The organism is Deinococcus betulae (genome assembly GCF_020166395.1).
Taxonomy (GTDB): domain Bacteria; phylum Deinococcota; class Deinococci; order Deinococcales; family Deinococcaceae; genus Deinococcus; species Deinococcus betulae.
Window position 1 is genome coordinate 57672 of the sequence record NZ_JAIQXU010000016.1, and the last position, 54176, is coordinate 111847.

A 54176-nucleotide genomic window follows, 5' to 3' on the forward strand; every position below is an offset into this window, starting at 1 on the left:
CCTTGCGCGGGCAGCGGCCGAGGTGGCTACCGCGCCGACGGGCCGTCTCGTAATCAGTCACGTACCCGCACTGCTGGCACTGGACGTTCTCCGGGAACGGCTCAAAATTCACCGTGCGCGGTGCCCCGAGGCGGAAGTGCCGACTGCGCCGCGCGGGGTCGCGTATGTCGGGGAAGTTCATGCGAAAGTTCTCCGGCCACTGCGCGGCCATCTCGGCGATCGTGTCGTACAGTGCCGTCTCATTTAGGCTGCCGCTGTCGAGCGGGTCGAGGTCGATGCTGGTGACCTTGCACAACCCAAAATCGTCGTGGTGGAAGATGCTCTCGGGCGTGTGCTGGAAGAGGATCTGCGTCTGGCCGCGGGTGAACGCTTTGGGCATGGGGAAGTCCTTTGAGCGGAGGTGCTCTGATCAGCTGATGAAAGGTGAAGTTAGTTGCTGCACCTGGCGCTGCGCGATCATGACTTCCCCTTCTTGAACCACTGAAGTTTGTCGTACTCGGTGTTGATGGGCCAAAAAGGCACGGGGCGTTCCACATCACGCAGGCTGGTCATGGGTTTGGGGTTTAGGGCGTCGCCGAGTTTGCTGCTGCCGGCCACGACGCGCTGTTGGCGGAGCCGAGCGAGGAGTTCGTCAAAGGTCTCGTCAACGAGGGCGACCTGGGCAGCTTCTAGGTCTGGGTCGTAATTGCCTTGTCCGAGTGCCTGGGCACCGCGCAAGTGCGCGCGGGTGCGTTTGAGCTTGTCGTGTTCTATCCATGTCAGGGCACCGGTGAGTTCCTTGAGCCGGCTCTTGCCGCCTTCCTGAGGCACGCCGATACCGTAGATCAGCCCGGAGACCGTGCCGGAGATCGTCCGGCGGATGGCCTGTTTGGCGAAGCGGTTGACGGGGACCGGGGTGACCATGCGGTCGAGGTGGCGGTGATACTCGGAAAAGCGGTTGTAGATGCTTGCGGCGCGCAAGTTTCGCGCGGGGAGCACGACCACGACCAGGCCGACTTTCTTGCGGCCCGAGCGGCTGGATGCCTGGATGTACTCAGCGGTCTCGGCAGGGTATTTTTCCATGACCATCAGGTTGCAGCGTTCCAGGTCGACGCCGTGGCTGATCATGTTCGTGGCGATGAGCGCGTCGATGTGTTTGCTGTTGGTCCATTGTGGCGGGGTTTCGATGCGGTCGATGACGGCGGCGATATCCCCGGCGGTGGAGCGGGCGTTGAGGTACTCGGTTTCGATGGTGCGCTGGTCCTGCAGGATGGTATTACCGGATTCCTTGAGTGCGTCATTCACACGCGTGCCACTGGTGAGGCTGCCGACGTAAGTTAGCGTCATGGCGTAGTAATGGCGCAGCGCGGCGAGTTCGTCCGGTGTGGCGGTCTCACTCAGGGACGCCAGGGCGCTCGTTTCGTTCGTGAAGAGGCGAGTGGCGGTCTCACCGAGGATCTTCGCGCAGCGCGAGGCGGCGTCGGTGGACATGCCGCTGGGCCTGAATGCTAGAAATACCCGGGCGGTCTTTTCCACACCGTCGTGCTGATCAATGCGGGTGTAAAAGTTCTCGTGCCGCTGGTAACCACGACTAGGGAAGCGTCGGGCGCCCTTGACGCCATACAAGTGCCTGGCTTGGTGTTCGAAACCTTCAACGGTGGCGGTCGCGGCGATGACCTTGGCTGGATGACTGCCCGGAACCTGCGATTCACAGTAGCGGATTAAGGTCTCGTAGTGCCCAGCGAATGCGCCGAGTTCCTCTTGCAGAAGGTGCAGTTCGTCCTGGATATGGAGGCTCGGGGAGGGGTCGTAGGGCGTGATGATCTCACGCTTGGTGCCTTTCTTGCACTCGTAGAGACAGAAGTCAGTGTTGCCATACCCGTGGCCCTTTACCGTGCACTTCCACTTCGGTCCAGCCCAGAGGATCCCGAATTTCTCCTGCATGCCGAGCGTGGCGGCCTTATCAACTGTACCGACGATCATGGCGGGCAACGTACGGTAAATCTCGCTGTCGGTGATGACGAGCGGCAAGTGTTCCTTGCATGTCTTGCACTGGTGGTAAAGCCGCAGGACGTCGGGCTTTGCGATGAGTTTCACAGTGCCTTTGCCGTCGCACTTGGGGCAGTCGGCGACCATCCGGAAGGGTTCGAGGTCAGTTGGGGTGGCGTGCTGCGCGAACCATTCGGCATTGGGGTTGTTCGGCGTGGTAGTGGAGCCCACGAAGTACCCGAGAAGGAGCGGATCGCCCACCGGTTTGGGATCCATGCTGTTGAGCTCGACCTGCGCCTCGTACACCATCGTCACAGCGCGTTGGAGCTGTTGGACGCTGAGCATGCGCAGCGGGAAGCGCAGCCAGGCGGTCACGCCCATCTGCTTGCCGCGCAGGCGGTCGTAGAGCATCGCGCAGCACACCAGGCCGAGGTAACTCTCGGTCTTCCCGCCGCCGGTGGGGAACCACAGGACGTCCGCGATCTGCAGGTCGTCCACCCAGTCGTGGTGATGGCCGAGGTGGTCTGACCCGCCGCTCACACCTTCGCGCAGGGCGAGGGCAGGGAGCTGCGTAACGATATACGCGATCTGGAAGAGCCGCCAGCGCGCAAAACCTTTGGCGGAGGCTATGCGGCCCATGGTCCGGTTCATGCCCTGGAAAGCTTTGAGGAGGGCCGGCTGGGCCTTCAGTGCGGCGATCCCAGTGGCGAATCGGGCCACCTCGCCTTTGAACAACTCGAAGTCAGCTTCGCAGGCGACCAAGGCGTCTGGGGGAAGTTTTAGGCTATTGGAGTCTAGGACGGTGCCCCGCCAGTACATGACCTCGGCCTGCATCGCCTGGTGGATTTCACCGAGGCTCTCTAGGGGCTTCTCGGCGAAACGCGAGAACTCCGTTGGCAGATGGTCTTTCGTGGTCAGGCGGGGTTGGTCGAAGCGCGCCAGGGCGTGCGTGCGGAAGGTACCATGGTCCTTATCCACGGTGACGGAGGTGTTGTGCCCGACGCCCCAGACTTGGCGGTCGTATTGGTAGTCGCGCGGCACAGGGAGGATCTCAATGGGCCGGACCTGCCCGCGTTCCACGTCGCCCCAGAGTTTCGCGTCAGCGAGGATGTTCACGTTATTCTGCGTGCGCTGCTCGGTGTTCATGGGTGTGTCGTTCGACAGGTACAGCGACACGCGCACGTCTCCGTTTGCCTGCGGTTCGGTGCGTACGGTCAGGGACGCCTTCAGGTGCGGCTGGGTCTGCTCCTCTCCCCTGGACACGGCCTTGGCGAGCGCGGCTTCGAAGGCAGCCTCGCTGGCGAGGTCCTCCTCGCGCAGAGGCGCGCCGGAGCGCGTGGCGAGGGACTCCCTGTGGGCAGGGCGGTTGCGCAGGGCCTCTAAGATCAACCGGTCGAGTTCCGCCTGCACCCGGGGGCGCTCAACTGTGTCCCCGCTTCGCGTGGCGTCGAGGTCGAACTCCAGTCCACTGAGGGTGAGCGTCTGACGGCGCAGCGTATACGCGACCGTCATAGCCCGCTCGGGCGCCCCACCGCGTTTCTTCTTAGGAGAGGCGGTCGCGGTTACCTCGGGCGAGGCCACAGCCGACGCAGGTGTGCTGCTCGGCACAGGGCGGGCGGCTTTATACTCGCCTCCCAGGGAACGCAGCTGTTCGGCGTAGGTGGGCAGGTGCGCCGTGTAGAACGCGAACGACAGGTTCACGCGCAGTTTCACCCGCCCACCCTCAGGGCGCAGCAGCAGTTCGCAGCCGAGGGAGGACGCTGGCCGGCGTGCGACAGTGCGGTCGTCAGCCGACTCCACCGAGGCTGGGCTGGGACTGTCGTCTGGAGAGTCGTCGGTCTCTAGGATGGAGATGGCAGGGTCAGCCTTTGTGGAAGCGGAGGTGCGCGTCGTGATGGACACGGCTGCGTTATCTTCCGGTTCCCCTTCCGCAATCTCCGTGTTGTCGACGGTTTCCTCGGCTTCCTGATCGGTGCCAGTGGCTTGGGCGACTTCCGGGTCCTGCCAGGGGGTGAGCACGCCGAGATGGCACATGTCAATGGGGAGGTAGTTGATCAGGACGGGGTCGTCGCTGCCGGAGAGGGCCGCTTCAAGGCGCCGGGCGAAGAGGTTAATGACCTCGATTTCCTGCGGGTAGCGGGTGTTCAGGTGCGTGGGCACGGTCGGCGCAGGGCGGGCCACGGCACCGGTTGCAGAGAATTTCGGGGTCGGCTCAGGGATTGTCGGGCTGGATTCAGGCGTCATGCGGGGTATACCTCCAGGGCGGCGGGGAGCGATTTTGAGGTGGGTTACGCCGTGACGCGCGTTACGTGGGTAACGATGCGCAGTTCAGCGGCATCGAGCAGCTCGGCGAGGTTGCGGTCAATCTTGCGGGCGCCGTTCATCGCCTCGCGATAGTTCTCGCCGGTGGCGATGGCGCGCAGCACGCGATGCAGGGCGCGACCGGCAGTGCGGTTGCGGCCGCGCATGCTGCAGATGACGGTGAAGGTCTGCTCGATCAGGTCTTCCTTGGGATAGACGCCGCTGCGCACTGCGAGGAGCTGCATGGCCGAGAACTGCTGCGGATCGGAGCCAAACTCGGCAAGCCAGCTGCGCAGGGTGCTGTAGTCCTCGGTGAGTCCGGCGGCGTTGAGGTTCCGCCAGAGGGCGCGGACGTTGGGGTTCTCGGCATTGAGGCGGTTTTTTGCGGCGGCCCAGAGTTGCAGCAACAGGCGCTGGGTAGGGGGGAGTTTGCCGTCAAGGACTTCAATGAGGCGGTCAAAAATGGTGGAGTAGGCGTCGTCGACCATCACGATGACCTGCATGCCGCAGGTGACGTCCGTGGCGGGGATGCGCAGAAGTTTTCGCGTGGCGGGGTAGAAGACGTCCATGTGGGAGCTGACGGGCACGTTGATGGCGCCGTCGTCAAAATGCACGGTGAGGTGAGGCGTGAGCGGACTGCTGGAAGTGTTGCGGCCGTCGGCGCCTGGCGTGCGGGCGTGAAGAGCTTCCAGGGCGGTCTGCGCAGTGGTGGCGAGGTCGTCAAGGTCGAGGGTGACGTCGATTGGCGCTTCGATGAGGAGTTTCAGGGGCGCGCCCTGCAAGTCGAGGACGCGCAGGGCGGGCCGGGGCGTGGGGGTGGCCATGACGCCATTTGGGGTGGGGACGTTTAGGGCGTGCAGGGCTGCGCGCAGGGGCTCGCAGTGCTGGGCGCTCTCGGCGGCGTCATAGTGGGCACGCAGCTGGGCATTCAGCAGGGGCAGCTCATGCGGGTAGAGTAGGTAGTCGTGCTCATGCGCGGGGTAGAGGCCGAGCATGCCGCCACGGCCATGCGGGTACCCAGGCCAGATCACACGTCCGAGCGAGGTGAAGTGGGAGCGCCGAGCCAGGGCAGAGCCATGCAGAAATTCGAGTGTGCCGCTCAGCACGGCGTCCAGCAGCGCAGGGTTACGGACAGTCATAGTCTCGCGCAGCCCTTCGGTTTCTGCTTCGGTGGGGCAGACGACCTGTAAGGGGACTGCGAGACAGGGGGCTGTAAGGAGCGCCTGGAGCCGCTGTTCCAGTGCGGTGTACTTGGCACTCTGAGCGCGGACTTCGAGTAGGGCGTAGACGCCTTTGAGATCCTGAACGAGTCGCCTCCAGGGCCCCTGCAGGGCGGCGTCGGACAGGTCTGCGTCTTCTAGAGCGTCAAGCTGATCGCGGAGCATCATACCGCCCCAGCGGCGTCTGGCGGCACGTTCGTACTCGTGGAGGGGCGTGATCATTAGGCGCAGCCGGTGATAAATCCGCCACGCTTCGAGAAGGCTCTGCGGCACGGGGCGCATCAGGCCCATGAGCTGACGGAGGCCTTTGCGGACCCGTTCCAACGTGGCATCGAGGTCGGCGTCGTGGGTGACGTAGGCGGTGCTGTACAGGCTCGCGCTGGGCGGAGCGTTCAGGCCCAGGGCGCTGGCCGCTGCGGCCAGCGCGCCGGGGTACCAGGGCCAAGTGGCTGTGGCGGGGAGACTCTGGGTGTGATGGTAGCCGTGCAGTGGCGTGACCAGGAGGCGCAGGGGGACCTTCTCTGTGGCGCGCAGCAGCTCCGGGAGGCGCGCTTCGGTCTGCGGATGGGTGGCGTCGATGACGGCCGCGCCTATGCGGCGGGGCAGGTCGGGGAGGCGGGCAACCCAGCCGGGGTTGGCGAGGAGTACGTGGGGGTGCTCGCTCGTGAAGGGCTGGTAGCGGCTGAATGACTCGTGCGGCCAGAGTTTCGTGAGAGGCATTCCGTCGGCTACTTGGAGAGCGTCGAGGCGGTCAGCAGCGTTACCGATGCCAGGCGTGATGAGCAGCACATGCCCGGAGAGCCGGGACCCACCGCGGTTCTTGTGGAAGACATCGGCTACAAGCAGCCCGGTGGCGGCGCTCAGGGCACTGTAGTCACCGGGCGGGACGAGTAGATGCAGAGTGGTAGCCTCGCACGGCGGAGGGCCGCTCAAGAGCCGGGCGGCAAGGGCGGCGCTAACGCGCCCGTGGGCGGGCGTGGCCCGGGGCAACACGCGCTTGAGCAGCGCCTGGATAAGGAGGTCTTCCCGGGCGAGATCTTGCAGGGCATCTGGCCAGGGCATCAGCTGTTGATTCTTTCAGCCTTGAGGCCCTGGCCGCTGAGAAGGTTCTGGAAGAGCGTATCCAGGCGGGGTTCGCCACACTGGTGCACGGCGCGGGCGAGCGCGAGGCCGACGGTGCGCAGTTCCTGAGCTTCCTGGCTGTCCCCAGCGTGCGCGATCAAGGGTTCAGGCGGCTCGACCGGCTTGCCTGACTCGCTAGGGTGCTTGGTTCTGGGACTGCACTCGATAACGAGGTCGTGGAGCATGCCCTTACCGCCACGCTTGGAGTGATCGGCGTCGTTCTCGGCGCGGGTGATGGCTAGTGCGTCGACCTGCAGGCCCGCGCCGCGCAGCGCCCCAGCGAGAGCCTGCCATGCCTGGATCTTGCGATTGTGGAAGGTTAGGATGATCTTCCCGCCAGGCTTGAGGGTGCGCCGGGCCTCGGCGAGCGAGCGCTGGATGGTCTTCTGGTAGTCGCCGCCACTAACCTTGCGGGCGCTGTTCGGCACAGCTTCTTGCTCGTGGCGGTATTTGGGGAGCTTGGCGTACTGAGCAAGCCAGACGTGGAAGAGTCTGGAGAGTTCACCGTACTGCACGTCGTCGAAGTACGGCGGGTCGGTAAGCACCAGGTCGACCGAGCTGCCCGGGAGGCCCTGGCGGACGCTGGAACCGATAGCGATGTGGCACCGCCCGCTGATAGGAGGGCGGCACTGTCCCCGCGGGCGCACCGCCACGCGACGTACCTGCTGCCACTGGGGGAAGGTGTCCAGCGCCCATGCGAGGGCCTTGCGGGCGGCTTTGAGGCGCCTGGGGAGAGTGCCGCGGCCAATCGGGGAGGCGAAGTTCGTCTCAACCACGAAGGTGGTGTGGGCATAGTGGTGGTTGGCGAAGCCTTCGAAGACCTTCTGGTGAAAGCGGTCCCAGCGGCACAGATACGCGGGCATCTCGGCGAGGCCGATCACGGCGTAGGCGAGGCGGTCGCGACAGGCTTGGGAGACGTCGAGGTCCCGGGTAAAGCGCAGCGCTTCGAGAAGGTAATGCGCTTGCCGGGGCGTGTACAGGTCACCCCAGGTGGAAAAGCCGATCTGCTTTAGGCGCTTGGTTTCCAGGTCATCGGGCATGGCAACCTGGACTTCTTCGGGAAGAGAGAACGGATCAAGGAGAGGATCGTCGTCTTCGGGGAGGCGCAGGGTGGTTGTCAGGCCCTTGGAATGTTTAACCTCCTGCACAAGTACGGGCTTCCAGCGGCTGCCGGGCAGGAACGCAGCGAACAGAGCGCAGTGCCCGCAGTGCACGCAGGTCTTGTGGGTGTGGCCGCGCCGCTGGGGCACATCCGCCTGCCCACAACTCGCGCAGGGCAGGCGACCGTCTGTGACGGGGCGCCTCTCCACGTGCCCGCACGCCTGACAACCGAAGTACCCCTCTGTGGGAGATGCAGAGAGTTCGGTTTCCTGGGCCTCGTCAGCCTTCCCTTTCCCTCGTGTCTTTGCAGGCTGTGGGATCTGAGTGACGAGGTGCTCAGGGAAGAAACTCACGCGACCCTCGCAATCCGGACACTGGCCCTCGCGGACATAGAAGATGTGCGAGAGCACCCGGCCGTCCTCGCGGGTGTAATAATGGTCCAGTCTTCTCAGGTGCTCGGTCAGAGCAGCGGCGGCGGCGTCGAATTCCGCGAGGCTGCAGCTGGCCAGGCTGGCCTTCAGGCCCAGAGCCGGCCAGGGGTAGAGATCCTGCGCGTAGGCTGCCAGGCCGCGCCGGGCAGCTTCTACGCCGACCGTTCCGCCGCCCGAGAAGATGTCCGACACGACGAAGCCCGCATCGCCCCCTGGGTTGGCAGCGTCAATGATCGCGCCCATCAGGCTGTGCGGCCGCCGCGCCCACCAGCGGAACACTGAGATTGACGGCGTGTACACGTGGCGGTTCTTCTGCTCTTTTGCCACGGCTGCTTCAATCTCCAGCCAGCTCAGACGTGAAAGCACGGTGCCTGCAGACGCAGTTGTCGCCGCTTCTGAAGTAATAACGTCCAGGGACCCAGCATGACCGGTGGGCAAGCTGGTACGGCGATGGTCTAAGGTCATGCAGTTTCAGTATAGGCGTCTGTGTGGGACTTCTTGCCGCAAATTAGCCCAACATGGAGTGTCGGGGGGTTCTGGAAACTTAATCTCAGTGGGGCCGGAACCGCGGAGTAGGCGGCTTGATTCTCAAGCCGCCTGCTGCAGTGCCTCTTTCCAGAGTCGGAGCGCCCCGGTTTGGTTACGCCGTCGAAGGTCGGCGGGAGCGATCGTTCGGGTGTGGCGGTAAAGGTTCGAGACTAGGGCATGCAGGGCAAGGAACTCTTGCGTTCGCCGCCCAAGTTTGAAGCCCAGTTGGCTTCGCTCCTGCTGCCGTGTGGGTCGATGTGATTGCTCGACAAGATTGTTGCAACGCGCTGCGGAAACGACATGAACGTGCTCCACGACGTGGAGCACAGGAAGTTCCCGAATGGCCGCCCCACAGTTCCAGAGCTTGTCGGTGTGGACGATCTCTGGGACCTCGTACTCACTGAGCAGCCGCGTGAAGAAGGACCTCGCTGCCCGGGTGTTGCGGTATTGCTGAAGAAGGATGTCGCGCACGGCGCCATTCTCATCGACGGCTTTCCAGAGCCAGTGCCTCGCCCCACCGACCTCAACGCATACCTCGTCCAAAAACCACCGCGAACCCGGGGGTGTTTTAAGGAAGCTGCTACCAAGTGCAAAGTGAAATGTTTTCACAAGCAGGGACCTGAGAAAGTACCTGCTTCAAGCAGTGTCGGCACTTTCTTCAAGTGCTGCTTGGGCATTTCTGGAAGCAGACCAGGTGGCAAGTGGCTTGCCAGGCCCGAAGTGCCATCGCTCTTGGCCTATCCGGTCCTTCCAACTTTTGAAGTGAATCATCGCCTGCCGCGTCCTACAGGAGAAATTCGTCACTTCGCGTTTCTTCAAACACCCCATTTTGTCGCAACTCGGCCTGGACGCCCACTTCCACGAATTGCACACTATACCGTCCAGTCCGCTGAATTTCGGCCTCAAAGCCGTTTAAAACTGTCCGGACCATTGGAAGGATCTCCGGTCGTCAGTTAGACCATCACAGCTGCGTCAAGGCATCTGTGGGCCGGCCTCGGGGAGTGCTTCGGCGCTGTCGAGGCTGTCGAGCAGCAGGGTCATCACCCGCTCCAATGCCTGAGGGGACGCTGGGTGCAGAGCGCTAAACCGCACCTCCCATTCATTCTTCCGGTCCCCGGCCCGGGCTGGATCCTCTAACTGTCGGAAGACCTCCAGCAGTTCACGGCACCGCGCTGGCTGGTCAAACGGAGGAATGGCCGGAATGACCGATTTATTCAGTGAGAGTGTGCCATCGCTATAGAGGTACATCAGGCTCTGTGAGGAAGCCGGATGACGGAGCTGAACGGAACCCATCTTCTGGCCCCGGCCCCACTTCACCTCTACTTGCCGGGCAGCCGCCACGTCCAGCAGGCGATGCATCAGAGTGAGCCCCACCAACTCACCACGCTCAGTCAGCTGCGCCGCCAGTCGCGCCTGCGTCCAGACCTCGCCCGGCTTCGAGCTGGCGGTAAGGCCTGGTTTGCGGTCCTGCGCCCTCACGCTCTGTCCCACCACCTGCGGGACCAGCACCTGCGCGCCGCCTCCACGGAACTGCCGCACCTCGACGCCCAGCACCTCGATCTGCGCGAACGCCCCATTCAAGAACTCGATCACCCGCCGCAACTCCGGTGGGATGAGGTCCGCCACGAACAGCAGCCGCAGGCGACCCTCGCTCAGGTTCTCCTCGGCCCGTGCCCAGAAAGTCTCCACGTCGCCATCCCAGATGGACTGCACTTCCTGCACCGGATCGAGTCCCTGCGCGGCGCAGCGGCCCTCGAAGGCCGCCCGCAGCCGCGAGCCCGGCCAGTACCTGCTGGCGTGCGCTGCGTAATCCAGCATCTGCCCAATGACCTCGCGCCGAATGCGGGTATCGGTGCTGCGCTTGACCTCAATCAGGGTGGGGCGCGCGTCCTGATCCAGAAACAGGTGATCAAGCGCCCAGCGGCCCACACCGTCCAGCTGGTCGGGCACGGCAATCTCTGCCTCGATCAGCAGCCAGCGGCGGGGCGAGCCAGCGTCGATCTGCTCGCCGGCTAAGAGCGCCGGGTGGGCGCTCAGCAGGTCCTGCAGGATGGCTTCGGAGTCGTAACGTTCCTCGCGCATCTGGGTAAGTTGCCCTCCCTGAACCTGGTAGACGATGCCGTTCACCCGATCAGCATAAACATCAAGTAACAAGGGGGGGTTTTAAGGAAGCGGCTACGAAACGCGAAGTGACGAATTTCTCCTGTAGGACGCGGCAGGCGATGATTCACTTCAAAAGTTGGAAGTACCGAATAGGCCAAGAGCGATGGCACTGCGGGCTTGGCAAGCCACTTGCCACTTGGTCTGCCTCCAGAAATGCCCAAGCAGCACTTGGAGAAAGTGCCGACACTGCTTGAAGCAGGTACTTTCTCAGGTCCCTGCTTGTGAAAACATTTCACTTTGCACTTGGTAGCAGCTTCCTTAAAACACCCCCGACTAGGGCCGCAGCAGCCACGCGGCTTGATGGCCTGAAGGCCGGCCAACGCCACCGCCGCCCCAGTGGCTGGGGCGGCGGTATGGAGTGTGGCCACCTTGAGCGGCGTGATCGACGGCATCCAGTGGCCTTCACCGGGCGCCCTAGCAGGCGCAACGGGTTTGGTTGAGAGGCTGCCCTTCACCTACTGTGAGGATAAGAACTACGCCTTAGGTGGTGCCCCTGGCCGGTAAAGCGGCCTGAAGTCCCCTATGTAGCCTCGCGCCAGCTGCTGATTGACAATGATGTTGACAGCACGGCCCACTTCAGGCGAATCATCCTCTCGGACTTGCTCCAACAGCTGCTTGACGTAGCGTACAGCCATGCCGTCCAGAGGCTGCGCTTCTACCAGGAGGGCGATGATGTTCAGAATAGTGTTCCGCTCTGTGTCTGGGAACTCAGTCAAGGTCTTAATCAGGATGAAATCGTTTTGCCCACTTCTGGGTAGGCCGGCGATGCTCCTCAATTCGTTGAGGCGCCATGACAACTCAATCTGGGAATTTCCCAGCAGCCAAACGAAAGAAGCACGAATCTCCCGCTGGTCTTCCTCAGGTCGTGCAGGGAGGACGCCGCTTTTGACCGCTGCCCACAACTGCTGAAGATTGGCGACATACGCCCTGACATCGCCATCTGTCCGCTCCAAGGCTTGTCCCATGAATGCGAAGAGATTGGCCAGAGCAGCACCCGTCGTTTTCCTTAGGAAATGCTCCAACAGTTCATCTGGTTGACCAAACGTAATTAAGCCACGAACGAAGAACATTCCGATATGTTCGGCATACTCTTTCTGGACCTGCTCATTGGTGTCCCAGATGGGTGAAGCCGCACCGAGGTCCTCACGCGCATACTGAGCGTAACTGGACCGCAACAATTCAAAGACGCGACTGTAAAAGCGGTTCCATTGAAGGTGCGTACTCCAGGTGGCCGAGGAGCGCCAAGGCACAGCCCGGTCAAACAGGATTTGGGCCAGCTTGGCCGCGTAGGCCGCGTCGTGATACTCAAACCAGGGCAGGGTCGGTACAACAGCAGCGGCAACAGCGCCTGACCGTTCTCGGTTTAGGTGATTCAAAATCAAGGTTTGACCTTCATCCAGCACTCTCTGTAATTCTGGGTGGTCGCCCTTTGAACGGCCAGTCTGAACCATGCCCAGGAAGCGAATCAACGCGTGCATGACTTTTCCGCGGGTCACATTGAGAGAGCGGGTAAAGGCGTCACCATAATCGCCCAGATTTTCTATCTCTGAATCTGGGGGTGGATCTGGATCAAGCAGTGCTTTGGCAAGGACGGCGCCAATGGCCTGGGCTTGAGGCAACAACTGGTCGACAATGTCGTCACGCTTGAGGGCCTTTTCTAAATAGTCGGCCATGGTGCCGACGCAGAAGGTCCAGTCTCTCACGCTGGGCTTCTGCTGGGATTGATTGCACACAAAGTCGAACATTTCGAGGTAGGACGTCCATATGGGAACGTCTTTTACATCGTTTGACCTGTAAGCGTCCAGAATGTGCCACAGGTAGGTGGGATCGATGGTTTTGAGAAGGTCTGTGTGCCGGAGATACTCACCCGGGCGCTGAATCGCATCTTGTCTGACCACGTCGGCCAGGCCTTCAACCCGCAGGTGCGGCTGATCAAACCAGTCGTCTCCAGTGGAGGGGGCTTCCCCCTGAAGAAGTTGAATGACTTCAGGAATGCTCTTGGCGGCCAACATATCGGTCGTGACAGAGCTTGACGTGCCCTCCCGAGTCCGCATCTTTGGGCCGCTCTCGCGCTGTTGGCTGTGCAGGGTCTGTAACCTGTCCCATTCGACTTGAAGGTCCGGGGAAAGGTGGGGCGCCAGTCGGCTAAGTCTGCGCAGGAGGACGCGTTCAGCTCGGCCCTGGGCATAGGGGTCAGTCTCTGCCAGAAACCGCGATTCAACGGCCAGAGGAGTCGTCACCCAGGACCAGACCGTGCGCTGCGCCTCTCTTGAAAGGCGTGGAAAGTGAACTCGAACGGCATCTTCATATTCGGGAAATTCTTCAAAGGCGAAGCGGTCTAAAAGGGCCTCTTCAATAAATGTCTGGGGTGCATTCGGCTGCGCAGCCAAGAGCAACAAACGCAGGCGCGTGAAAAGTGCTTGCGGACGACTTTGGAGACTGAGCCAGGCGTCTCGAAACTTCACGTCAGACGGATTCGTGTTCAGTTCATCTTGGAAAGCTTTCAACAAAATCGGCAATGCCTCATCCTCATGAGGGCGTTTAGTCTGATTTAAATGGGTAAAACTTGTGAAGCTGAAGCGGGAAAATCGTTCGTACTCTTCTGATTGATTAAATTCTGCCAGTAAATCTAAAAGTGTGGAGATGAACCAACTCTTTTCTGAGAGCTGGTTTTTGTTGTTATCTAAGAATTCGCGATACTCCCAGGCGCTGATTTTGGGTCTGGGATCGGAGTATTTCAATTTCTCGCTGTATCGTGGTGATAAGAGATAGCGTGTAAGATATTCATCCAAGCCTTGAGGATTGGGGTGACCCAGTAAATCACCCACCAGTCCCCTAATCTCATACATGGTGTAGTCTTTCTCAGTGAGATCCCAAGTTTCGATTTTGGAAAGTAACACCCTTTGTGAATTTCTAGGAAGCTTGCGGAGAATCTGAGTAAAGAACGATTGAGTCTGAGGAGTATCAAATTGAAGATTCGCAAGGATTCTTACGATGTCATCAAAATATAAATGGGCAATGTTATAGAGATAAGCTAGACGAGCAGGGTATCTCTCTATACTTTCTTGGAAATAGCAATTTTCCCTGAGAAGAGCAGGAAGCCAATCATAGCGTTGCAGATTGTGAAAAAAGTAATCATTGTATACTTTGTGATTGATAAATTCAAGGAACTGAGTAAGATCGCCAGGTGGCGCATCTTCCAGAAGTGCGTCAAGTTTGTCCAAGATATCTATTGCTCTGACCTCGTTAATGGTGGTTCACCTCCCTGCTCGTTGATGCTTTGTACACCCTTATCGGCGTTAGCAAGTGCGGAAATCATACTCTTCAGCTGTTTAAAACTATTCCCAGGATCAAACCAGATGGGGACCACACCCATTTTTTGAAAATCATCCTCCGCATTATTCAAAGCTTCAAAATCTAATATGGCCTTTGTACCTTCATATATACACGGTAGATTCATAAATGCAAAGAGGTGCTGCTGCTCCAGAGCAGGAGCCATTGTGTTAGTTCTCTGTGTTTGAACTAGTGCTTCGAGGATTTTAGGAAACGGGTCATCTCTACTGAAGCCTAAACCAATAAAAATTATCGTCTCATGAGCAAAAATGTCACGAAGAAAGTGCTCTAAATTGGTATCTTCATTATAATATCTTTCATATTCGGAAGAAGCAAGGGCAATATCTAACTGATCGGCCCTCTGCCCCTCGTCTATATAACCATGAATATGATAGATTCTATGCTTCTTTGGAGTCGCCCGATCTATATAGTCGCCATAGGCGTGTCTAGAAAGCGAAATCTCAAAACCCTGACCGGAAAAGCGTTCCATCAGGGCGCGGCCATAGTTTGTCGTTACGATGCTCTGAACTTTTAGACGCCCTATTTCTTCCATGACACGCTGGTTTATTGATTCCCACTGTTGATACTCTTTCAAGATGGCCTGTCTGTATTTCTTTATATCGACTGTGGCTCGTTCCGCGCGCGCTTGCTGAGATTCAGCCTTATCAATCGTTAGAGGTAGGCCGCAGAACTCAAGAATTGCGTCGATAAATTTTCCCCATCCCGCATGAACTCCCACTTCAACCCCAGAACCGATGAAAAGAAAGGGTCGGGTTGGTTGGGCATACTGTTTGTGCAAGGCCTCAATTCGCTTCGGTGAGACCTCGAAAATCTCGCTGATGGTTTGATACTGGCGACCAGTCACAACCGTATGGTAAAACATTGTTCATCCCACCAAAGGCGAGAACGCAGGAATATCAAGGCCCCCAAGCCTCTGTAAAGGCCTGGGAATCGGCACTCTTTGCCTTTACAACGTTCCCTTCAACGTGGTCGCCGCCTTGAAGGCGACCTTCTTGCCCGCCGGAATCTGAATCCGCTCGCCCGTACGCGGCTTGACCCCGGTGCGCGCGGCCGTCGCCTTCACATTCAGGGTGCCCAAACCGGCCAGGCCCACGCTCCGCCCCGCCTTGACCGCTTCGACGATCCCGTCCAGGGCCGCCACCACGGCCGCCTCGCTCTGCAGCTTCGTCAGGCCCGTGCGCTCGGCCACCAGCGCCACGAGCTGGGTCTTGCCGATCTTCTGGCCCTCGGTGGCCGGGGCATCGGTCGTGGCCGCGCTCTTCGGAGTAGCGGCCTTGGGGGCTTTCGGGGCAACCGTCTTCGCCGACTTTTTCGTCATAGCCCGCAGTGTGTGCGTGTGACAAGCGAATTGCAAGGGTCGGGGCCGACAGATCTCCAGGTCTGAGAGGGGCGCCAACCCTGGGGACTTGACCAGGCGCACCAGCGCCCCCTGAAGGTAGGGCGTGCCGGTCATGGCATGCCCGCCCACCTCTGGGCGCCTCTTGGAGACCCTATGAAATTTTTGCCCCTCGCCGCCCTGCTCCTCCTGAGTTCCTCATCGGCCAGCGCCGCTTTCGAGCAGCGCCTCCTGGCCAGTCCCGAAGTCCAGCTCGCCCAGAAGCTGGGCGTCAACTCGGTGACCTACGCCGGCGGCGTGCTGACCGCCAGTGTGACCCAGCAGCTGAGTGCCCAGCGCGCCGCGCCCCTCACCGTGCAGCAGGTGCAGGCCGCCCTGAAAGCCCAGGGCCTCAGCCCCCAGCTGGCCAGCCGCGTCACCGCCCTGAACACGGTCACCGTGGCGTACAGCGCGCCGCAAGTGGCCAGGTACGCGGGCGCCGTCGAGGATGTCCTGGACGGCCAGACCTGGCCCCACACCATCAGCGCCGACTTCCAGCGCGGCCAAGTCGCGGTCAGTCTCGATGTCAAACATCACGAGGCCTTCAAGAAGCTCCTGGGCAGCCGCGTACCGGCCGCCGCCCTGCGACTCGGCGGCGCGCCGCAGCTGCGCACCCTCTCGGACAACGGCTCCCCCAGCACCAATCAGTACATCCAGGAGCGCGTCCGGCCCTGGGGCGGCGGCGCCCGCATCAACTCCGGCGGCCTGGAATGTTCTGCCGGTTGGTTCGGCGTGAAAAACGGGGAAACCTACCTCGTCACGGCCGCCCACTGCGTCAACCCCAGCCGCACCACCAGCTTTTATCAGTATCTGGCGGGCGACGGTGACCTGATCGGCGCCACCACGAACGTCCACCGCAGTGGCACCGACGCCATTGCCATCCGGCTGACCACCACCAACTACAGCCCTGAGGCCCTGGTGGCGGACGACTGGTCCGGCCGCATCATCAGCCGCGAGAGTCAGAAAGGCGGCGCGCCCGCGCCGAACATGGCGCAGAAGATCAAGCTCAGCGGCGCGACCAGCTACCGGCGCGAGTGGACGTGGTTCGTCGACTTCAACCGCATCGCCGTGCAAAAACAGCGCATTCAAACGGACAGCGGCTTCGTGGTGGACGCGTACACGTCCTGCATTGTGGCCAGCTATGACCAGGCCAAAAACCCACGCAAGCTCAACGGCGCGCCGCAGGGTGGGGACAGTGGCGGGGTGCTGCTGAATGAAGCCAGCCAGGTCATGGGCACGATGACGGCCATCGGCCCCTTCGATCCCACGCGCCCAGCGCGGGACTGGGAAATGGCGTACTGCTTTACCAACTGGGACGACGCCACCCGGCAGACCGGCGTGACCCCCATTAGCAAGTAACGACCGCTCGCGTTTCTGGTCCACCTTCTGGGAGGTGTATGACGACTCGAATTCACCTGCTGACCACGGTATTGAGGGTCCTCAAGGAAGGGCTGGGGCAAGCCGCCCTGTTTGTGCTGATCGTCCTGGCCCTGGTCGGACTCATGGCCCTGGCCTGGGACGGGTCAGCGCCGCTGCGCCCCGTGATGGACCGCATGATCGCGGCGAAAGGGGTGGGCCTGCAGGTCCTGCTCCTCGTCTGTCTTCTGAGGAGCGCCGCGCAGCTCCTGATGCAGTTCTGGTTCAGGTCGGGGGCCGCCTGGCTGAGAAACACGTCCTTTCTGGCCACCGCGCTGTGGCTGGCCTTCGCCACCATTCCGGACCTCAACGTCCTGCTGCTCGGCGGCGCGGCCTTGATCCTGAGCCTGTACCTGGTCGAAGCGGCACAGCTGGTCTGGCACCACTGGCGCCAGGCCGCCACCCCACACACGAGTAAGCCCACCTGAATCTTTCCCGCCTTCCCTTTTCTTGGAGACCTAATGAAACGACTTGCTGCGCTGACCCTCACGACCCTGCTGCTCGCCGCCTGCCAACAGGCCACGCCCCCCCGCACCGCCACCCCTGCTTCCCCCACCCAGATCGCCGCCCAACTGGCGGAGTATCAAGAGAAGTCAGACGCCCTCGTGCACGGTGTGGAGTTGGCCTTTACGCCCGGCGTCACGTCGCAGGCCCTGAACGCCACGGCCCTGAGTGACGTCAACCGCAGCAAGCTGGAGCAGCTGCGCCAACAGGCCGTCGCCCGCTTCCCTGAACTGCTGACCCAGCCCGCCTGGCTGGCCGAGAGCTCCCAGCTGGTCGGCGTGCAGGAAGCCCAGAGTGTCACCAGCAACCTGGACGGCCTGTTTGTCATTGCCACGGTGGCCACCGATGATCCCCAGAAAACCGCCTGGGTGGCCACCATCACGGTGGACATGACCAAAGGCACCCTCGTGAGGGCCACGCTGAACGACGAGCTGACCGGCGGCTATGTGCCCCCGGCCATGAAGCACATCGGCCCGGACGGCAAAGTGCCGATGATTCGGCGCTCGTACGATGTGTCTCAGCCGGACATCACGGTGGCGCCGGTGGCGGCCATGTCGGTGCCGCGTGAACCGCAGTCGGCAGTGTTCGTCTATGACGGCGCAGGTGTCCTGCAGCGCTGAGTGGAGGCGCGTCACCGCGGTGGGTGCCCTGGGGGTGCTCAGCGCGGCCTCTCGACCTGGCCGGGGGCGCTCGCGGTGACCGGGCTGCTGGCGCCGCTGATGGTCTGGGCCTACAGCGGCACGCTGGCCCTGCTGCCTCCTGGACTTCGGAGCGTCCTGCTGGTGGTCGCCCTGCCGGTGGGGCTGCACCTGCTCTGCGCGCTGCCGCTCGCCTGGCTGGCCCGGCGCAGCGCTTCGCCCCTCACCTGGGCCGGCGTGGTGGCGGCCGCCGACCTGCTGCTGGCCAGTCCTCTGCTGGGCGTGTACGCTGACCCCAGTACGCCGTCTGTGTTCCTGCTCGCGCCGATGTGGCTGGCCGGGCCGGCGACCGGCACCCTGCTGGTCCTGCTGGCTGGAGGCCTACTGGGCAGGTTGACGGCCCTCCTGCCGCTGGCGGTGCTGGCCCTGGCCTGTCTCTGGTCCCCCGCGTCCCCGGGCGCCCCAATCACTCTGGCGGCCGGACAAGGGGGCAACACCGGTATCAGGGCCATCAACGAGGTGCCGCAGGGCCAGGCAGAAGCCGAAGAGGGGCAGTGGAAGCTGAGACTTCAAGGTGTCCAAGCGGATCTGATCGTGCTGCCCGAAGATGCCAGTGCGGTGCGCCACACGGGGCCAGCTTTCCGCAGACCCTTTGCGCCGAACGTGCTGTATGGGGCAGTGGAGTATGACGCCCTGGCGGCGTACAACAGCGTGTTTGCGGGTGGAGAGCGGCTGTACCGCAAGCGCCGCCTGGTGCCCACGACGGAAACGCCCTGGCTCACCCCGGGTCGGCAGGCCCTGGCGCCGGTGGACGTGGCGGGCATGCGCGTGGGCATCCTGACGTGTGTGGAGGCTCTCTTTGCGCTGGATGCGGCGCAGCTCGCGCGGCAAGGCGCCCAGGTGCTGGTGGTGCCGGCGTCGAACAAGCACCCGAAGACGGCCCAGCTCCAGCTGGCGGCCGCGCGGGCCGCAGCGGTGAGTGCTGGGCTGCCCCTGGTGCTGGCGTCTGAAGCAGGCCAGAGCGCCATTGTCACGAAGGAGGGGAGAACAGTAGCTCGAGGTAACTGGGCACAAGCGCAAGTCGTGTCAGGGGAAGTATTGCAAGGTCATCCAAGTTGGTACTCCTGGTTAGCACCTTTTTGGCTAATCTTGCCATGGGGGTTCGTAGTAAAGCTTGCGGCAGGATGGGCGCTCAGGCAAATTCATTTCAACCATATCAGTACCCTAGCGTAGCGTCATAACATCTGCGTTAACTTGAATTGCGCCGCTTCAACACTAAAATCTATCTGTGATACTGCTGAAATCCCAGCGTATAACCTTGCTCCATCACACCTTCAACGATTCCATTAATCGATTCTACAAGTTCAGGATTTTCAATATGCCGAGTTTGCTCCAATAACTGCAAAATGAGATGGGCTTGACGCCTATCTATACTCGTAGAATCAACAATCTGCTTAGTATATTTTAGAACCAGTTGGGTACTGTCACCCACAATTCTCTTAAATTCGGCCAACACCTTCGACACTGTCTTAGGAAGCACTTCTGAACTTTCTAGCAGTATGGACAGTTGACTAAATTTCCAGTCCAATTCAAGAAGCGGATTAGAAAAAAGTAACCCAAACTCATCTCTAACACTTGTCTTACGCTCTTTTAAATTAAATCTGTTGTCTGCACCACTTAATATCTCCCACCAACTTTGAAGTCGATTCGCGTATATTCTGGTCTCACCGCTAGTATTACGAAGACTCTGATTCAGAAAGGTTAAAGTTTCAACCACGGCAATATCATCGGCATAATTTAGGAACGCTTCTATAATTCTATCATCCTCAAAAAGATTTAGATCATTCCTAATATAATGCATCGCCACATGTTGACCGAAAGCGCGCTGAACCTCTTTATCAGTACTCCAAAGGGCAGAGCCGGTGCTTGGCAAGTCTTGAACAGCATATTCGGCATAAAATGAACGTGTTACGGCAAAAAACTGACTGTAAAAACGATTCCACATTAGATGAGCCGTCCACACTGGCCTCGATATCTGTGGATGACGACGGTCAAATAGGATCTCAACCAGCTTTTTCCCCAATACAGGATCAATAAACATTATCCAAGGAAGGTTTCTGACTGGAGCAGTATATACCGCTGCACTTTTCTCGACCCCCGAAGATAAATGATCAAAGATAATCTGCTTTGATTCCACTAGCAATTGATTAGCAGCAAGGTCACCATGTTCAGATGAATAATCATATGCCCACCCCATAAACTTGAGCAAGGCGTGCATAATTTTCCCACGAGCTACATTAAGAGATTGAGAAAATCTATCACTCTCAACCTTCCATTGCTCCGAATCCTCATCAAGAGGAGGATCTGGGTCCTTGAGGCCTTCCCTTAACACATCCAAAAGCTGTGGCGCATCGACTAGATTTGAACGAGTGAGCTCATCTTTTAAGATACGCTCAGTAATAAGATCTGCTAAGCCCCCAACACAATCAGACCATTCATGATCTCCCAATGGATTCGTCTGAGACTTATGGTTAGAGAAGTGGAGAAGTTCAATGACAAGGCGTACGCCTGGAAGCGGCGAATTCTCTTCAGCACGCATGGTGTAAATAATTGTTGACAAATACTCAGGTGGAATAGATTTTAGAAAATCAAGCGACGTAAAATAAATATCCGGGCGCTGAACGACATCGCGCCGAAGAACATCTCTAAGGCCGGCAATCCGATGGTGCGGTTCATCAAAGTGTTCATCTCCAGTGCTTGGAGGATCCTCACTGAGGAGCTTCGCTATCTCAGTGAGACTCAGTGTAGCTAGATCCTGAGGTGTCAGAATGCTGCTGGTGCCGTCTTGGACGTAGAAATTCGGACCATAGCTTTCTTGTTCACCATATTGCTCAGACAACTGTCGCCATTGCTTTTGTAAATCATCTGGAATATATGGGTTTATTGTTTGAAGTCTCTTCCAGAGGTTTCTTCTTAGATGTTGACTCAGGCCCTGCGGATAGTTTTTTTCATAGTAAGCACTGTTTAGAAGTGAGAACTCTTCACGTGCCCATTGCCAGATAATCTGCCTATCCTCATCTGATAGAAACAGAAAATGAGCACGGACAGCATCTTGGTACTCATCGTAGCGATAAAACGCATAGCGGTCCATTAAAGTTAAACGAACGAACCTTGGTTTAGGGTTGCTTATCTTCGAAAGGAGAACAAGGCGTAGACGAGTGAAAATCTCATAAGGATAGCGCCGCAATTGATCCCAAGTGATCTCAAAAGACTCAACATCATTCATTGAGTCAAAGCTTTTAATTATTAACGAGCTAAGTTGTGATACGGCAGATTCATTACTTTCAAACTGCTGGTGCAGAAGATGACGCGATCCTGTACTCAATCCGTAAGGTCGCCTCTCTTGAATCGCACTATAAGCAGCCAGAATATCAATAAGCAGAGGGATATACCAATTGCGATTACGCAAAATCTCCTCATGCTGATCCAGGAAATACTCCATTCTCCAATCGTCTGCGTTTACTACATAGTAGTTGCCCTCTTGTGTCTTATACTGGTGAGGCATGAGCAGAAGGCGAAGCAAGAACCAGTCCAGGCCTTCAAATTCAGATTCTTTAAGGGCGCGAACAGTTAACTGCTCCAGAGGATAATTGATATCTGCCCACACCGGATCGGTCACCCAGCCCTCTACTTCGGCTAGAAGAGAGCGTAAGTATACGGCTGGCATTTCTATCAAAAGGTTTAGAAATTCGATTCGAGATTGCGGAACTATCATCCGACAGTCACGCAGAATATCACTGACTAGGGCTGCTTCACCAGGGAGAAATTGTCGTAAAAACGCCAATCTATATGGACGCTCATTGAGTACGTCATCTGCAAAAAACTGATTCTGAATTAAGGGTAAAAGCCAATCCCCACGCTGTAGGCTATGAAATAGATATTTATCAACCGTATCGTTCTGAGTAAGAGCAACGATTTCCTGAAAATCCGAGGGAGGGGATTGACTGATTAGGAGATCAAGACGTTTTACGGATTCGAATACAGTTAATGTCATGGCTTCTCCGGGCTTGTCTCTCGAATTCCTTTATTCTGAACTTTTAAAGATTCTGCCCATGTTTCCAATAAATCACTGAGTCCTCTAAAATTATCCCCCCGCTGAAACCATACAGGGATAATGCCCAATCTCTCTAACTCTTCCTCTTTTTCTTCAATGTAATCGAAATCAAGGATACGCTTCTTTAGCTTATCGTGCTTTTCAAGCTCTATAGGCATGAGGGCATATCTTATAGGTGAATCGCCAGAGGCATCTAAAGACCTCTCCTGAGCGATATATTTCTTTAATACGTCAACAACATGCTTATCACTAAATGAAACCCCTATGAATACCATTGCATATTGACCAATTGCAGTCTTAAGAAAGTCTGGGATTACGTCAGAATCTAAATAATATTTTGCATATTCATCTTGCGCTAAAACTATATCTAGGTCGGCTTCCTCAGGTTCGTCTTCAATAATTCGCCCATGAATATGGAAAATGTATCTCTGAGCTTCGGATAAGAGACGGAGATGTAGTTGGTTCGTAGTCACCGTCTCAAACCCATAATGGCGAAAGCGGCGGGAAAGAGCATCATCATAATTCGTCGTGATAATGCCTCTAAAGTTGAACCTTTCTAATGGAGTGAGGACTCGCTCATCGGTATTCTGACGCTTAGAAAAGTGCCTTCTGACAACTTTTTTGTATGCTAACCGATTACTTTGCTTCACGATCCAGGCTTTCTCCGGATCCGATAACTGACTCTGCTCTTTCGTCAACGTTATTTCCGCTTCTGAGATGAGCTCGCGTATAAGCTTGGTCCAGACTGGGTACAAGTTGGCACCAACGCCAGCACCAACAAAAAGGAGAGGTTGTCCCTGGACGAGGAGACTCTTCAGAGCCTCTTTCCGCCCTTGATAGGCATGAATGAACTGATCCAGGTTCATGGACACAATGACAGCATACCGACCTCACAATCCGGATAGCGTCCGGTCTCCCCTCACTTCTACGCTCAACCAAGACATAGGCTCTGGCAGTGCGTATTGGGACTTCTCCAAACCAACTTGTTTAGACGGACAGCGGCTAGGATTGACCAGTTAAGAGACCAAAGTCTTTAAGTCAGCGTTCAGAAGAGTTGCAGCAGCGCCTGCGCGACCATAGACGGCAACGGTGCGCCGGGTCGCGTTACGGTCAGTCGTGCGCCACCTAACTCTTCGTGGCAATCCAGATGCAAAGGGAGACGGTCGTCCCAGACCTCGTTACTGGTCATGGGCAAGAGGACGTATCCATATCCCAGGGTCGCTGTGAAGATGGGGTAATACTCGTAGCCTGAGGTGCGGGCCAAGGGTTTCTTGGGTTGCGTCGCCATCTGTCTGAGAGCTGACGCGCAGGTCGTCGGCACGAAGCGTACCGAGAGTGAGGAGCGAACCGCAGTGCAGGCAGTCAGAAGGAGCAGGCTCAGCAAAACACGCTTCACACAATCAGTATGGAATGGGTCGGTCTGGCGTAAGCCCAGATGGCTACTAATCATCACCTGTGTCAGACCGGTTGCGACGCAACCGCTCTAGAGCTTGGTCCCCCCTGAAGTCGTCGTAAAAGTAGGCCAACGGAAGGTCGTTGCGGTAGCTGTTGGTCTCCACCTCATCAAAACCGTGGAACTGAGTAGCTAGCGCCCAGATATCCACTGCGGCGGCAGTTTGGTGACGCAGGTACTCACCATAGCTCAGTTCCCCTGACGAAACTTTATCGTGAAGCCCAGCTGGCAGGCGCACACCAATAACTGGCAACTCGGCGCGCTGAAGAAATAAAAGTACTGCTTTGATATACATCCGCTGATCCGAAAGGTCCCAGCTCAGGGGGGTCACGTAATCGTAGACCGAGATGCCTGGCACGCTGGGATGACGTAACTGCCAGGCAAATTGCATCTCGTCACCCACAAGCACCACGAAGACCGCCTGAAGATCGCGCACTTGCCGAGCCAGCTCGTCCAAAATTTCGTGACCATACCAGCCCAAACTTTTCAGTGTGCTGCTATAAGTTACCGGGCCATCTCCGCGCAGCACCCACTCAGGCCGCACTCGATACTGCCGAGCAAAACGGCGGACACTGTCCTGACTTGCGTCTTCAATGGCCTGCGCGTTTTCAGCATCACTGAGCCCAGCCTGCGTCGCAAATCCACACTCGAACAGATCATGTTCGCGCCAACCAAGAGGCACGCCCGCAGTGCGTTGGATCTGTTCAATTCGGCTCGACACTGGGACGGGGACCCTGCTGCCCCGCTCTATCACTTCGGGCAAGGTAGCCAGGGCGGCTGTCAGATTGGCCGGCACATCTGCATGAAGCCCAGTACTACTCAGGATCAGGGCGGCCACCGCATTACCACCAGGCGCCTGCTCCGACACCAGCGTGACGTCTGGCCCCAGATGGGTCGCCGTAGTGGTCGGACGTAACCGTAAATAGCTGCGTCCGGCCGCCGTCGGCAGGCGAAGAGGAATGCGGCGCTCAACCGGGTTGATCCAGTCCATCTGCGCGTATCCTGACGCTTCGTAGTACAGCACGTTGCAGGTATAGCCATCAGGGTTACGCCAGTTGCCATGTGAGGTGTACAGCACCCAATACGTATCGGTCAGAGTGGCATGCCCCTCCTCACCGAGAGCAACCTGACCCAAGAACCAACCCACCACATCCAGGGTGCCGCCGCCGCGCTCGGACGACAAGGGCAGTTGCAGGTGTTGCGGGTCATGTAATTCGCGCATGGCCCGCTGCATCTGATGTTCAGCCGCCTCTGCCAGCGTGCGCTGAAAGGTTCGAGGTGCAGGAAAAAACCCATATGGCACTGTCGCCACCGCATGGGCAGCCGCGCGCAGCTGGTCATGCTGCTCCGCCGGGCTATACAGACTATGAGACCACACCATGTCCAGCGCCTCAGCCACGGCTTTGAGCTGGCCTATGATCTGCTCGTCATCTGGTTTTGACAGGAGACGGGTGACAGCTGATGGGCTGGTGCGGAGCCGCTGGGCCAATGTTTGCCGTTGAAGGCCCATGCGGTCCAGCACAGCCCTAATCAAATGGCTGAGAGTGGACATAGCCACATCCTAATAGCTATTTTCTAAATATGCAATTTTTTCGCAAAACGAAAATATATAAGAATTGGGGGTAACTATATATGCAGCCGCTCTTCCAACCCGCAGTGCCGGGGCGGCGTGGGGTGGGTGATCGCCTGATTCCAGGCCTCCAGTTCGCCCAGGAGGAGCAGCGTCTCCTTCGCCCGCGTCACCGCCGTATACGCGAGCGTCCGCGACAACATTCCCCCATGTGACCCGTGCAGCACCACCGCCACCGCGGGCCACTCACTCCCCTGCGCCCGGTGCACCGTCAGCGCATACGCCGGCATCAGGGCCGCCCGCGCTGACCCCGAAAAGGCCAGCTCGGTCTCGTCGAACTGCACCGTCAACGTGCCCCCATGCTCCTCGGACTCCCCCGTCACCACGCCCATCATCCCATTCATCACCCCAGGGCCATACAGGTTCCGCGTGCACACCACCGGGTCCCCGACCCCCGCCTGTCCGTCGGACACCTGGAAGCCGCCACTGCGCCCACTGAGTTGCCGCGCGGCCGCGTTGAGGGCCTGAGTGCCCAGGGGCCCCCGCCGGGTCGGGGCCAGCAGCTGCGCCCCCACGTCCAGCGCCAGGCGGGCCGCCGTCTGAGCGTCCTGCAATTCGGTAAACGGCAGCGGCAGCGTCTCGGGCACCAGGCGCTCGCCATCCCCGATGTCGTACGCCAGGGTCACAATCGGGCTGTCCTGGGCCTGCCGGTAGATCCGGGTCAGGTGCGTTGTCGGCACGGTGCCCAACAGGGCCTGCAGGGGCAAGCCTGGGGCAATCGGCGGCAACTGGTCCACGTCCCCCACCAGCACCACCCGCGTCCCAGCGCTCACGGCGTCCAGCACAGCCAGCAGCAGCGCCGTGTCGATCATGCTCGCCTCGTCAATCACCAGGGCGTCCAGGGGCAAGGGGTTCTTGCCGTGGAACGTGAAGCCGCGCGCGCCGGCACCCAAGAGGCGGTGCAGGGTCTGGGCTTCCCGGCCGGTCGTGTCGCTCAGCCGGGCCGCTGCTTTGCCGGTCGGCGCCGCCAACGCCAAGTGGCCACGGCTCAGCATCTGCGCCAGGGCCCTCAGGGTCGTGCTCTTGCCTGTACCGGGGCCGCCCGTCAACACCGTGACGGGGTAACGCTGAGCCAGGCTCAGGGCCCCGTACTGTTCGGTACTCAGCGGTCCCTTGGCGGGCATCATCAGCTCGCCTCGTGGCGCCGCGCGCAGGAGGCGCCGCAGGGCCCCGGCCAGATCCTGCTCTTCCCGGCAGCGCGCCGGCAGGTAGAGGTGCCCCGCATGATGGGTCAGCAGCGGCGTCGTGATGGCCCGCTGCGCTTCAGCCGCACTCAGCGCACTCGTGTCCTGCAAGCTGAACAGCACCTGCGGGGTCGGCAGGCGCATATGGCCGTGTTCCAGGGACGCGCGCTGCACGGCGTGATAGGCCAAGGCCGCGTGCCGGGCCGGGTCGTCCGGCGTCCCTCCCAGCGTGCTGTGGACCCGGTCCAGCACTGGAAACGGCAGGCCCAGCTCCAGGGCGTCGAACGGCCGACTCGACAAGCGGGCGGCCGCCCCACTCCCCCACGCCCGGATCACGGTCAGCACCTGGGGCGCCGAGAGGCCCAGCAGGTGCAGCGTGGCAAACGCTTCGCGGGTGGGGCTCTGACAGGCCTCCCGCACCGGGCGGTGCAGCCGGTCCGGCAGGTCTTCGGGCATCTCGCCCTCCGCCAGGCGGTCCAGCAGCCGCGCGCCCCCCTGACTCACCAGCATTTGGGCCAACCGGGGACCCACCCCTTTGACGGCATGCTGCAAAAAAGCGCGGGCAAGGTCGTCCGCCTTGGCCAGGACCCGCACGCCCTGCACCGCCAGGGTGCGGTCGCGCAGCACCGCGCCGGTGGCGGTGAGGTAATCGCCGGGGTGGGCTTCAGGAATCGCGCCGATCCAGGCGGCCGTGACGCCCTGGGCGTCGCGCACGAGAATGCCGTCGGCCGCGCGGTCAACCAGCAGGCCAGTGACCGCGATCATCGGAAAAGCCCCGTCATACCCAGCAGGGTCCTGGGGCGCTGGTGCGCCGCGCAAGGGGGCTAGGGCAGGTAGACCATGCCGATCACAAAGGCCGTCAGGAAAACGGTCGTGGCGCGGCCACGCAGCACCCCCGGCGAGTCGGGCAGGCGCGCGCCGAGTTCGGTCCAGACCGCCACATTCCAGACCAGGACGCCGAGCATGCTCAGGCCCACCTCCAGGCTCCAGACGGAGGCCAGGCACACCCCCAGCACCAGCCCACTCACCCCAGTGGCCGCCAAAAAGACCAGCTGCACGATGAGGGCTTCGTGAGCAGTGGTCATGCCCAGAGCGTACCACCCCCCCAACCCCCACCTTGCCCGGTCCACCAGCGCCCCCAGACCGTGAGGGGGAAGGGACAGTTCACCTCTCCCCTGCCCTTCAGGAGTGCCTGTGTCCCTGTTCACCTGGCTGGCCGGCCTGCGCCGCGCCGCCCTGACCTGTTCCGAGCCTGAACCGCTGACCCCTGAACCGGACACCTTCGTGCTGGACACGCCCGGCGCGCCCTGGTGTCCGCCCGACTGGCCCGTGCACCCCTGCGCCCTGAGCTGGGCCAACCGCACCGACGGTCTGGTGGGCGTGCACGCCGTGTCCCTCACCAGTGGTCAGACGGACGACCCTGAGCTGACGCCCTTTCACGACCACGTGCTGGACGCCGCCCAGCGCTGGCTGGACGGCCTGCCCAGCACGCACGCGCTGCTGGTGGTCCAGACCGATCTGGACGGGGTGGTCTGGTGCATCGACGTCGCCTCGCTCAATCTGCCCGCCCCGTGCCCCCACGCCGCAGTCGAGCAGCTGTGGCCCCTGGCCGCCATCTACCTGGAGCACCCCACCTTTGATCCCGTGAGTGCCGGGCCGCTCGCCACCTGGCGCACGACCCACGTGCTGGCGGTGCTGGCGCCACCGGGCGTACGGCCGCAACTGCATCTGTTCACGCCAGCCGATCTGCCTGAGGCCGTTCAGCCCCCCGGTCATGCTGCCGTCGCCGCTGCGGTCCACTGAGGGGGCGGCCCCCTGGCCTCCTGTGCTGCCCCCGGTCACCGAGGCCTGGCCAGTGCCGCGGGGGCACAAATGGCGTCCCGGCCGCTGGCGTGAAGACGAAGCCGCGTTCCGGGCCTTCTTCACCGCCGTGGTGGCCACGCACGGCCCGGACGCTCTGGCGCAGATCTGGCACGACAGCCCCCGCGCCCCGGGGGCTGGTCACACCCGCTGGTTTGCCCCACAGCTGCCCATGCATGTGACCGGCGAGCGGGAGGGGCCGTGGCACGCGTATCTGGTGCCGGCGGCCGCCGCGCTGCTGGCCCTGGACCGGGGCCTGATCATCTGCCGGGCGGCGCGGCGTGTTTGACCTGGTGCTGGTCGATCCAGCGACCGAGGCCCAGCACCGGTCGACGCTGCGGCACTTGAATGCGGCCTGGCAGGCGGCCTGTCCGGACGCCGCGGTGCTGATCGTGACGGATACGGGGCGGTGCTGCGGGCTGGGCGCGTATTCAGCGGCGGGTGCCGACGTGAATCTGGAGGCGGTGCCCTGGGTGCTGATTGAGGAAACCACCGCGTACTTTGGCCTGGGCACCTGGACGCTGGCGCGCCGAGGGGTCCGGGCAACCGGGATTCTGGCCCGGCGCAGCCGCACGCCCGAGCCTGAAGAAACTGAAGCCTCTTGAGCCAGGGTGCTGGATTGATTCCGCCAGCAGAACCGCTGGCTTCGGGCGCCCTCAGCCGGGCGACTTGGACTCGGCCACCCAGAGTTCAAAGTAGCCCTCAAATTCGGTGGTGCACCAGGAGCGGCAGCTCTGGAGAAGGGCCAAATGCCGCTCAATCAGGCTGGCCTCGATCTGAGCCAGTGGCAAGGCGTCAATGAATATGCGGTCGACGCCTCTGGTCTCAAGTTTGTCCCGCGCAGCGATCACCAGAAGGGCGTCGGCGTCCTGAACCCGGCGGTGCAGGTACTCCGGCAGCAGGTCTTCAGCCATCCCCGCTGGTTCCACCGAGACCCGGCCGCTGCGTTCAGGTTCTGTGCCGTCTGCACTGCCCAGCTGAAGGTTCTCGACGTGCAGCTGATAGCGGGCGCCGCTGTTGAGTTCCAGAAGCCACAGGTCAGGACCGAACGCGTCAAGAAAGCGGATGCAGGTCTTTTCCAGGAGCGCCAGGTAGTTGGCGACGGCCCGAATCCGCTGCGGCTTCAGCCGCAGCGACCAGAAGGAACCCCACTCGGCGGGCGGGGCGCGGTCGGGACGGCCGAACTCGGGGTGATCGAGGTCCTCGTCTTCAAACATCGGTGGGCCGCACTCGGTCACGCACATGGGAGAGCGCAAGGTAATCCGTGCCGGAAGGCGCCCCGGTCTCCCGCACGCTGTACCGCAGATCGTGATCGGTCAAGGTGGCACGTTCCCGCTCGACGAAGATGTACTCAACCGTGCCGGTACCGGCGTGACCGTTCGGCGACTGCCACTGCACCCGTTGCCCAGACCGGTAGGCGCCCAGAGCGACGGGCAGCTGCTCGGCGTAGGCCCTCTCCAGTTCAGCCCGCCGAACGCGCAGGGCCTCTTCTTGGCGGCCCACCTCACGCAGGCCCGCGCGCAGCTGCTCCAACTGATCCATATGGCCTCCAGGTGGGGTTGAGGATTGACCTCACCACAGCATGACGGGTCGGGCGGTGGGTCAGCAAGCGCAGCTGCCATCGGCATCACCCATGGTGGGTGGGCCACCTAACAGCTGCACCTGAGCCGTCAACTGCGGGGCGGCCCGGAAGCGCACCACGCTCGGCCGCGGGGTCACCGTGCGGCACCCGTTCACCCAGGTGATCGCGGGCGCCCGGGGTTCACGCCACCACACGCCCAGGGCCCGCAGCTGGATGCGCTCTCCCGTCTGCAGCGCCAGGCACAGGCGCGCCACCACCAGTTCGACCACCTTCTCAGCGGCAGCTTCACTCAGGCCAGTGGCCTGCATCACGCCCTGGACCAGCTCAGGGATGATGTCGATCACCACGTCACCAGCAGGCTCGGCCTGGACGTCTTCAGCTGCTCCAAAGTCCGTGTTCATGGTCGGTCCACCGGCGAGCCGAGCATCTGGGCGCGCAAGAGATGCAGCGACAACTGACCCAGGTCCTGATCACACGCGTCCAGGGCGTCCCGCACCGGGGGGCGATCCCCGAATTCCTGTTGGAGGGCCCGCACCAGCGTCCGCTCACTCTTCACCGAGCGGCGCAGCAGCTGCTCCAGAGTAACGAGGCGCTCGGCCAGCGTCATCGGGGTGAAGACACCCTGCAGCGCGGCGGTCTCTGAGGACGCCATCTCAGTTGAGGTGCGGCGCATACAGCGGCGCTGGCTCGACGGCGCTGTTGGCCAGTTCGAGTGCCCGGCCGAAGCTCTCGTCGGCCGGCTCACCCCGCTGAGCCAGTTGCGCGCGGAACGCAATCGCGTACAGGTTGCGGCGCAGATCCATGTCGCCGCCTGTACGCAGAAAGTCGTCTTGCAGGAGCAGGTGGGCCAGGTGGCACACGCTGACGCCGGCCGAGCCCGACCGCTCCAGATCCACCGCGTGCGCCACGATGTGGAGCGTCCGGTCCTCAGGATCAAGCTGGTAGTGGAGCTGGGCGCCCGCAATCTGCGCCAGTGGCCCGCGCAGGGCTTCGGCGGTGTCGATCAGATGCAGTGCCAGTTGAGCAATCGTCTGTTCGGGCAGCAGGGGGAAGTCTCGGCGCAGGTGAAGGCCAGTCAGCACGCGGGCAATATCGGCAGTGATGGGGGCATGCTCGTCCATACGGGGCAGTCTCCTGAAGGGACCGGCAGGGCGCAACCGCCTGTGGTCATCCAGTCATCCTGGAGGACTCAGGGCCGCGCCTTCTGTTCTTGGGCCGGGGAAAAAAGGTGTTGAAGCGGAGGAAAAAAGACCGCAAGGGTGACGGAGGGTGTTTACCCGCCGCCGCACCGTTGGGGAACGGCAGTGTCTTAGTCGTCTGGGGTGTGAAGCGGTTCGGTGGACCCAGCGTCGGTGCTGAGCCCGTCCGCCCCCTCTGCGGCACTGTGAGGTGCAGGGGCCAGTGCCGAGTCACTTGACTCACTGCAGGCGGCGCTCAACCACTGAATCAGCTCGCGGTTGCGGGCGTCATGATCGCTGGGGGACACCCGGTCAGCTTGACAGACGGGCGAAGCCAGCGCACCGGCAGGTGCCGTCACCGGACCTGACTCAGCCACATGCGCAGCGCCATCACGCGGGCCCAGGGCCCCAGCACGGCCAGCCCCTGGTCCACCTGCGCGCGCACCGCTGGGCTGAGCGCGGCCAGAGCCTCGTTCCCAGGGCGCAGCAAGACGTTGCCCAGGGTGGCCAGTTCCAGGTCCGCCCGGCGCGCTTGCAAGTGTGGCCAGACGGTGACCAAGGGCGCCGAGACGGTCAGGATCTCCTCTTGCCGGTAAGTCTGCGTGCCAGGGAGTCCGGCCATCCACCACCCCACCGAATCCAGGCCGGTGGTCCAGGCCAGTTCGGCGCCGGCCAGGGTCGCCCGGTGCTGGCCTCTCAACTCATGACTGATGACCAGCCGCAGTTCAGCCTCACTGTGGGAATCGCCCTCGTCCATGAGCTGCTGAAAGGCCTGCAGGCTGCGGAGCTGGTGTGGCTGCGCCGCACTGAAATGGCCGAAGAGGGCGGCGCCCCCCTCCAGGCGAACTTCCCCACTGGGGAGGAGCTCGCCGGCGTAGTCCTCGTTGCCCAGGAGCAGCACGACCGGCAGGGGGGGGCGCTGGGTTTCCTCGTGTGGCAACAGCAGCACGTCGACGCCGCTCATGCGCGACCTGGTCGTTGCCGAGCGGACAGAGGGAGAGGCTGGGGTTGGGATGAAGAGGAACCAGCACCGACCGCCTTGACCAACGGCTTCACTTCGCAGGCGGGACACAAGGCGAAGCGGCTGCACGCGGGCGCGCCACACAGGACGCAGCAGGCCATCATGGCAGCGTCACCGGGCCGGTGCCCTGATAGGTGAGGTTGAACGTCAGCGGGGTCGGGCTCTGAAACGGTGCGGCGCCCAATTTCAGCGGCAGGGTGAAGAGGCCCGTCGTGTAGGTGCCCGGCTCCAGCGAGACCGTGCCCCTTTTCGGCAGCTCGTTCGCTGAGGCCTGGCCGAAGTACCGAATAGCCTGATTGAAGGCGGTGGCCAGGACCACAGGTTGCCCGGTCAGGTCCGCACGGATCTCATACGAGCGGTCGGGCTGGATGGTCACGGCGGCGGCCGCCGCGAAGGGGGCCACCGACGCCGCGTCGACCTCATCAGAGGCCGTAAAGCGCGTGTCCCCGTCCGTCAGGGCCGCGCGGTACGTGCCCGACTGGGGCGGCGCCAGGGTGTAACTCCAGCCCGCGCTGACCTCACCCGCCGCGCCCAGCAGCACCAGGTCGGTGAGGAGGGGTTGCCCATCCGGCGCTGTGAAGGTCACGGCCGCCTGGGGCGCGGCGCCGCCGGACTCAGGCCGGAACCGCACGAATGCAGCGGTGCCCAGGTCGGCCTGGCCCTGAATGGCGTAGGTCCCGAGGGTAACTTCCAGGCCCGTGGTCGTCAGTTCGGTGCGGGCGTGCAGAGGCCCAGCGCTGGCGGTCAGGGTCAGGGGCTGATTCGTCGGTGTGAGGCGGGTGGCGGTGAGCGTGTCCCCCTGCACGGTGGCGAGTGCCGGTTGGCTGCTGGTCCAGGCGACGGGCACCGCCATCACCTCGCCCCACTGGTCGCGGACCACAGCCCGGAGAGACAGAGGCTGGCCAATGCGGGCACTGGTCAAGGGGGCCAGGCTCAGACTGGTCGGCACCGGAACGACCGGGGGGGTGGTGCAGGCGGTCAGCAGGGCGAGGACAGGCCACCAGCGGCAAACAGATCGGGTCATGAGGGCTCCTGGAAGGAAAGCGAGAGGGCGTCAAGGTGGGCGGCCAGGGTCAGTCGGGTCTGGGCGAGGCCGCGCAGCTGCGCGGCCCCTTCGATCAGGTGAAAGGCCACGCGGGTGTGCGCGGTGCATTGGGGCCCAGGGAGCTGGGCCAGCAACTGGTAGAGCCCTTCAGCCTGCGCGTCCAGCAGCGCGGCCTGGCGGTGGTCCTCCTCGGCCTGCCGGCGCAAGTCCGCGGCCAAGACCGCTGGGGTCACGGGGTCTGCCGGAAGTGACTCAGGGTGGACAGGATGCGGCGGGCCTTCAGTGCAGGTGCTGCGGGGCAGGGTGGTCATAGGTCAGCCTCCGGGGGCGCTGGTGCGCCGGGCAAGGGGGTGAAAGGCAGCGGGGAGACGGTCAACCACGCGGTGCACCAGGTGCGCGGCCAGCAGGCTCAGCGGCACGCCGATCAGCCCAGCGGCCGTGACCCCGAAGACCGGCCACAGCAGCCAGACGGCGGCCACGAGGACGGGGAGATGGGTGGCGTACAGCGCGAAGCTGCGCGCGCCCAACCACTGGGCCCAGGGGGCCAGCAGCACGCGCGGCCGCAGGCCCTGAACCGCCAGCAGCACGCCGGCCGCGCCCAGCCCTGAGACCCAGCGGTAGAGGTGTTCGTCGGTGGGCACCAGCAGGCGAGACAGCAACACCAGCAGGCCCAGCACGCCCACCCACAGCAGCCGGCGGCGCGGCAGCGTCAGGGGGTGCAGCGCGAGGCACACCCCCAGCACGAACAGGGGCAGGAGTTGGGCCGGCCAGAACAGCAGCAGTCCGGCCCCCAGGCTCAGGGGCAGACTCAAGGGGAGCAGGGGCCAGCCGATCCGCTGGACCAGCACCACCACGCCGGGCAGCAGCACGCTGGCGTAGAGCTCGACGGCCAGGCTCCACAGAGGCGCATTCACGCGCCCGGCCTCAAACCAGCCGCCCAGACCGAGGGTCAGCGTGCCGCGCCAGTCGGCGGCCGTCAGCGGCTCGGTCAGGGCGGGCAACAGGCCAAACGGCGCCAGGCCGTCCGGCAAGGCCTGGGCCAGTGGCCGGGCGATCAGGAGGCCCAGGGCGGCACCCAGCAGGCCGAGGGGTGCTAGGCGCCGCAGCCGGGCCAGCAGGTACGGCCAGACGGCGGGGCGGCGCTGGAGGCTCAGGGCGACCACCCAGCCGCTCAGCACGAAAAAGGTGTCGACGGCGGGGGCCCCGAGCGACCATCCGGCGGCCTGCACCGGCGTGGGCGCGGGCCCACCACTCCAGGGGAAGAAGGTCAGCGCCACGACGTGGCTGAAAACCACCGCGAGGGCGAGGAGCCCCCGGAGGCCGTCGAAGGCGGGAATCCGGGACGACAGCGTGGACATGCCGCACGGTCCTGGGGCGCTGGTGCGCCTGACAAGAGGGCGTCATACGGGCCGGCCCTGATGGTCGCGCAGCTGCAGGATATGGGCGCGGGTACTCGCGGCGCGGCGCAGCACCCGGCCGTGCAGGGGCGCGCCGGACAGGGCCCCTTCGATCCGTTCCCGGTCGGTGCGCCCTGGCGCCTGAACCGTCACCTCATGCCCGCCGGCGCGCAGGGTCACCGTCTCCCCCACCACGTCCGCTTCGAGGGCCTTGCTGCGGTACCGGCGTCCTGGGCCACTGGGCCGGGGGACCAGCGGGAGGCCAGCCCCTGGACGCAGCCGGCTCACGCGAGCACCTGCACGTCGGCGAAGTAGCTGCCGCGCAGGATGCCAGCCAGCTCGTCCCGAGTCTGGACGCGGGGGCCAGCGGTCGTCTCAACCGTGACGTTGGGGCCGTCAAAGCTGAGGGTGTAGGTCGCGCCGGGGCGCCCCGCCAGGATCAGGGTGGCCTTGATCTGGCCGCTCAGCGCCAGCAGCTGGTCACTCGTGTGGGTCCAGAGGGTGCGGGCCTCGATCCCGTGCAGGCGGCGCAGGGTCGCGCGCAGCGCCAGGTCCACGTTGTGGGTGAGGTCGTCTGGGCCTTCCAGCAGTACGTGCTCGCCCTGCACCACCCGCGTGACGAGCGCCAGGCAGGCGTCATGCACGGCGGTCTTGGCGATGAACTGCTCGCGCAGCCAGTCAAGGTGCTCGTCCCCGCGCAGCTCGGTCGGGCACAGGGTCTCGACGTCGACCTCATGCATGAAGCTGGTGTGCACCAGGGCGCTCGTCCGCGCCAGACCACCCGCGGCGCTGGGCGGCGGCGGCCCCGGTTCGGGCAGACTGACGGCCGGGGTCACAGGGGCAGCGGCAGGCGCAGGGCGAGCCACTGGCGACGGCAAGGCAGATGCGGGCGAGGCCGTCGACTGGGCGGCGGGGCCAGGCACGGGCGCAGTGCCAGCAGCGCGGGGACGGGGGGCCGAAGGCAGGCGGGGCGCAGTGGAAGGAGACATACCCAGCTGTGGGCCGGACTTCCAGGTCCGGCCACTCTGGTCAAGGTTCAGCAGGGGCCCGTGGGCGTGCGGCCGACGGGGGCTGGTCTAGACGCCGATGACTCTTTTATTCCGCTGGACTACCGGGTAGTCCAGCGGGCAAGGCAGCGTGGATACGCAGCTTCCCCCTCTGTCTCAAGAGGATCTGGGTGGCCTGGACTACCCGGTAGTCAAAGGGGCAACGACTGACGCTGTGATGCGTCTCAGTGGAAAGTCAGCGTCCAGGGTGTGGAACCCAGGGGGTCAGTTGCGCCACGACCGTCGCGCTGAATTCATCGTCACGGCCATAGACGAAGCCTGCGCCCGCCCGCAGCGCGTCACCGTTTTTGACGAACTGCCCATTCACGACCCGGAAGGTGCTGCCGTCGTCCAATTCCAGGGTGCCGTTGCCGTAATCGAGGATCTTGACTTCCAGAAGCTGCGTGCGGCCGATCAGGCGGGTGCCCGCCACACGCTGGCGCTGAATCTGGAACCGGGCGGTGCGCAGGCCGGTCACGCCGCCGCCGCTTTGCGCGGTGTGGTGCGCCGTTTGGGGGTGACTTGGGGGGCCGCGGGTGTGGGCGGCGCCTCGGCGGGAATCAGACCCACAGGCGGCGCCGCGTACTCCGGCACCATGCCGGCCTCAATGGGCTTGGGCAGGGTGTACCCGTCGTGGGCGTTGATGATCACGCCCCGGTGGCTCAGTTCGCCGTTCCGGAGCAGTCGCCACAGCAGTCCAGCCGCCTTCACCGCCACTTCCCGGTTCACCATCAGGTCCTGGCGGGTCAGGGCTTCTAAGGCGCTGCAACTCGGCGCGTCCAGGTCGTCGTGGGCCAGCTGCTCGGCGTACTCCACCAGGGGACTGGGCAGATGTGGCGCTTTGCTCTTCGGTTCACTCAGCAGCACCTGACCGGTTGAGCGGGTGTTGCCGGTGTCGATCCAGTATCCCTTGCCCGCGCGCCCGAAGGCTGCGCCAATCTGGCGGCGCGCCGCGTTCTGGTCCGTGCAGGTGAACAGGACCTGCGGGGTGGCCGCGCTGTAATCACTGCGGGCCACCAACTCACCGCCCGTGAAGGCGACGGGCCGGGCGACCCACCCTGTGCCGCACGCGAAGTTCACCCGCGACACCAGGGTGACCGCCTTGTTGCGGCCGATGTCCTGGCGGTGGTAGTTCTGGCGCAGCACGTTGGTTTCGCTCACCTCATCCGGATCGTACACGGTGACCATCAGCCCCTTACCGCCCAGCGCCTGAATGCACTTGTGCAGTTCGGTGAGCAGCACCACCAGGTGAGAGCCGGTGCCGCCTGCCCCCACGACCGTGACGTGCAGCAGCGCAAAGGGATCGAATTTCAGGTGATGCTTCACCGGCGCCCGCCTTTGGTCAGGGCCGCCGCGAGCGTCTTGGTGGTCGGTTCCGGCAGCAGTTGGTCGGGCGGGAAGTGCCCCAGGTCAGCCGCTGAGCGCCACAGCTCGGCGTGGGTCCCTGTGCGCCAGGTCATGGTGTTGGCCCCGTTGAAGTGGCTCTCGAAAAAGCACCGGGTGTGGGCGTGCGGATCGGCGGGATTAAAGGTGGCGGGGAGCGTCACGCTGCCCATGCACAGCAGGCCTTCGCCGAACATGTTGAGGTACGGCGCCCGGAAGAGGGGTGTCGCCGTCGTCGGCCGGACGTTTTCCATCAGGGCGAAGACCCACAGAATGTGGCCGCGCACGATCATCAGCAGGGGCGGCTGGGGGAACGTGTGGCCGCTCATCGCATTGAGGTCGGTGTTGACCGTGCTGCGGAAGAACAGCAGTTGAGGCCCAGCCGGCACCCACCACACACTCTGGGTGGCGGTGTGCTGAAGGACGTGCTCGTGAAGCAGGGCGTCACTGTGCACGTCCAGCAGGCCGCGCAGGGTGTTCAGGTCCTCGGCCGTGCCAGGGCGGGCGGCGCCAACCTCGAATTGACCCTGACCTGTGGGCACGCAGTCGTGCTTGTACACGTGCGCCTGGCCCTGCGGGTCAGTGTAAAAGCCCAGCAGCAACTGGGGGGTGAGGCTCACGGTGAACTGCGCGAGGACATCCAGCGGGGCGGTATCAGTGGGGGTGGACGTGGAAGCAGTCATGCCGGCGTCTGGGCCGGGGGGCGCCCCGCGTCCCCCCGGCCACTCGGGTCACGGAGACCGCAGGAGCCTCACCACATCGCCGACAAGGGTCTGGTGACGCCGCCAGACCCGCTGGTAGGCGCGGGCCCGGCCCGCGTGCCGGGTGTTGAGCACCGCGAAGGTGCCGTCGTGGTGCCGCCAGGTCTGGGTGAGGTGTTCCAGCAGCTCGTTGGTGAGGGTGGGCGCGTCCTCGCCGTCGCCGGGCCAGTACTGCAGGTGCAGGGCGGGGTAAGGCGCCGTGATCGGCGTCACCCCTTCGGGTGGCCGGTCGGCCAGCGCCTCCCTGAGCGCGGCGGCCAGGTCAGGCCACTGATAGGCCAGAACGGCGCAGGGAAGAGGGTCACGCACCGGCCAGGGCGAGTCGGTCAGCCAGCGGCCCCAGCTGAGCCGGGGCGAGGCGGTGGTCACGTACCCTTCATGGTGAATGGCGACTTCGGTGAAGCGCGCCCGCGCCCGGCGGTGCTCGGGATGCCGGATCCGGAACAGGGTGCGCCGGCCCTGAGGGGACTGCCGGTACAGGACCGGAATCAGGGCGGCGGCCCACTGGGGGGTGGCGAGCAGGCAGGTGAGGGAGAAGGCGGCGTGGAGTTCCTGCAAAGTCCAGGCGGCCAGACCAGGCGACAGGGCGTGCAGGCGACGCACTGCGCGCGTTAGGTTGAGTTCGATGGGCTCCGTGGTGAGGGCGGCCACCACCCCATCGTCACGCTGGGGGTGTAGGGCGGTGAAGGGGGCCTGACAGGTGTAGCCGTCCCAGGCGCGCGCCCTCAGGGCGGCCGAAGGGCCGGGGAGACGTGAATTGGCACGCATGACGGGCGGCAGGGGACCTTGCAACATGCTGGGCGCTGGGCCGATCCCAGATCGGCCAGTTGGGGGCGGTCCAACACTGGACTACCCGGTAGTCCAACCCAATTTGAAACGCGGGTGTCATGAACAATTGAGCCGTTGGGTCCGTACACTCAGTAACTTCAGCGGCGTCTTCATCAAGGTAGAACACTGACACCCACGGCGCAGCCTAACGTCAGGTATGAACACCCTGAACGCCGTGGCCTTGGGATCTATCGACCTCTATCAGCGCTGGCTCTCGCCTCTCAAAGGATTCCGCTGTGCGCACGCTGCACTGTTCGGAGGAGAGTCCTGTTCAGCGGCGGTGCGGCGGGTGGTCAGTGAACAGGGCTTAGTGGGCGGCCGCGCGGCCATCGCGGCGCGGTTCGGGACCTGCCGGCAGGCTTATGGCCACCTGGCCGCTGCCCGGCCAACAGGCGGACGGGTTCAGGGCGTGTGTTGCTGCGGCCCCGTGCCTATTCCATTCCGGTGTGGCTAGTGGTTTAGGGAAAAACGGCGTGAACGCTTGTGCCAGGGCCTGTCCTTCACCCTGATGGCTGGCGACTTCTCCACAAGGCCACCGGGCGGAGGATGACGGCGATTAGAGTGTGAGATTGGCACAGACGGTGCAGCCAGGGGCTGGACTACCGGGTAGTCCAAACCGAATGCGGAGCCAGTGCCCTCAGGCGGATGAAACGTCCCCTGCCCTATGGCTCTGCTCTAGAGGCCTGGACTACCGGGTAGTCCAGAGACCCAGTCGTCTCCAGTTGAGAGTAAAACCAGGTCGTGCAGGGCACGCCGGCACAGCGACACGACGCGGGGGGTGACGCGCTCCGCGTGCCGGTACAGGGCGCGCTCAGTGCGGTCAGAGAGGAGATAGACCGCCAGCGGATGCGGGTCTTCACCCATGATGTGCAGCATCTGCTGGTACTCTCCGATCAGTTCGTCCACAGCCGCCTGCTCCTCAGGGGTCGCAGCAGGCGAGAGCACCGCGAACGAGTGGTAATGCTCGCTGTAGTCATCGCAGTAGTGGTCCCACCCTTCCAAGTGCACCTGCAAGGGCGCCGTTAAGGCCGCAATCTCGGCGATGCAGCGCTGCGCGCGCTGCTCCCGGCGGGTCAGCACCTGAGGCAGCGCCGCCGCGCGCTCCTGTTCATACAGAGCCCACAGCCGGTCAATGTGGTCGTTGGCCTCTTCACCTGCACCCTCACGGCTCTCGCCCATAAAGAACAGTTGGTCACGCATGGTCTGGAGGGTGGCCACATGCAAGATGGGGGCACAGGCCTGCTGCAGCGCTTGGCCCAGAGCCAGGTACGCTTGCCGGCGGGCCTCTGGGAGAGGTCCAGCGTGATACACCGGCTGCGGCTGATTGAGCGGTGCGCGCACGACCGCCAGCAGTCGGCCCGCATCTTCAAACTGGTCAGTGGTGGCAGACATTGGAGGGACGCCTATTCGCAGGGCCGTTTTGAGCTGCCCAGGGGAACAGAGCCCCACGAACTGGAGCCCCAAAGTCGCGCGCAGCATCAGGGGGCCACGTCCGCACCGGCAGCGAGCAGGGCGTCCCCAATGGCCAAGATCGCGAGACGAAGGTCGTCGGCCTGGCCGATGAGCTGAAAGGTCGCGTCGCGGCCGGTAACCGTTCTCAGGTCGTAGGCGGCGGTAATCCCGAAGTCCCCCGTCTGCATGGCCAGGTGATAGCTGTCATTGAGCGCGTCCCCGAGTGCGGCCGCCATATCAGGGTGGGGCGAAAAGCAGCAGCTGAACAGGGGCGGCACCCACAGACCCAGCCTCGGGTGACGCGCCGCGCAGTGGCGGTGGATCTTGAACGCGGCGGTTCGCCGGGCCAGCGCCTGTGTCAGCGACAGGGCGTGGGCCCAGGGGCCACCCAGGCGGGTGACCTGCGCCGCCGTCAAGGCCGACTGGGCCTGAGCGACTTCCTGGGACAGCAGTCAGGGATCACTACCCTCATAGCCCTCCGCCCGCGCCTGCTGAACCTGCCGCCGGGTCACCGTGACCTCAAGGTCATCTACGAGAAAGTAGGACAGCTCTGCCGCCGCGAGCTGCGCGGGCCACTGGTAATCCGGCGGGGTCGTGACTCGGGCCAGCGGGAAGGCGGCCTATGCCAGATCAAGGACGACCCGTAGCGCGGCGTGCCGGTCATGCTAGGGCAGGCGGATGAAGATGAGGGGAGAGCGTTCAGGGTCTTCTTGTGGGTGCACCGCGGCCAGGAGCGTCCCTTTGCAACCCTCCTGAACAAGCTCTGTCGTGATCGAGGGGTGAAGCGCCAGATGGGCCTGGAGACGGCCGCACAGCAGGACCAGGCCCTTTACCTTTAACCTTCCTAGGGGCAGCACTGTTCCAGCAGCCTCAAGCAGGACCAGACCGCCTCAATCTATGACGCCTGCCGCACCAGCCGTGCACCCCCCCGAGCAGGTGACAGGTGCACACGAAGATAGGGCCCCCTGGGCCTTCAGACCCAGCGGGGCCCTGACGCGGCCGTGCGGGCCCCGGGGCGCTCAGATGGCTTTGACGATGCCGACGGGCGTCACGTCCAACACCTCAGGCAACGCCCGCACGCTGTCCACCCGTTCGGGGGGCACCGCCGCCGAAATCAGGTGAAAGCGGCGCAGGTGTTTGGCGTCAATCTGCTGCACCCCAGCCTCTTCCAGCTGCTGCAGCAGCGCTGGGGCCCCACGTTCCGCTTCCTGGGCGTCCAGTTTCAAGGAAATGTGCATCTGCATGGCAAGAGGCCTCCTGGAGGCAGTGTACGCGCCCCCGCATTCTGTACTGTGAGCCGACTGTCAAGGCGCCTGGACGATCCCCGCCCCCACATCTGCCGGGGCCAGACCGGGCACGGCGCGGGCGCGGCCCGTCAGCGCCGACCAGAGCGCCCGGCCGCTCAGGGCGGGGTTCCGCTCGGCATACAGGGCCGCCACCCCCGCCACATGCGGCGTCGCCATGCTGGTGCCACTGATCCGGTGCACGCCCCCGCCGGGCCAGGCACTCAGGATGCCCACCCCCGGCGCCGCCAGGTCCACCGCCCCAATCCCGTCCACGTTGCCGCAGGAAAAGGAGGCCACCCGGTCGCGGTGGTCCACGGCCGCCACCCCCAGAATGGACGGACAGGCCGCCGGATCCTGCACCGGTGCGGTCCAGGTCGGCCGGTGACTGTCATTGCCGGTGGCCGCCACCATCAGGACGCCCTGGTCGAGCAGGCGGCGGGCGATCAGTTCATAGGGCGCGTTATACGGCACACCCGCCCCGCGAACCGAGCCCAGGCTCATCGAGAGGATCTCGGCCCCCTGATCCACCGCCCAGTCAATCGCGTCAATGATCTGGTCATCGGTGCCGAATCCAGAGGCGTCCAGCACCTTGGCCACCAGGAGCGTCACGTCCGGGGCCACGCCGTACCGCCGGCCGCTGGCGGGCGTGGCACTCCCGGCAACGACGCCGGCGCAGTGGGTGCCGTGCCCGTGGAGATCGTCCGCCGTGGGTTCACTCGCGACAAAACTCACGGCGTTGCCCGGCAGCACGGTCAGATCGGGATGAGACAGGTCCACCCCTGTGTCCAGCACCGCCACCTTGACCCCTCGGCCGGTGGGGGCGTCGCCCCCGGACTGGAGGCCGATCTGCGCGAAGGTGTCCTCGGTGGGCACGGCGTTCACCTGGGTGGCCTGGAGCTCTGGCCCTTCAGGGATGCGGCGCTCCTGATTGGGGAAGATGGCCAGCACATCGCCCAGAACCTGTAATTCACTGACCTGCCGGGCGTCTAGGGTGGCGGTGGCCACCCCCAGCGAACGGTAGACCTGCGCCTGCACGCCACTGGCGGTGCTCAGCACAGCGCGGCTGCTGCGGGCACTGGGGCCTGGCAGGGGCTGGGCCTGAAGCACCTCGGTCAGCAGACGGACGTTTCCAGGCATCAGGTAGCGAAAGAGAATGATGTGGGTGGGCCGCGTGGGGATCAGGGCATCGTTGGTCATGGCGCTCCTTGCGGATGGGGGAGAGGTGCCCCCGGCCCCAGCCTAGCGGGCGGGGCCAGGCGGGGCACCCGGCGAGGTGGACGGCGGCTCACGCCTGCAGGGCCGGAGACCGGTGCAGGACAAAAGCGATGGCGGCCAAGGTGGCGGTCTCCAGCCGCAGGTCCTGAACGCCGGGGAGGTGCCGGGCAGCGTCGCAGGCCACTTCAGCGGCTTCCCGCAGGGCGCCGGCGCGCAGGAGGGCCGTGACCTCACGCGTGTCGATCTGCGCGAGGTCGAGGTGGTCGCTGAGCCGGGTGACGGCGTCACGCAGCTGGGCGGGGTTCTCGGTCAGGGGCGTCCGGTGGGCCATGCCCGCCCCGCACGCCGGCGGCGCGGTGCTGCCGGTGTGTCGTTTCGCCCTGGGCTCCCGGTACGTGCGGCACTTGGGGGCCGCTCCCCAGGTGTGTCGTACGGCGGTCTCCTGAGCAGAGGGCTGGACCCACCGAACGTCCAGCCCATCTCAAGGCCGGCAGGGGACGAGGACCGGGTCGTCCGGGTCAACGCCGTTGGCCACCGCCATGGCCCGGTAGGAGTCATGCAGGGCGTGACCGCCGTCGCTAAGCGGCCCCACGTCGCCCCGGAGGTGCATCAGGCGCGCGGCGAGGTTGTGGTCGGCCCCGCGCAGCAGGAAGCCCGCACACGGCCGGGGCCGGGCCGCGCCGGCCACGTGGCAGGCGAACACGCGGTCACTCATGTCGTACGCGGTCGGGGCGCTGTGGCGGAAGGCTTCAGCCGGAAACTCGCCGGTGGCGTCCACCCGCCAGGGGCAGGTGCGGCAGGGCGAGGGCCGGTGTGGGTGGCGGGCCCGGCCGTGCACTTCCACGACCTGGTGGTCCGGGCCGGCGGGCCGGATGTTCGTTACGCCAGCCGCGGCGGGATGGTCAGGGGTGGACGTCATGCCCACAGCATCACCCGCGCCTGGGTGCGGGTGATGGGGCACCGGGAACTTAGGGGCGGGTGGCCGCGCCGCGCCGCCAAGCCCAGTACCCCGTGGCCACCTGAACGGCGTAGTGCGCCCAGGCCACGGCGAGCGCGCCCACCACGAACCGCCAGTTGCCCGTCATCCATGTGTTGTACAGCGCCCCGATCAGGGCGAGGTACACCGCCCAGAGCGCCGGCAGGCCCATCAGCAATCCCAACAGCAGCTCGGCCATGCTCGGCGCTGGTCCGCCAGTGTTCCGGTTCCACGTCAGCTGCGTGCTGCGACCAACGGTGCGACCAATCGCGACGGTGAGCACCGCGAACGCCGACATCACCGGCGTCCCAGCAGGATCAGGGAGCACCAGCGACAACGCGGCGGCACCAACCGCCATGGCCCCCATGAGCGCCATGACGCGGTGAAACCGCCAGTCCGTTCGGGGGTCGGCGTGAAACAGCGTGTGGCGCACGTCGGGAATCAGTGGTAGAGCAGGATCCGGACCAGGCAGGGGGAGACGCATGCCGCAGATACGCGAGGTCAGTGCGGAGGGTTTCCGCCCCGCTCCGCCTCACCAGGCACCCACAGCCGTGACCTGCGCCGTCAGGTGCCGGATGCGGGCCAGCACCCCTGCGTCGGCCGCGTCCTGACGCGCGGTGGCGTCCCACCACCGCTGATCGTCGCCGATCACCAGGGCGATATCCCGCACCTGAATGCCCCCGCTTACCAGGTCCACGTCACCCCGCACCAGCAGCACGTCCTGGCCGCTGGCCAGCAGCTGGCGTAGGGCCGCGCCGGTCACCGGCCCATCCGGCAACGGGACACCGGCCTCTCCGGGGCGGCTCACGACCGCGCCCTGCAGGGGGCCGCTGTACGCCCCAGGCACGCCGTGCACCTGCCGGTTGAGGCACTGATCGTTCAGCAGGCCGTACGCCTCCGCCAGATCGGGGCACAGGAGGCGGGGCCGGCAGTGGAAGGTGGTCGCCATGCCTGGCCTGCACCCGGCGGGCGCCCTTCCCGCCGGGTGTCGGTGCGCCCCCGCTCAGCCCGCCCAGACCAGGCGGCGGGTGAGGGGGTCCACGACAAACTGCCGGGCACAGGCCTCGCCCACCGCCTCGGGATAGGTCTGGGCCGACGACAGCGTGAAAGTCTGGTGGGCGCCGGGCGCGGACACGTCCAGGTCCCAGTCGCCCTGAACGTAGTGGCCTTCGGGAAGGGGCAGCAAAAGGGTCATGCCGGCCCCGCTCCGCTGGCCGACGCCAGCGGTGACGTCATTCCCGGCGAATCTGAGCTGGCAGAGCCACGACAGTCTGGCGGCAGTTGGGGGTCATGCCGGCCCCGCCACCTACCGCCCAGGGGCGGGTGACCGATCCTCACGGCCCACGGCCCTCTTCAACCGGGGCCGCCGCCTCCGGATCACGCAGCCGCGCCCGGCCCGCGTCGGTCAGGGTGAAGTTGAACCGTGGCCGCCCGTAGGTGAAGCGGTCGGGGTGATCGCCCCGGACGACGTACCCCCGCGCAAGTGCCAGGTTCAGCACGCGCAGAATGTCGGATTTGCGCACCTTCAGGAGGGGGTGCAGCTGCGCGGTGTCGCTCGTGCCGCCGGCATCGACCAGGGCCTGGAGCACTTGCCGCTCGAGGCGGCCCGGTTTCGTCTTGGGGTCATGGGTCATGCCCGCCTCCGGTCCCCAGCCGGGGCTGGGGTGTCGCTCCGGCCTCAGGCGGCCGCGCTGCCCAGGCGCTCGGCCAGCACCGCCGGGCTCGTCAGCGCCCCCCACACGGCGCGGGCCACCTGGAGCCGGTCGGTCTCGGTCAGCCGCAGGTCCACCCCGTCGCCCCACACCTCGGCCCGGAGGGTCTGGCAAGCCGGATCAAACAGCACCCGCGCGCCGGTGTCGTCCGCGTCGGTGTCCTCGCCTTCAAACGGCTGGTCTTGCCACAGGGCCTGCGCCAACTGCGCCGCCTGCTGGGCGTCCACCCCACCCTGCGCCTGTTCGTCCGCGCCCACGACCACCGTCAGCACAAGCGAGGTGTGGTCGGCCAGCAGGCCGCCCCCCTGCGCGTGGTGGACCGCCAGGGTCTCGCCGCTGCTCAGGGTCACGGGGGTGCCCGCCGGCGGCAGCACCTGGTCCAGCAGGCACAGCAGCATCCGGGACAGGCGCCCGAGCAGCGCCGGTGAGCGCGACTCGGCCAGCCCCCGGGTGGCCCCCACCTTGTCCGGCTGCACGTGCAGGTGGACCGCCCGCACCGTGAACGCCGCCGCCTCATGGTCGCCTTCAAAGACCACCACGTCGGCGCCCTGGCGCAGCGCCCGCTGAATGTCTGTGCCTGGCCGGGCCGATTGGAGCGCGCCGCTGGCGCTGCGCCGGGTTAGCGCGAGCGGCTGCACGGCGTCGCCCCGGATCTGGCAGGCCAGCCGGAAGGGCGCGGCGGGCGTGCCGGGCAGGGTGAGGTGAAGATCCTGGTTTTCCAGCAGGGCGGGCTTCACGCTGAGCGTCACGTCGGGGGCTAGCAGAACCGTTCGGGGCATGGCCGCGCCGCACCCGGCCGCCGCGCGGCGGGTGTCGTTTCTCCCGGCCCTACAGCCGTGTCCAGGTCAGAGGAATGCGGTCGGCCACCAGATGCAGGGCCTGCGCCGCCCAGTACCCGGCGCCGGCCGCCGCCAGCACCCCAGGGCGGCGCAGGTCGGCCGGCACGGTCAGCGGCGGCCAGGCCCCACCGGCAGCCTCCCAGAGCACCCTCACCAGCAGCGCCAGCAGGCCCAGCACGGTCCCGATGTAGCCCAGGCGAATCAGGGGCCCCCGCACCCAGGTGTGGCTCACCCCCCGGTGTTTGCTGACGCTCAGCAGCGGCCACCAGAGCCACCCCAGCGGGCCCCAGGCGCGCTGGGCGTCGACGCGCACGTGGGCCATATCGAGGTCCGGCGTAATGAGCACGGTGCCGCAGAAGACCCCGGTGAACACCGCCAGCGCCTCTGGACTGGTGAGCGGCACGCCCAGCAGCCCGGCGGCGGCCGCGCCAGCAGTCATGACCCCAGCATTGATGAGGGTATGGATGCGCCCACTCGGCATCCCTCAGGCCACCGTCTGGGCAGGAACAGGAGAGGATGGAGACAGGCGGCGCACCATGGGCTGCTCAAGGTAGCGGTGAATCAGCAGGGCGGCAAGGGCGCAGCCCGGCAGGGCCAGGACCGCGCCTACGGCCGGCGGCCACCCCAGGCGGCTGCCCAGCACCGCGCCGGTCAGCAGCAGCGGAAAGTGGCTCGCGTACAGGCTGTAACTCACGCGCCCCAACCACTGCGCGGCGGGGGCGGCCAACAGGCGCCCCGCGGCGCCGCTCGTCAGGGCCAGCACCACCAGCGCGGCCCCGGGGGCCGTGAGGTACCGGACGAAGGGGTCGTCACTTCCCGTGACGTGCCGCTGCAGCAGCACCCCGAGACCCAGCAGGAGGCCCGGCAGGGCCGCCCATTGGGGGAGGCGCCAGGCGCGGCGGGCCAGCACGGCCCCCAGCAGGAACAGCGGGAGGTACAGCGCCTGGGTCCAGCCGTGCAGCGCCGCCGAGACCGCGCAGGGGAGGAGCAGGGCCAGCGTCCAGGGCCACCGGGCGGCTTTGGTCAGGAGCGGCATGAGCAGCGCCGCCTGCACCTCGACCACGAGCGTCCAGAGCGGCGGGTTCAGGCGGTTGGCGTCCAGGGCGGGCAGGCTGAGCGTCAGCGCCCCCCAGAGGTCCTGGGGGCTCAGCGCCTGGCGCAGATGATCGGTGACCAGCAGGCTGAAGCCCGGCGGCGCGGCCTGTGCGGCCTGCCGCGCCAGGAGCCCCAGGCCGACGGCGGCGTAGGCCACGGGGGCCAGCCGGGCCCAGCGGCGCTGCAGGTAGGCCCCCACCTGCGGGCGGCGCACCAGACTCCGGGCGACCACAAATCCACTGAGCACGAAGAACAGGTCGACGGCCGGCGCCCCCAGGTGCCAGAGGGCAAATTCAGCAGGCGTCGGGGCCCGCGGGCCCCAGGGCACGTAGGTCAGTGCGGCGATGTGGCTGAGGACCACGGCCAGCGCGGCCAGGCCACGGGCGCCGTCCAGACCAGGGTCCCGCGCCGCCGCAGGGAGAGGAGCAGACAGGGCGCACATGGCAACAGCGTGGAGGCGCGAGGGTCAGAACAGGTAGAGTGTGCGCCAAACACGGTTGAGGGGTGAGGGAGTGGTGAGTCGAGACGGGATGAGGGAGGCTGTGACCATGGAGTTGGAGCAGGAAGCCTGGCGGGCGCTGGCACTGGCGCGCGTCTTTATGCATGACGCGCCGCCCCTCGTCGAGGTGGACGATCTGGCGGCCATGGTGGACTGCCCCCGGGCCGACCTGGAGCCGGTCCTGGCCCACCTGGAAGAGCAGCGGCTCGTGCTGATTCAGCTGCGGCCAGGCCGCGTCATGGGCAGCGCCTTTGTCACGCAGGACGGCCTGAGCCGCTGGGTTCAGCAGCAACTGGCGGCCGCGCAGGAGCCGCTGCCCGGCTTCCGCGCCCTGGCGGCCCGGATTGAGCGCTGCCTCCAGCGCACCCCTTTCTGGTCCACCGAAGTCCTCGCGGCGGAACTCAATGTGGCCGTCTCCCCTCTGACCGCGCAGCTGCGGGTCATGGAAGCGGCCGGCACCCTGAAAACCAACAAGCAAGGGGGCGGCGTCATCCTGAGTGTGACGCCGCCCGCCTGAGGGTCGATCCAGACAACATCAGTGCAGCCAGAAATCGGGACGCCGCTCAGCCTTCTGGTCCAGTTCGCGGGTCGACACCGGCCCACAGATGGATCTGAGGCTGGCCAGGACACCGGCCAGCGGCGCCGCTGACTGACCGGCCGCGGCCGCCAGGAGCATTCTCACCTCGTCCACGCCCTGCGGCAGGTCGAGCCAGGCACGCCCGCGCCAGAGGCGCACCCCCGCGTCCAGGCTGACCAGTCCCGCGTCGTGGTGCGCCTGGTCCAGCAGGTGCAGGGGCGTGCCCGGCCCGGCGAGAATGGCCAGGGCCACCTGCTCAGGCCGCAGCAGGGTGGCCACGGCGCCCTGGCTGACCACCAGCAGGCCCAGGGCGTGGCGGGCCTGCACGTGCGCCGCCACGACGGTTGGTCCTGCTCCCGCTGCCGACAGGGCAAAGCCTTGACCGTTCAGCGCCCTCAGGGATGGGTTCATGGCCCAGACCCTACTGGCGCGGGGGTTGGCCGGGCCGGTCCCCCACCAGCGCCAGACTCAGGCTCAGCGCGGCCAGGTACCAGACCAGGGCGTCCAGAAGGGCGGCGCCGTGCGTGGTGGCGGCGCCGCCGTTCAGCGCCGCCAGCCCCGCCGCCAGCAGGCTCCAGGTGGCCCCCAGGCGCCGGTTGAGCCAGCGGCAGGCCAGCGACAGGCCGAGCAGCACCAGCACCTGCTGCTCGGCGTCCAGGGTGACGGTCCTGAGCGCCGCGGCGATGGGCCACAGCAGGAGGCCCGGCAGAATCAGGATCCGGATGAAGCCCACGTGGGGCCGGTCGGGCGCGGCGGTGATCGGGGTCATGCCGGCCCTGCACCTCGGGCGGCGGGGTTCCGCCCGGGGTGACCGTTCTCCCGCCGCCCGTCAGCGCGCGTACACCACGGGCGCAAACGCCACGAACCCTGGGCCCGCCCCCGCCCGCCGCAGCAGCGTGACGTCTTCCGGCCACAGGTCGCCGTCCGGCGTGGCCGCCACGATGCGGGCAGTGACCGACTGGTCATCCCAGAGCAGCTCCAGCAGCAGGCCCGGCACAGTGGCTGAACGGCCGCCTGGGCCGCCGTCCACCAGCGTCGGGATGACCCGCGCCGCCGCCCACCGGTCCACGTCCTCCCAGGCCCCCTGATCGGCCGCCGCCGCCACGCGCGCCTGCCGGTAGCGCTCCAGGTGACTCAGGGCCGCTTGATAGGCAGGCTGCGGCTGGGCCGGCGTGTAGGGCGGCTCCACGGGGGACATGCCGGGGATAGGCTCGCCGAAGGTCAGGCGGGCCAGGGCGTGGGGCGGGCTGGACATCGGTAGGGTCATGCCCGCCCCGCACCGTGGGCCCCTGGCGCCCAGCGGTGTCGGTGCTCCCCGCCTTCAGTGCAGGGTGGCGGGCGGCAGCAAGAAGCGCAGGCAGTGGACGTAGAGCAGCAGCTCCGCGTCGGACTGGGCCGACGCGATCAGTGGGCCCAGGTGGCTGAGCTGATGCGCGGTCCACGCGTCCACCTGCTCGATGTCGTGGCTGAGCCGCTCCAGATAATGAATGCGCGCCGGCAACAACTCAGTGCTGATACGTCACCCCCGGTGCCCGGCGGCGTGCGGGCGCCGGGGCCTGCGCGGCCTGCCGGGCATGTTCGCGGGCCTGGGCCCACGGCTCGCCCTGGGCTTCGAAGTGCATCTGGAGCAGCGACTCCCGGACCCGCGCCTGCGCCTCTTCGCGCCCATCGGCGTGCTGCGCCGCCTTGTACGGATTCTTCATGCCCGCCCAGCACCCGAACGGCGCCCTCTCCGTTCGGGTGTCGTTCTGCCCGCCAGCAAGAAAGGGCACCCTGCAGATGCAGGGTGCCCCAAGTGAGACGCTTGTGGTCAGCGGCTGGCCAGCAGAAGCGCGCGTTCCACCTCCAGGTACACCGCCGTCCGTGACCGGCTGGCGTCCTGCGGATCGGGGTACTGCTCGCTCATGACCGCACCTTTGACGATCAGGCCTGACCCTTTGCCCAACCCGTCCAGGGGGACGGCCGCGCCCCGCCAGCCCTTCACGTCGAAATAGCCCGGGCGGGCGTCACGACCTGGGCGGGCCGTCGTCACGCCGAGGGTGGCCCGGACCAGTAGGCCACTGGCGGTCTCGCGCCGCGCCGCGTCGCGGGTCAGGTTGCCGCTCAGCTCGGCCTGGTTGACACCCCCCTTCAGCCGAAAGCCATTCTCCAGGGCGTCGACCGCCCACGGCACCTCGGCAACCTCCAGCTGGTCCAGCTTGACCCGGGTGGTGCTGCCCTTGCGCCCGTCCTCCGCCTTGTCGAACGACGAGTAATCCAGGCAGCCTGGGGCGTAGAGCACGGTCCCCGGTGAGTAGCGGCGGTTGTTGAGCACCTCGGCCAGGCGGCCCAGCGCGAAGGTCCGCAGGTACCAGGGCTTCATGCGCAGCTGGCCCCGTTCGTCGTGGACCTGCCGCTCACCGGCGAGCGTGCATTCGAACAGGCTGGTGCCCGTGCCAGTGACCTGGAAGCTGGGCGGACGCACCAGTGCCCCGACCAGGGATACGTGATTGGTGTTGTGCATAAGGCCTCCTGGGTCGCCCGTGACGGCGGGCGGGGTCTCTTCAGGGCATGGGGGGCGCGCTTACTTCGACGCGACGATGATCGGCAGGTCGTTGCCCATTGGGCGAACACTGGCGCCAGAGACGGCGGCCGCCGCGGCGAGTTGACTGGGCGTGAGGTCGGGACTGGCCACGATGATGGGGAGGTCATTGCCCGCCTGGGCAACGGAAGAGGACAGGATCAGCAGCAGGGGCAGGTGATGGCGCATAGAACGGCTCCTTTTGACCGTGTGGTCAGCGCAAGGCGAGACGGAATTGAGGGCGCCGGGGGCGGCCGTGATGGCGCCTGCCGGCGTGCCTCGCCTGCGTGCCGGCCCTGCACCCGCAGGTGGGGTGCCTGCGGGTGTCCGTTTTCCCGGCCCTACGCCGCGCCGTGCAGCGGGGTGGTGCGGGCCCGCGTGGCCGCCCGGCCCACCGCCCCGCGCAGCTCCGCCGACAAGATGGCCATCAGGGCTTCTTCGCTGCCGAGCAGGGCCGGGGCTTCAAAGGCCTCGGCCTCCGCCGCTGGCCGCCCCGCCTCCTCTTCCAGGACGTGATCCGGAATGCGGTCCTCGTCGTACGCCACAGCGGTCAGCAAGACCGGTTCAGGCGCCGTGGCGGCTGACAGGACGGGTCCAGGCGCAGCGGCATAGACCCCCGTCTGAACCTCGTCGACTTCCAGGACATGATCCGGAATGCAGTCCTCGTCGTACGCCAGCGCGGCCGGCAGGGCAGGTCCAGGCACAGCGGCGCCCGGCACCCCGCCCGCCTCCACGGCGGCGCCGAAGTCCAGACAAAACACGGGCGGCGCTTCCTGAACCGCACGGGCGGGCGTGGCACGGGCAGGTGGGGCCCGCCGAGAAGCGTCGTACGCTGCACCTGCGACTGGGTCAGCGGGGCGGTAGCGCACCGGCAAGCCCGCTTTCTCCGCCTGGCGCCGCGCCCGTTCCTGCGCTGGGTCACGGCCGCAGGCCAGGTCATGGGCCGCCTGGTAGGGCAGAGCGCTCAGCACGTCCGGCCGGGGCAGGGTGGGCGGCGGGCGACGCTGGAAGAGGGCACGCAGGTTCATAGGCCCGCCCAGCACCCCCGGCCCCCAGGGGGCCAGGGTGACGTTCCTCCTGGCTTAGCCGCGCGCCGCGAGGATGAGGGTGTCCCGGGCGCGGGTGTGCGCCACGAAGCAGACCGCCCGCTCCTCGCGCTCGTCGCCGCCCGTGCCCATCAGCGCTTCCGGGTGGAGGATGATCACGCGCCGGGCCTCGAGCCCTTTGCTCTTGTGGACCGTGCACAGCCGCACGGCGCCGTCGGCCCGGTTCATCAGGCTCTTGGCCAGCGCCACCACTTCGGCGGCCGTCGCGGCGCGCCCGGCCCGCTCGGCGTCCTGCGCCGCCCGGACCGCCAGGGCCGCGCAGCAGGCCAGCTGGTCCGTGTCCCGCTCGACCGCCCGGCGCAGGTGGGCGCCGCCCAGACCGGTCCGGGCGTGGGCGCGCATCAGGTGCTCGCCGCGGGCCGTCAGCCGCTCTTCAATGTCCGCGACCTGGAAGGGCACCCGGAAGGCGTCGGTCAGGTGCCGGCCCAGCTCCTTGTCCAGGTCATGCCCCAGCATCTTGACGGCCTGCCCCGTTTCGGCCAGCCGCAGCGCCAGCTGCACCAGGGGGCCGTTCGACCGGCACACAATCAGGTCGCCCGGCTGCGTGAGGCCAGGCACCTCGTCTTCCGTCACCCGCTGCACCTCACCCTCGGCCGCGCTGTCCGGGGCCTGGATGTGGTCGGAGAACTGCCGGGCCAGGGCGACGTGCCGCTTGGGGCAGCGCCACGTGAACGTCAGGCGCAGCCGCCGGGCCCCGAAGAGGGCTTCGGCGCGCTCCAGCCCCTGGACGTCGGCGCCGGAAAAGCCGTAGATGGCCTGCTCGGAATCGCCCACCAGAATGACCCGCCCCGTCTCGCCGGCCAGGTGCTTGACCAGCCGGTGCTGCAGGCGCGTCAGGTCCTGCGCCTCGTCGATCAGCTGGACCCCCAGGCTGCCGGCGCCACACTTCAACTTGATCGGCAGGTACAGCATGTCGGTGTAATCGATCTGGCCCTTGTCCCGGTAGGCCTGCAGGGCGCTCGCCTGCACCGTCCGAATGGCCGCCGGCGCGTCGAAGCCGTCTGGAAAACTCAGGCCGTGCGCGCTGATGAGGGCCGGCAGTTCGTCCGGCGCCGCCAGGTGGATCAGGGTCAACTCCAGCAGCCGGGTGAGGTTGCGCAGCACCTTCGGTTCGCCCAGCCCCAGCCCGGCCAGGTACGCCTGCGCCAGGTTGCGCCGCTTGTGGGGCACGAGGTCAATGCGGCCCCGGTGGGCTTCCAGCAGGCTGCGCCCGTGGGCGTGGAGCGTGGAGCAGATCACGTCTTCGGGCATGACCTCCCGGATCTCCTCCGAGATGCTGCCGTTGAAGGCGAAGGCCCCGACCGGCCGCCGCCGGGGCAGCACCACCGCCATGGTCTTGAGCAGCGTGCTCTTGCCACTGCCCGCCGTGCTCTCCACCACCAGGTTGTCGCCCGTGGTCATCACGGCGTTCATGACGGCGAGCTGCTCGGGCGTAAACCGGGCGAACGCCGACTGCACCTGCAGCCGGGTGGGCAGGGGCAAACGGGCCAGCAGCGTCTCGGCCAGGGGCGAGAGGGACAAGGGTGCCGTCATGCCCGCCCAGCACCCCGGCGAGCGCCGCGCGCCAGCGCGGGCCGGGGTGACGTCACGCCCACAACGCACCGGGCCCCCGACCAAGCTTCAGTCGGGGGCCCGGTGCGGGGGCAGCGCTCAGGGGGTGACGCCGATGGTGTCGTTGCCCTCCAGGCGAACAGGGTGCCCGCCGGGCGCCACGATGGGCTGAATGATGATGATGTCATTCCCCATCGTGACGATCTGTTTGTTGGGGGCGTGGGCCGAGGCGAACGAGGCGGACAGGACGAGCAGCAGAGGCAGCAGCTTCATGACCGCGAGGGTATATGTGCAAGTCTAAGAACTATGAGTGTCTTTACGCGGACAGCCGATCCAGGTGAAGTTGGCCAAACACTTTGTCGACGGCCTGCCGGAACGCCTGGGTCAACTGGGTGGGAAACGCCTGGGTGCGGCTGAGCAGCAGCGTGCCACTGGCGGCGGCCAGCGCCAGCGGCTGACCGCTCATCTGGCCCAGCGGCCGGCAGCGCAGCTGGGTCTCGGCCCGGCGCGCCGCCTCCCGCGCACCCGCTGGCAGGGGCGCCGCCGGATTGAAGTCCGCCGGGTCCAGGCCCAACCGGATGGCCTCAGCCAGCCGCACCGCCTGAATCAGCATGTCGCGCTCGCGGTCTGACAGGCCTGCGGCCAGGGTCAGAACACCTGGCTGGACGGGGGCGCTGACCCCAGAGTGCGCGGCAGGGGCGGTCG

General features: G+C 64.9%; 63 protein-coding genes and 1 pseudogene (2 of these 64 cut by a window edge). 10 read left to right on the forward strand and 54 right to left on the reverse strand.

The features are described from left to right. From K7W42_RS12845 to K7W42_RS12885, 9 genes and pseudogenes are all read right to left on the reverse strand, one after another. Nucleotides 1-379, reverse strand: the 5' portion of a protein-coding gene (locus K7W42_RS12845) for a DUF8724 domain-containing protein (protein WP_224575135.1). It extends 1535 nt beyond the left edge of the window; only the first 379 of its 1914 coding nucleotides appear in the window; it begins with the start codon at nt 377-379; its stop codon lies off the left edge, out of view. Between the two features lie 77 nt (nt 380-456). Then, nucleotides 457-4212 carry a helicase-related protein gene (locus K7W42_RS12850; protein ID WP_224575136.1) on the reverse strand — a complete coding sequence of 1252 codons (3756 nt, stop codon included), beginning with the start codon at nt 4210-4212 and terminating at the stop codon, nt 457-459. 44 nt (nt 4213-4256) lie between these two features. Beyond that, nucleotides 4257-6551 carry a DISARM anti-phage system protein DrmE domain-containing protein gene (locus tag K7W42_RS12855; protein WP_224575137.1) on the reverse strand — a complete coding sequence of 765 codons (2295 nt, stop codon included), beginning with the start codon at nt 6549-6551 and terminating at the stop codon, nt 4257-4259. Further along, nucleotides 6551-8608: a hypothetical protein gene (locus tag K7W42_RS12860; RefSeq protein WP_224575138.1), complete on the reverse strand. Its 2058-nt coding sequence runs from the start codon at nt 8606-8608 to the stop codon at nt 6551-6553. Before K7W42_RS12860 ends, K7W42_RS12855 begins: the two co-directional genes overlap by 1 nt. A gap of 123 nt (nt 8609-8731) precedes the next feature. Further along, nucleotides 8732-9229, reverse strand: a pseudogene (locus K7W42_RS12865) (DDE-type integrase/transposase/recombinase); the annotation flags it as partial. A gap of 414 nt (nt 9230-9643) precedes the next feature. After that, nucleotides 9644-10798: a PDDEXK family nuclease gene (locus K7W42_RS12870; protein WP_224575101.1), complete on the reverse strand. Its 1155-nt coding sequence runs from the start codon at nt 10796-10798 to the stop codon at nt 9644-9646. A gap of 509 nt (nt 10799-11307) precedes the next feature. Next, nucleotides 11308-14058, reverse strand: coding sequence for a hypothetical protein (locus K7W42_RS12875; RefSeq protein WP_224575139.1), 2751 nt, complete (start codon nt 14056-14058; stop codon nt 11308-11310). A 5-nt stretch (nt 14059-14063) separates the two neighbouring features. After that, complete coding sequence (locus K7W42_RS12880) at nt 14064-15032, reverse strand: SIR2 family protein (RefSeq protein WP_224575140.1); 969 nt, start codon at nt 15030-15032, stop codon at nt 14064-14066. A gap of 102 nt (nt 15033-15134) precedes the next feature. Then, nucleotides 15135-15506 carry an HU family DNA-binding protein gene (locus K7W42_RS12885; RefSeq protein WP_224575141.1) on the reverse strand — a complete coding sequence of 124 codons (372 nt, stop codon included), beginning with the start codon at nt 15504-15506 and terminating at the stop codon, nt 15135-15137. 174 nt (nt 15507-15680) lie between these two features. Here K7W42_RS12885 and K7W42_RS12890 point away from each other — a divergent pair, with 174 nt between their 5' ends. From K7W42_RS12890 to K7W42_RS12905, 4 genes are all read left to right on the forward strand, one after another. Beyond that, nucleotides 15681-16922 (forward strand): chymotrypsin family serine protease, encoded by a 1242-nt coding sequence (locus tag K7W42_RS12890; protein ID WP_224575142.1) that lies wholly within the window; start codon nt 15681-15683, stop codon nt 16920-16922. A gap of 38 nt (nt 16923-16960) precedes the next feature. After that, a complete protein-coding gene (locus tag K7W42_RS12895; protein WP_224575143.1) occupies nt 16961-17407 on the forward strand; it encodes a hypothetical protein in 447 nt (148 codons plus the stop codon). A 33-nt stretch (nt 17408-17440) separates the two neighbouring features. Further along, a complete protein-coding gene (locus K7W42_RS12900) occupies nt 17441-18103 on the forward strand; it encodes a hypothetical protein (RefSeq protein WP_224575144.1) in 663 nt (220 codons plus the stop codon). A 75-nt stretch (nt 18104-18178) separates the two neighbouring features. Further along, nucleotides 18179-19354, forward strand: a complete 1176-nt coding sequence (locus K7W42_RS12905) for a nitrilase-related carbon-nitrogen hydrolase (RefSeq protein WP_224575146.1) — start codon at nt 18179-18181, stop codon at nt 19352-19354. A 49-nt stretch (nt 19355-19403) separates the two neighbouring features. On the opposite strand, the gene K7W42_RS12910 is transcribed toward K7W42_RS12905, so the two are convergent. The 6 genes from K7W42_RS12910 to K7W42_RS12935 form a co-directional block, all read right to left on the reverse strand. Continuing rightward, nucleotides 19404-22175, reverse strand: coding sequence for a hypothetical protein (locus K7W42_RS12910; RefSeq protein ID WP_224575148.1), 2772 nt, complete (start codon nt 22173-22175; stop codon nt 19404-19406). Then, complete coding sequence (locus K7W42_RS12915; protein WP_224575243.1) at nt 22172-23101, reverse strand: SIR2 family protein; 930 nt, start codon at nt 23099-23101, stop codon at nt 22172-22174. Before K7W42_RS12915 ends, K7W42_RS12910 begins: the two co-directional genes overlap by 4 nt. 179 nt (nt 23102-23280) lie before the next feature. After that, nucleotides 23281-23523 (reverse strand): hypothetical protein, encoded by a 243-nt coding sequence (locus tag K7W42_RS12920; RefSeq protein WP_224575150.1) that lies wholly within the window; start codon nt 23521-23523, stop codon nt 23281-23283. A 154-nt stretch (nt 23524-23677) separates the two neighbouring features. Next, on the reverse strand, nt 23678-25240 hold the full coding sequence (locus tag K7W42_RS12925) for a hypothetical protein (protein WP_224575152.1): 1563 nt from the start codon (nt 25238-25240) through the stop codon (nt 23678-23680). Nucleotides 25241-25314: 74 nt separating this feature from the next. Beyond that, nucleotides 25315-27267 (reverse strand): AAA family ATPase, encoded by a 1953-nt coding sequence (locus tag K7W42_RS12930; protein WP_224575154.1) that lies wholly within the window; start codon nt 27265-27267, stop codon nt 25315-25317. A 59-nt stretch (nt 27268-27326) separates the two neighbouring features. Beyond that, nucleotides 27327-27587: a hypothetical protein gene (locus K7W42_RS12935; RefSeq protein WP_224575156.1), complete on the reverse strand. Its 261-nt coding sequence runs from the start codon at nt 27585-27587 to the stop codon at nt 27327-27329. A 109-nt stretch (nt 27588-27696) separates the two neighbouring features. Between K7W42_RS12935 and K7W42_RS12940 the strand changes: the two genes are divergently transcribed. From K7W42_RS12940 to K7W42_RS12950, 3 genes are read left to right on the forward strand one after another with little or no spacing between them, the layout of a single operon-like run. Continuing rightward, on the forward strand, nt 27697-28305 hold the full coding sequence (locus tag K7W42_RS12940) for a hypothetical protein (RefSeq protein WP_224575158.1): 609 nt from the start codon (nt 27697-27699) through the stop codon (nt 28303-28305). 22 nt (nt 28306-28327) lie between these two features. Next, nucleotides 28328-28651 carry a hypothetical protein gene (locus K7W42_RS12945; protein ID WP_224575160.1) on the forward strand — a complete coding sequence of 108 codons (324 nt, stop codon included), beginning with the start codon at nt 28328-28330 and terminating at the stop codon, nt 28649-28651. After that, the gene (locus K7W42_RS12950) at nt 28644-28967 is read left to right on the forward strand and encodes a hypothetical protein (RefSeq protein WP_224575162.1); all 324 of its coding nucleotides are present in this window, start codon (nt 28644-28646) and stop codon (nt 28965-28967) included. Before K7W42_RS12945 ends, K7W42_RS12950 begins: the two co-directional genes overlap by 8 nt. Nucleotides 28968-29018: 51 nt before the next feature. Here K7W42_RS12950 and K7W42_RS12955 read toward each other — a convergent pair whose 3' ends face one another. The 15 genes from K7W42_RS12955 to K7W42_RS13025 all read right to left on the reverse strand — a co-directional run bounded on the left by K7W42_RS12955 (nt 29019) and on the right by K7W42_RS13025 (nt 38543). Continuing rightward, nucleotides 29019-29606, reverse strand: a complete 588-nt coding sequence (locus K7W42_RS12955; protein WP_224575164.1) for a hypothetical protein — start codon at nt 29604-29606, stop codon at nt 29019-29021. Then, the gene (locus K7W42_RS12960; RefSeq protein ID WP_224575165.1) at nt 29572-29904 is read right to left on the reverse strand and encodes a hypothetical protein; all 333 of its coding nucleotides are present in this window, start codon (nt 29902-29904) and stop codon (nt 29572-29574) included. The genes K7W42_RS12955 and K7W42_RS12960 overlap by 35 nt, the downstream gene beginning before the upstream one ends. 60 nt (nt 29905-29964) lie before the next feature. After that, nucleotides 29965-30345 (reverse strand): HU family DNA-binding protein, encoded by a 381-nt coding sequence (locus K7W42_RS12965; protein WP_224575167.1) that lies wholly within the window; start codon nt 30343-30345, stop codon nt 29965-29967. Beyond that, nucleotides 30342-30596, reverse strand: coding sequence for a hypothetical protein (locus tag K7W42_RS12970; RefSeq protein WP_224575168.1), 255 nt, complete (start codon nt 30594-30596; stop codon nt 30342-30344). Before K7W42_RS12970 ends, K7W42_RS12965 begins: the two co-directional genes overlap by 4 nt. A gap of 1 nt (nt 30597) precedes the next feature. Further along, on the reverse strand, nt 30598-31065 hold the full coding sequence (locus tag K7W42_RS12975; RefSeq protein ID WP_224575170.1) for a hypothetical protein: 468 nt from the start codon (nt 31063-31065) through the stop codon (nt 30598-30600). A gap of 412 nt (nt 31066-31477) precedes the next feature. Beyond that, nucleotides 31478-32086: a hypothetical protein gene (locus K7W42_RS12980; protein WP_224575171.1), complete on the reverse strand. Its 609-nt coding sequence runs from the start codon at nt 32084-32086 to the stop codon at nt 31478-31480. 157 nt (nt 32087-32243) lie between these two features. Continuing rightward, nucleotides 32244-33167: a hypothetical protein gene (locus K7W42_RS12985; protein ID WP_224575173.1), complete on the reverse strand. Its 924-nt coding sequence runs from the start codon at nt 33165-33167 to the stop codon at nt 32244-32246. After that, nucleotides 33164-33499 (reverse strand): hypothetical protein, encoded by a 336-nt coding sequence (locus K7W42_RS12990; protein ID WP_224575174.1) that lies wholly within the window; start codon nt 33497-33499, stop codon nt 33164-33166. Before K7W42_RS12990 ends, K7W42_RS12985 begins: the two co-directional genes overlap by 4 nt. 3 nt (nt 33500-33502) lie before the next feature. Continuing rightward, nucleotides 33503-34546, reverse strand: a complete 1044-nt coding sequence (locus tag K7W42_RS12995) for an acyltransferase family protein (protein WP_224575177.1) — start codon at nt 34544-34546, stop codon at nt 33503-33505. Nucleotides 34547-34588: 42 nt separating this feature from the next. Further along, a complete protein-coding gene (locus K7W42_RS13000; RefSeq protein ID WP_224575180.1) occupies nt 34589-34873 on the reverse strand; it encodes a hypothetical protein in 285 nt (94 codons plus the stop codon). Then, nucleotides 34870-35421 (reverse strand): hypothetical protein, encoded by a 552-nt coding sequence (locus K7W42_RS13005; RefSeq protein ID WP_224575182.1) that lies wholly within the window; start codon nt 35419-35421, stop codon nt 34870-34872. The genes K7W42_RS13000 and K7W42_RS13005 overlap by 4 nt, the downstream gene beginning before the upstream one ends. 406 nt (nt 35422-35827) lie before the next feature. Then, complete coding sequence (locus K7W42_RS13010; RefSeq protein ID WP_224575184.1) at nt 35828-36109, reverse strand: hypothetical protein; 282 nt, start codon at nt 36107-36109, stop codon at nt 35828-35830. Beyond that, nucleotides 36106-36957, reverse strand: coding sequence for a PRTRC system ThiF family protein (locus K7W42_RS13015; protein ID WP_224575187.1), 852 nt, complete (start codon nt 36955-36957; stop codon nt 36106-36108). The genes K7W42_RS13010 and K7W42_RS13015 overlap by 4 nt, the downstream gene beginning before the upstream one ends. Then, nucleotides 36954-37697, reverse strand: a complete 744-nt coding sequence (locus K7W42_RS13020) for a hypothetical protein (protein WP_224575189.1) — start codon at nt 37695-37697, stop codon at nt 36954-36956. The genes K7W42_RS13015 and K7W42_RS13020 overlap by 4 nt, the downstream gene beginning before the upstream one ends. 48 nt (nt 37698-37745) lie before the next feature. Next, nucleotides 37746-38543, reverse strand: a complete 798-nt coding sequence (locus tag K7W42_RS13025) for a hypothetical protein (protein WP_224575191.1) — start codon at nt 38541-38543, stop codon at nt 37746-37748. Nucleotides 38544-38760: 217 nt separating this feature from the next. Here K7W42_RS13025 and yidD point away from each other — a divergent pair, with 217 nt between their 5' ends. Next, complete coding sequence (yidD, locus tag K7W42_RS13030) at nt 38761-39057, forward strand: membrane protein insertion efficiency factor YidD (RefSeq protein WP_224575193.1); 297 nt, start codon at nt 38761-38763, stop codon at nt 39055-39057. A gap of 221 nt (nt 39058-39278) precedes the next feature. On the opposite strand, the gene K7W42_RS13035 is transcribed toward yidD, so the two are convergent. Together K7W42_RS13035 and K7W42_RS13040 are read right to left on the reverse strand one after the other, a co-directional pair. Continuing rightward, nucleotides 39279-39995: a hypothetical protein gene (locus K7W42_RS13035; RefSeq protein ID WP_224575195.1), complete on the reverse strand. Its 717-nt coding sequence runs from the start codon at nt 39993-39995 to the stop codon at nt 39279-39281. An 86-nt stretch (nt 39996-40081) separates the two neighbouring features. Then, a complete protein-coding gene (locus K7W42_RS13040) occupies nt 40082-40333 on the reverse strand; it encodes a hypothetical protein (protein ID WP_224575196.1) in 252 nt (83 codons plus the stop codon). Between the two features lie 18 nt (nt 40334-40351). Here K7W42_RS13040 and K7W42_RS13045 point away from each other — a divergent pair, with 18 nt between their 5' ends. Beyond that, nucleotides 40352-40702 carry a hypothetical protein gene (locus K7W42_RS13045; RefSeq protein ID WP_224575198.1) on the forward strand — a complete coding sequence of 117 codons (351 nt, stop codon included), beginning with the start codon at nt 40352-40354 and terminating at the stop codon, nt 40700-40702. Between the two features lie 372 nt (nt 40703-41074). On the opposite strand, the gene K7W42_RS13050 is transcribed toward K7W42_RS13045, so the two are convergent. From K7W42_RS13050 to K7W42_RS13100, 11 genes are all read right to left on the reverse strand, one after another. Further along, nucleotides 41075-41299, reverse strand: coding sequence for a hypothetical protein (locus K7W42_RS13050; protein ID WP_224575200.1), 225 nt, complete (start codon nt 41297-41299; stop codon nt 41075-41077). 60 nt (nt 41300-41359) lie between these two features. Continuing rightward, nucleotides 41360-42538 (reverse strand): S8 family peptidase, encoded by a 1179-nt coding sequence (locus tag K7W42_RS13055; RefSeq protein WP_224575202.1) that lies wholly within the window; start codon nt 42536-42538, stop codon nt 41360-41362. A gap of 88 nt (nt 42539-42626) precedes the next feature. After that, nucleotides 42627-42887 (reverse strand): hypothetical protein, encoded by a 261-nt coding sequence (locus K7W42_RS13060; RefSeq protein WP_224575204.1) that lies wholly within the window; start codon nt 42885-42887, stop codon nt 42627-42629. A 150-nt stretch (nt 42888-43037) separates the two neighbouring features. Beyond that, nucleotides 43038-43475 carry a DUF6283 family protein gene (locus K7W42_RS13065; protein ID WP_224575206.1) on the reverse strand — a complete coding sequence of 146 codons (438 nt, stop codon included), beginning with the start codon at nt 43473-43475 and terminating at the stop codon, nt 43038-43040. A 49-nt stretch (nt 43476-43524) separates the two neighbouring features. Continuing rightward, a complete protein-coding gene (locus K7W42_RS13070) occupies nt 43525-44016 on the reverse strand; it encodes a hypothetical protein (RefSeq protein WP_224575208.1) in 492 nt (163 codons plus the stop codon). 48 nt (nt 44017-44064) lie between these two features. Next, nucleotides 44065-44481, reverse strand: coding sequence for a hypothetical protein (locus tag K7W42_RS13075; RefSeq protein WP_224575210.1), 417 nt, complete (start codon nt 44479-44481; stop codon nt 44065-44067). Nucleotides 44482-44535: 54 nt separating this feature from the next. Then, nucleotides 44536-44727 (reverse strand): hypothetical protein, encoded by a 192-nt coding sequence (locus K7W42_RS13080; RefSeq protein ID WP_224575212.1) that lies wholly within the window; start codon nt 44725-44727, stop codon nt 44536-44538. Nucleotides 44728-44866: 139 nt separating this feature from the next. Then, the gene (locus K7W42_RS13085) at nt 44867-45166 is read right to left on the reverse strand and encodes a hypothetical protein (RefSeq protein WP_224575213.1); all 300 of its coding nucleotides are present in this window, start codon (nt 45164-45166) and stop codon (nt 44867-44869) included. Nucleotides 45167-45210: 44 nt separating this feature from the next. Continuing rightward, entirely contained in the window at nt 45211-46023 is an 813-nt protein-coding gene (locus K7W42_RS13090; RefSeq protein ID WP_224575215.1) for a hypothetical protein, read from the reverse strand. Nucleotides 46024-46072: 49 nt separating this feature from the next. Continuing rightward, on the reverse strand, nt 46073-46564 hold the full coding sequence (locus K7W42_RS13095) for a DUF2227 family putative metal-binding protein (protein ID WP_224575217.1): 492 nt from the start codon (nt 46562-46564) through the stop codon (nt 46073-46075). Nucleotides 46565-46567: 3 nt separating this feature from the next. Next, on the reverse strand, nt 46568-47620 hold the full coding sequence (locus K7W42_RS13100; protein ID WP_224575218.1) for an acyltransferase family protein: 1053 nt from the start codon (nt 47618-47620) through the stop codon (nt 46568-46570). Between the two features lie 100 nt (nt 47621-47720). Here K7W42_RS13100 and K7W42_RS13105 point away from each other — a divergent pair, with 100 nt between their 5' ends. After that, on the forward strand, nt 47721-48194 hold the full coding sequence (locus K7W42_RS13105; RefSeq protein WP_224575219.1) for a hypothetical protein: 474 nt from the start codon (nt 47721-47723) through the stop codon (nt 48192-48194). An 18-nt stretch (nt 48195-48212) separates the two neighbouring features. Here the strand turns inward: K7W42_RS13105 and K7W42_RS13110 are convergent, their stop codons facing one another. The 11 genes from K7W42_RS13110 to K7W42_RS13160 form a co-directional block, all read right to left on the reverse strand. Then, complete coding sequence (locus K7W42_RS13110) at nt 48213-48665, reverse strand: hypothetical protein (RefSeq protein WP_224575220.1); 453 nt, start codon at nt 48663-48665, stop codon at nt 48213-48215. Between the two features lie 10 nt (nt 48666-48675). Then, nucleotides 48676-49023 carry a hypothetical protein gene (locus K7W42_RS13115; RefSeq protein ID WP_224575221.1) on the reverse strand — a complete coding sequence of 116 codons (348 nt, stop codon included), beginning with the start codon at nt 49021-49023 and terminating at the stop codon, nt 48676-48678. A 60-nt stretch (nt 49024-49083) separates the two neighbouring features. Next, nucleotides 49084-49521, reverse strand: coding sequence for a hypothetical protein (locus tag K7W42_RS13120; protein WP_224575222.1), 438 nt, complete (start codon nt 49519-49521; stop codon nt 49084-49086). A gap of 54 nt (nt 49522-49575) precedes the next feature. Further along, entirely contained in the window at nt 49576-49755 is a 180-nt protein-coding gene (locus K7W42_RS13125) for a hypothetical protein (RefSeq protein ID WP_224575223.1), read from the reverse strand. 4 nt (nt 49756-49759) lie between these two features. After that, nucleotides 49760-49957 carry a hypothetical protein gene (locus K7W42_RS13130; RefSeq protein ID WP_224575224.1) on the reverse strand — a complete coding sequence of 66 codons (198 nt, stop codon included), beginning with the start codon at nt 49955-49957 and terminating at the stop codon, nt 49760-49762. Nucleotides 49958-50064: 107 nt separating this feature from the next. Then, the gene (locus K7W42_RS13135; RefSeq protein ID WP_224575225.1) at nt 50065-50757 is read right to left on the reverse strand and encodes a single-stranded DNA-binding protein; all 693 of its coding nucleotides are present in this window, start codon (nt 50755-50757) and stop codon (nt 50065-50067) included. 60 nt (nt 50758-50817) lie between these two features. Next, the gene (locus K7W42_RS13140; protein WP_224575226.1) at nt 50818-51003 is read right to left on the reverse strand and encodes a hypothetical protein; all 186 of its coding nucleotides are present in this window, start codon (nt 51001-51003) and stop codon (nt 50818-50820) included. Nucleotides 51004-51155: 152 nt separating this feature from the next. Next, nucleotides 51156-51842: a hypothetical protein gene (locus K7W42_RS13145; protein ID WP_224575227.1), complete on the reverse strand. Its 687-nt coding sequence runs from the start codon at nt 51840-51842 to the stop codon at nt 51156-51158. 54 nt (nt 51843-51896) lie between these two features. Next, entirely contained in the window at nt 51897-53453 is a 1557-nt protein-coding gene (locus K7W42_RS13150) for a UvrD-helicase domain-containing protein (protein WP_224575228.1), read from the reverse strand. 117 nt (nt 53454-53570) lie between these two features. Then, a complete protein-coding gene (locus K7W42_RS13155; RefSeq protein WP_224575229.1) occupies nt 53571-53744 on the reverse strand; it encodes a hypothetical protein in 174 nt (57 codons plus the stop codon). Nucleotides 53745-53787: 43 nt separating this feature from the next. Further along, nucleotides 53788-54176: the 3' portion of a hypothetical protein gene (locus tag K7W42_RS13160; protein ID WP_224575231.1), read on the reverse strand. The gene runs 31 nt beyond the window's last position; only the last 389 of its 420 coding nucleotides appear in the window; its start codon lies beyond the right edge, outside the window; the stop codon is at nt 53788-53790.

Bases quoted from the DNA above. Each gene is read 5' to 3' on its own strand.
- K7W42_RS12925 (WP_224575152.1), bottom strand. From the start codon at position 25,240: ATGTCCACTCTCAGCCATTTGATTAGGGCTGTGCTGGACCGCATGGGC.
- K7W42_RS13075 (WP_224575210.1), bottom strand. From the start codon at position 44,481: ATGGCGACCACCTTCCACTGCCGGCCCCGCCTCCTGTGCCCCGATCTG.
- K7W42_RS13055 (WP_224575202.1), bottom strand. From the start codon at position 42,538: ATGACCAACGATGCCCTGATCCCCACGCGGCCCACCCACATCATTCTC.
- K7W42_RS12930 (WP_224575154.1), bottom strand. From the start codon at position 27,267: ATGATCGCGGTCACTGGCCTGCTGGTTGACCGCGCGGCCGACGGCATT.
- K7W42_RS12900 (WP_224575144.1), top strand. From the start codon at position 17,441: ATGAAACGACTTGCTGCGCTGACCCTCACGACCCTGCTGCTCGCCGCC.
- K7W42_RS12965 (WP_224575167.1), bottom strand. From the start codon at position 30,345: ATGAACACGGACTTTGGAGCAGCTGAAGACGTCCAGGCCGAGCCTGCT.
- K7W42_RS13070 (WP_224575208.1), bottom strand. From the start codon at position 44,016: ATGCGTCTCCCCCTGCCTGGTCCGGATCCTGCTCTACCACTGATTCCC.
- K7W42_RS12915 (WP_224575243.1), bottom strand. From the start codon at position 23,101: ATGAACCTGGATCAGTTCATTCATGCCTATCAAGGGCGGAAAGAGGCT.
- K7W42_RS13100 (WP_224575218.1), bottom strand. From the start codon at position 47,620: ATGTGCGCCCTGTCTGCTCCTCTCCCTGCGGCGGCGCGGGACCCTGGT.
- K7W42_RS12955 (WP_224575164.1), bottom strand. From the start codon at position 29,606: ATGTGCGTGACCGAGTGCGGCCCACCGATGTTTGAAGACGAGGACCTC.
- K7W42_RS13085 (WP_224575213.1), bottom strand. From the start codon at position 45,166: ATGACCCATGACCCCAAGACGAAACCGGGCCGCCTCGAGCGGCAAGTG.
- K7W42_RS13135 (WP_224575225.1), bottom strand. From the start codon at position 50,757: ATGCACAACACCAATCACGTATCCCTGGTCGGGGCACTGGTGCGTCCG.
- K7W42_RS13110 (WP_224575220.1), bottom strand. From the start codon at position 48,665: ATGAACCCATCCCTGAGGGCGCTGAACGGTCAAGGCTTTGCCCTGTCG.
- K7W42_RS13080 (WP_224575212.1), bottom strand. From the start codon at position 44,727: ATGACCCTTTTGCTGCCCCTTCCCGAAGGCCACTACGTTCAGGGCGAC.
- K7W42_RS12970 (WP_224575168.1), bottom strand. From the start codon at position 30,596: ATGGCGTCCTCAGAGACCGCCGCGCTGCAGGGTGTCTTCACCCCGATG.
- K7W42_RS12990 (WP_224575174.1), bottom strand. From the start codon at position 33,499: ATGACCACCCTGCCCCGCAGCACCTGCACTGAAGGCCCGCCGCATCCT.
- K7W42_RS12995 (WP_224575177.1), bottom strand. From the start codon at position 34,546: ATGTCCACGCTGTCGTCCCGGATTCCCGCCTTCGACGGCCTCCGGGGG.
- K7W42_RS13145 (WP_224575227.1), bottom strand. From the start codon at position 51,842: ATGAACCTGCGTGCCCTCTTCCAGCGTCGCCCGCCGCCCACCCTGCCC.
- K7W42_RS12935 (WP_224575156.1), bottom strand. From the start codon at position 27,587: ATGACCACTGCTCACGAAGCCCTCATCGTGCAGCTGGTCTTTTTGGCG.
- K7W42_RS13140 (WP_224575226.1), bottom strand. From the start codon at position 51,003: ATGCGCCATCACCTGCCCCTGCTGCTGATCCTGTCCTCTTCCGTTGCC.
- K7W42_RS12960 (WP_224575165.1), bottom strand. From the start codon at position 29,904: ATGGATCAGTTGGAGCAGCTGCGCGCGGGCCTGCGTGAGGTGGGCCGC.
- K7W42_RS12980 (WP_224575171.1), bottom strand. From the start codon at position 32,086: ATGAGCGGCGTCGACGTGCTGCTGTTGCCACACGAGGAAACCCAGCGC.
- K7W42_RS12885 (WP_224575141.1), bottom strand. From the start codon at position 15,506: ATGACGAAAAAGTCGGCGAAGACGGTTGCCCCGAAAGCCCCCAAGGCC.
- K7W42_RS13150 (WP_224575228.1), bottom strand. From the start codon at position 53,453: ATGACGGCACCCTTGTCCCTCTCGCCCCTGGCCGAGACGCTGCTGGCC.
- K7W42_RS13090 (WP_224575215.1), bottom strand. From the start codon at position 46,023: ATGCCCCGAACGGTTCTGCTAGCCCCCGACGTGACGCTCAGCGTGAAG.
- K7W42_RS13020 (WP_224575189.1), bottom strand. From the start codon at position 37,697: ATGACTGCTTCCACGTCCACCCCCACTGATACCGCCCCGCTGGATGTC.
- K7W42_RS12855 (WP_224575137.1), bottom strand. From the start codon at position 6,551: ATGCCCTGGCCAGATGCCCTGCAAGATCTCGCCCGGGAAGACCTCCTT.
- K7W42_RS12860 (WP_224575138.1), bottom strand. From the start codon at position 8,608: ATGACCTTAGACCATCGCCGTACCAGCTTGCCCACCGGTCATGCTGGG.
- K7W42_RS13060 (WP_224575204.1), bottom strand. From the start codon at position 42,887: ATGGCCCACCGGACGCCCCTGACCGAGAACCCCGCCCAGCTGCGTGAC.
- K7W42_RS12920 (WP_224575150.1), bottom strand. From the start codon at position 23,523: ATGGCGACGCAACCCAAGAAACCCTTGGCCCGCACCTCAGGCTACGAG.
- K7W42_RS12890 (WP_224575142.1), top strand. From the start codon at position 15,681: ATGAAATTTTTGCCCCTCGCCGCCCTGCTCCTCCTGAGTTCCTCATCG.
- K7W42_RS13050 (WP_224575200.1), bottom strand. From the start codon at position 41,299: ATGCAGATGCACATTTCCTTGAAACTGGACGCCCAGGAAGCGGAACGT.
- K7W42_RS13035 (WP_224575195.1), bottom strand. From the start codon at position 39,995: ATGTCTGCCACCACTGACCAGTTTGAAGATGCGGGCCGACTGCTGGCG.
- K7W42_RS13115 (WP_224575221.1), bottom strand. From the start codon at position 49,023: ATGACCCCGATCACCGCCGCGCCCGACCGGCCCCACGTGGGCTTCATC.
- K7W42_RS12975 (WP_224575170.1), bottom strand. From the start codon at position 31,065: ATGGACGAGCATGCCCCCATCACTGCCGATATTGCCCGCGTGCTGACT.
- K7W42_RS12850 (WP_224575136.1), bottom strand. From the start codon at position 4,212: ATGACGCCTGAATCCAGCCCGACAATCCCTGAGCCGACCCCGAAATTC.
- K7W42_RS13130 (WP_224575224.1), bottom strand. From the start codon at position 49,957: ATGAAGAATCCGTACAAGGCGGCGCAGCACGCCGATGGGCGCGAAGAG.
- K7W42_RS13120 (WP_224575222.1), bottom strand. From the start codon at position 49,521: ATGACCCTACCGATGTCCAGCCCGCCCCACGCCCTGGCCCGCCTGACC.
- K7W42_RS13155 (WP_224575229.1), bottom strand. From the start codon at position 53,744: ATGAAGCTGCTGCCTCTGCTGCTCGTCCTGTCCGCCTCGTTCGCCTCG.
- K7W42_RS12910 (WP_224575148.1), bottom strand. From the start codon at position 22,175: ATGACATTAACTGTATTCGAATCCGTAAAACGTCTTGATCTCCTAATC.
- K7W42_RS13065 (WP_224575206.1), bottom strand. From the start codon at position 43,475: ATGACGTCCACCCCTGACCATCCCGCCGCGGCTGGCGTAACGAACATC.
- K7W42_RS12895 (WP_224575143.1), top strand. From the start codon at position 16,961: ATGACGACTCGAATTCACCTGCTGACCACGGTATTGAGGGTCCTCAAG.
- K7W42_RS13025 (WP_224575191.1), bottom strand. From the start codon at position 38,543: ATGCGTGCCAATTCACGTCTCCCCGGCCCTTCGGCCGCCCTGAGGGCG.
- yidD (WP_224575193.1), top strand. From the start codon at position 38,761: ATGAACACCCTGAACGCCGTGGCCTTGGGATCTATCGACCTCTATCAG.
- K7W42_RS13095 (WP_224575217.1), bottom strand. From the start codon at position 46,564: ATGCCGAGTGGGCGCATCCATACCCTCATCAATGCTGGGGTCATGACT.
- K7W42_RS12985 (WP_224575173.1), bottom strand. From the start codon at position 33,167: ATGACCCGATCTGTTTGCCGCTGGTGGCCTGTCCTCGCCCTGCTGACC.